At 66.0% G+C, this 54,410-nt stretch carries 59 protein-coding genes and 1 riboswitch (2 of these 60 only partly in view); of the genes, 27 read left to right on the top strand and 32 right to left on the bottom strand.

From position 1 onward, the window contains the following. A protein-coding gene (locus ACWKWX_RS11545) for a deaminase domain-containing protein (RefSeq protein WP_483827795.1) crosses the window boundary here: on the top strand, positions 1-293 show its 3' portion. It extends 3,856 nt beyond the left edge of the window; 293 of the gene's 4,149 nt are visible here — the last part of the coding sequence; the start codon falls outside the window, past its left edge; it ends in the stop codon at positions 291-293. Here ACWKWX_RS11545 and ACWKWX_RS11540 read toward each other — a convergent pair. Further along, complete coding sequence (locus ACWKWX_RS11540; RefSeq protein ID WP_483827794.1) at positions 262-1,854, bottom strand: sigma-54-dependent transcriptional regulator; 1,593 nt, start codon at positions 1,852-1,854, stop codon at positions 262-264. The two genes, ACWKWX_RS11545 and ACWKWX_RS11540, sit on opposite strands and share 32 nt — an antisense overlap. 278 nt (positions 1,855-2,132) lie before the next feature. Here ACWKWX_RS11540 and phhA point away from each other — a divergent pair, with 278 nt between their 5' ends. The 6 genes from phhA to ACWKWX_RS11510 all read left to right on the top strand — a co-directional run bounded on the left by phhA (position 2,133) and on the right by ACWKWX_RS11510 (position 6,418). Next, positions 2,133-2,918 carry a phenylalanine 4-monooxygenase gene (gene phhA / locus ACWKWX_RS11535; protein ID WP_483827793.1) on the top strand — a complete coding sequence of 262 codons (786 nt, stop codon included), beginning with the start codon at positions 2,133-2,135 and terminating at the stop codon, positions 2,916-2,918. Positions 2,919-2,948: 30 nt separating this feature from the next. Beyond that, the gene (locus tag ACWKWX_RS11530) at positions 2,949-3,305 is read left to right on the top strand and encodes a 4a-hydroxytetrahydrobiopterin dehydratase (RefSeq protein WP_473004058.1); all 357 of its coding nucleotides are present in this window, start codon (positions 2,949-2,951) and stop codon (positions 3,303-3,305) included. After that, on the top strand, positions 3,305-4,495 hold the full coding sequence (locus ACWKWX_RS11525) for an amino acid aminotransferase (protein WP_483827792.1): 1,191 nt from the start codon (positions 3,305-3,307) through the stop codon (positions 4,493-4,495). The genes ACWKWX_RS11530 and ACWKWX_RS11525 overlap by 1 nt, the downstream gene beginning before the upstream one ends. A gap of 220 nt (positions 4,496-4,715) precedes the next feature. Beyond that, complete coding sequence (locus tag ACWKWX_RS11520) at positions 4,716-4,844, top strand: hypothetical protein (protein ID WP_483827791.1); 129 nt, start codon at positions 4,716-4,718, stop codon at positions 4,842-4,844. 79 nt (positions 4,845-4,923) lie between these two features. Beyond that, a complete protein-coding gene (locus ACWKWX_RS11515; protein WP_416426170.1) occupies positions 4,924-5,106 on the top strand; it encodes a hypothetical protein in 183 nt (60 codons plus the stop codon). A gap of 109 nt (positions 5,107-5,215) precedes the next feature. Further along, entirely contained in the window at positions 5,216-6,418 is a 1,203-nt protein-coding gene (locus tag ACWKWX_RS11510) for an MFS transporter (protein WP_416426172.1), read from the top strand. Here ACWKWX_RS11510 and arfB read toward each other — a convergent pair. From arfB to ACWKWX_RS11470, 8 genes are all read right to left on the bottom strand, one after another. Beyond that, positions 6,415-6,828 carry an alternative ribosome rescue aminoacyl-tRNA hydrolase ArfB gene (arfB, locus tag ACWKWX_RS11505; protein WP_416426173.1) on the bottom strand — a complete coding sequence of 138 codons (414 nt, stop codon included), beginning with the start codon at positions 6,826-6,828 and terminating at the stop codon, positions 6,415-6,417. The genes ACWKWX_RS11510 and arfB overlap by 4 nt on opposite strands. A 158-nt stretch (positions 6,829-6,986) precedes the next feature. Further along, complete coding sequence (locus tag ACWKWX_RS11500; protein ID WP_416426174.1) at positions 6,987-8,381, bottom strand: amino acid permease; 1,395 nt, start codon at positions 8,379-8,381, stop codon at positions 6,987-6,989. A gap of 404 nt (positions 8,382-8,785) precedes the next feature. Further along, on the bottom strand, positions 8,786-9,973 hold the full coding sequence (rluB, locus tag ACWKWX_RS11495; RefSeq protein WP_416426176.1) for a 23S rRNA pseudouridine(2605) synthase RluB: 1,188 nt from the start codon (positions 9,971-9,973) through the stop codon (positions 8,786-8,788). Between the two features lie 111 nt (positions 9,974-10,084). Further along, complete coding sequence (locus ACWKWX_RS11490) at positions 10,085-10,273, bottom strand: DUF1289 domain-containing protein (protein WP_416426177.1); 189 nt, start codon at positions 10,271-10,273, stop codon at positions 10,085-10,087. Positions 10,274-10,279: 6 nt separating this feature from the next. Next, positions 10,280-11,074, bottom strand: coding sequence for an SMC-Scp complex subunit ScpB (gene scpB / locus ACWKWX_RS11485; protein ID WP_473004066.1), 795 nt, complete (start codon positions 11,072-11,074; stop codon positions 10,280-10,282). Between the two features lie 739 nt (positions 11,075-11,813). Beyond that, a complete protein-coding gene (locus ACWKWX_RS11480) occupies positions 11,814-12,632 on the bottom strand; it encodes a segregation and condensation protein A (protein WP_487247658.1) in 819 nt (272 codons plus the stop codon). 5 nt (positions 12,633-12,637) lie between these two features. Continuing rightward, positions 12,638-13,267 carry an L-threonylcarbamoyladenylate synthase gene (locus tag ACWKWX_RS11475; protein WP_416426179.1) on the bottom strand — a complete coding sequence of 210 codons (630 nt, stop codon included), beginning with the start codon at positions 13,265-13,267 and terminating at the stop codon, positions 12,638-12,640. A 16-nt stretch (positions 13,268-13,283) separates the two neighbouring features. Next, the gene (locus tag ACWKWX_RS11470; RefSeq protein ID WP_483827790.1) at positions 13,284-14,144 is read right to left on the bottom strand and encodes a PHP domain-containing protein; all 861 of its coding nucleotides are present in this window, start codon (positions 14,142-14,144) and stop codon (positions 13,284-13,286) included. Positions 14,145-14,211: 67 nt separating this feature from the next. On the opposite strand from ACWKWX_RS11470, the gene ACWKWX_RS11465 reads away from it, so the two are divergent. The 6 genes from ACWKWX_RS11465 (at position 14,212) to ACWKWX_RS11440 (ending at position 18,451) form a co-directional block, all read left to right on the top strand. Then, positions 14,212-14,808 (top strand): septation protein A, encoded by a 597-nt coding sequence (locus ACWKWX_RS11465; RefSeq protein WP_483827789.1) that lies wholly within the window; start codon positions 14,212-14,214, stop codon positions 14,806-14,808. A 1-nt stretch (position 14,809) separates the two neighbouring features. After that, the gene (locus ACWKWX_RS11460) at positions 14,810-15,109 is read left to right on the top strand and encodes a YciI family protein (protein WP_416426185.1); all 300 of its coding nucleotides are present in this window, start codon (positions 14,810-14,812) and stop codon (positions 15,107-15,109) included. A 216-nt stretch (positions 15,110-15,325) separates the two neighbouring features. Beyond that, positions 15,326-15,673 (top strand): SH3 domain-containing protein, encoded by a 348-nt coding sequence (locus ACWKWX_RS11455; protein ID WP_416426187.1) that lies wholly within the window; start codon positions 15,326-15,328, stop codon positions 15,671-15,673. A 7-nt stretch (positions 15,674-15,680) separates the two neighbouring features. Further along, a complete protein-coding gene (locus ACWKWX_RS11450) occupies positions 15,681-16,358 on the top strand; it encodes a response regulator transcription factor (RefSeq protein ID WP_416426189.1) in 678 nt (225 codons plus the stop codon). Positions 16,359-16,583: 225 nt separating this feature from the next. After that, a complete protein-coding gene (locus ACWKWX_RS11445) occupies positions 16,584-17,039 on the top strand; it encodes an LTXXQ domain protein (protein WP_473004075.1) in 456 nt (151 codons plus the stop codon). Positions 17,040-17,110: 71 nt separating this feature from the next. Further along, positions 17,111-18,451, top strand: a complete 1,341-nt coding sequence (locus ACWKWX_RS11440) for a sensor histidine kinase (protein WP_416426191.1) — start codon at positions 17,111-17,113, stop codon at positions 18,449-18,451. 73 nt (positions 18,452-18,524) lie between these two features. Here ACWKWX_RS11440 and ACWKWX_RS11435 read toward each other — a convergent pair whose 3' ends face one another. After that, a complete protein-coding gene (locus ACWKWX_RS11435) occupies positions 18,525-19,082 on the bottom strand; it encodes a nitroreductase family protein (RefSeq protein WP_483827788.1) in 558 nt (185 codons plus the stop codon). 125 nt (positions 19,083-19,207) lie between these two features. Here ACWKWX_RS11435 and ACWKWX_RS11430 point away from each other — a divergent pair, with 125 nt between their 5' ends. After that, positions 19,208-20,662, top strand: a complete 1,455-nt coding sequence (locus tag ACWKWX_RS11430) for a TrkH family potassium uptake protein (protein WP_483827787.1) — start codon at positions 19,208-19,210, stop codon at positions 20,660-20,662. Here the strand turns inward: ACWKWX_RS11430 and ACWKWX_RS11425 are convergent. Next, positions 20,619-21,683 (bottom strand): AraC family transcriptional regulator, encoded by a 1,065-nt coding sequence (locus ACWKWX_RS11425; RefSeq protein WP_416426195.1) that lies wholly within the window; start codon positions 21,681-21,683, stop codon positions 20,619-20,621. The two genes, ACWKWX_RS11430 and ACWKWX_RS11425, sit on opposite strands and share 44 nt — an antisense overlap. A 148-nt stretch (positions 21,684-21,831) precedes the next feature. Here ACWKWX_RS11425 and ACWKWX_RS11420 point away from each other — a divergent pair, with 148 nt between their 5' ends. After that, positions 21,832-22,143 (top strand): Mpo1-like protein, encoded by a 312-nt coding sequence (locus ACWKWX_RS11420; protein ID WP_416426196.1) that lies wholly within the window; start codon positions 21,832-21,834, stop codon positions 22,141-22,143. A gap of 45 nt (positions 22,144-22,188) precedes the next feature. Next, positions 22,189-22,776 carry an HD domain-containing protein gene (locus tag ACWKWX_RS11415; protein ID WP_476299022.1) on the top strand — a complete coding sequence of 196 codons (588 nt, stop codon included), beginning with the start codon at positions 22,189-22,191 and terminating at the stop codon, positions 22,774-22,776. A gap of 33 nt (positions 22,777-22,809) precedes the next feature. On the opposite strand, the gene ACWKWX_RS11410 is transcribed toward ACWKWX_RS11415, so the two are convergent. Further along, positions 22,810-23,616 carry a UDP-2,3-diacylglucosamine diphosphatase gene (locus tag ACWKWX_RS11410; protein ID WP_416426200.1) on the bottom strand — a complete coding sequence of 269 codons (807 nt, stop codon included), beginning with the start codon at positions 23,614-23,616 and terminating at the stop codon, positions 22,810-22,812. 109 nt (positions 23,617-23,725) lie between these two features. Here ACWKWX_RS11410 and ACWKWX_RS11405 point away from each other — a divergent pair, with 109 nt between their 5' ends. Beyond that, on the top strand, positions 23,726-24,580 hold the full coding sequence (locus tag ACWKWX_RS11405; protein ID WP_483827786.1) for a DMT family transporter: 855 nt from the start codon (positions 23,726-23,728) through the stop codon (positions 24,578-24,580). 115 nt (positions 24,581-24,695) lie between these two features. Here the strand turns inward: ACWKWX_RS11405 and ACWKWX_RS11400 are convergent, their stop codons facing one another. The 10 genes from ACWKWX_RS11400 to cobO are packed head-to-tail and all read right to left on the bottom strand — an operon-like array spanning position 24,696 to position 33,503. Beyond that, positions 24,696-25,430 (bottom strand): adenosylcobinamide-GDP ribazoletransferase, encoded by a 735-nt coding sequence (locus ACWKWX_RS11400; protein WP_416426204.1) that lies wholly within the window; start codon positions 25,428-25,430, stop codon positions 24,696-24,698. A gap of 3 nt (positions 25,431-25,433) precedes the next feature. Continuing rightward, a complete protein-coding gene (gene cobC, locus ACWKWX_RS11395) occupies positions 25,434-26,009 on the bottom strand; it encodes an alpha-ribazole phosphatase family protein (protein ID WP_483827785.1) in 576 nt (191 codons plus the stop codon). After that, positions 26,006-27,061: a nicotinate-nucleotide--dimethylbenzimidazole phosphoribosyltransferase gene (gene cobT, locus ACWKWX_RS11390; RefSeq protein ID WP_416426208.1), complete on the bottom strand. Its 1,056-nt coding sequence runs from the start codon at positions 27,059-27,061 to the stop codon at positions 26,006-26,008. Before cobT ends, cobC begins: the two co-directional genes overlap by 4 nt. Further along, positions 27,058-27,579, bottom strand: a complete 522-nt coding sequence (gene cobU, locus ACWKWX_RS11385) for a bifunctional adenosylcobinamide kinase/adenosylcobinamide-phosphate guanylyltransferase (protein WP_483827784.1) — start codon at positions 27,577-27,579, stop codon at positions 27,058-27,060. The genes cobT and cobU overlap by 4 nt, the downstream gene beginning before the upstream one ends. Further along, positions 27,567-29,033, bottom strand: a complete 1,467-nt coding sequence (locus tag ACWKWX_RS11380) for a cobyric acid synthase (protein WP_483827807.1) — start codon at positions 29,031-29,033, stop codon at positions 27,567-27,569. The genes cobU and ACWKWX_RS11380 overlap by 13 nt, the downstream gene beginning before the upstream one ends. Positions 29,034-29,041: 8 nt before the next feature. Beyond that, positions 29,042-30,034 (bottom strand): threonine-phosphate decarboxylase CobD, encoded by a 993-nt coding sequence (cobD, locus tag ACWKWX_RS11375; protein WP_483827783.1) that lies wholly within the window; start codon positions 30,032-30,034, stop codon positions 29,042-29,044. Further along, on the bottom strand, positions 30,027-30,935 hold the full coding sequence (gene cbiB, locus ACWKWX_RS11370; protein ID WP_416426214.1) for an adenosylcobinamide-phosphate synthase CbiB: 909 nt from the start codon (positions 30,933-30,935) through the stop codon (positions 30,027-30,029). The genes cobD and cbiB overlap by 8 nt, the downstream gene beginning before the upstream one ends. Further along, the gene (gene bluB, locus ACWKWX_RS11365; RefSeq protein ID WP_416426216.1) at positions 30,932-31,582 is read right to left on the bottom strand and encodes a 5,6-dimethylbenzimidazole synthase; all 651 of its coding nucleotides are present in this window, start codon (positions 31,580-31,582) and stop codon (positions 30,932-30,934) included. Before bluB ends, cbiB begins: the two co-directional genes overlap by 4 nt. Then, positions 31,582-32,895, bottom strand: coding sequence for a cobyrinic acid a,c-diamide synthase CobB (locus ACWKWX_RS11360; RefSeq protein WP_483827782.1), 1,314 nt, complete (start codon positions 32,893-32,895; stop codon positions 31,582-31,584). The genes bluB and ACWKWX_RS11360 overlap by 1 nt, the downstream gene beginning before the upstream one ends. Next, on the bottom strand, positions 32,892-33,503 hold the full coding sequence (gene cobO / locus ACWKWX_RS11355; protein ID WP_473004094.1) for a cob(I)yrinic acid a,c-diamide adenosyltransferase: 612 nt from the start codon (positions 33,501-33,503) through the stop codon (positions 32,892-32,894). The genes ACWKWX_RS11360 and cobO overlap by 4 nt, the downstream gene beginning before the upstream one ends. 132 nt (positions 33,504-33,635) lie before the next feature. Further along, a riboswitch (cobalamin riboswitch) is annotated at positions 33,636-33,863 on the bottom strand. A 304-nt stretch (positions 33,864-34,167) separates the two neighbouring features. Between cobO and ACWKWX_RS11350 the strand changes: the two genes are divergently transcribed. After that, positions 34,168-35,484, top strand: coding sequence for a PQQ-dependent sugar dehydrogenase (locus tag ACWKWX_RS11350; protein WP_483827781.1), 1,317 nt, complete (start codon positions 34,168-34,170; stop codon positions 35,482-35,484). 81 nt (positions 35,485-35,565) lie between these two features. Here ACWKWX_RS11350 and ACWKWX_RS11345 read toward each other — a convergent pair whose 3' ends face one another. The 6 genes from ACWKWX_RS11345 to ACWKWX_RS11320 form a co-directional block, all read right to left on the bottom strand. After that, complete coding sequence (locus tag ACWKWX_RS11345; protein WP_416426223.1) at positions 35,566-36,105, bottom strand: C40 family peptidase; 540 nt, start codon at positions 36,103-36,105, stop codon at positions 35,566-35,568. Between the two features lie 112 nt (positions 36,106-36,217). After that, positions 36,218-36,853, bottom strand: a complete 636-nt coding sequence (locus ACWKWX_RS11340; RefSeq protein ID WP_483827780.1) for a C40 family peptidase — start codon at positions 36,851-36,853, stop codon at positions 36,218-36,220. 67 nt (positions 36,854-36,920) lie between these two features. Beyond that, complete coding sequence (locus ACWKWX_RS11335) at positions 36,921-37,694, bottom strand: NAD-dependent deacylase (RefSeq protein ID WP_483827779.1); 774 nt, start codon at positions 37,692-37,694, stop codon at positions 36,921-36,923. Next, complete coding sequence (hda, locus tag ACWKWX_RS11330) at positions 37,688-38,392, bottom strand: DnaA regulatory inactivator Hda (RefSeq protein ID WP_416426226.1); 705 nt, start codon at positions 38,390-38,392, stop codon at positions 37,688-37,690. The genes ACWKWX_RS11335 and hda overlap by 7 nt, the downstream gene beginning before the upstream one ends. A gap of 159 nt (positions 38,393-38,551) precedes the next feature. Beyond that, complete coding sequence (locus ACWKWX_RS11325; protein WP_416426228.1) at positions 38,552-39,625, bottom strand: AI-2E family transporter; 1,074 nt, start codon at positions 39,623-39,625, stop codon at positions 38,552-38,554. A gap of 39 nt (positions 39,626-39,664) precedes the next feature. Next, a complete protein-coding gene (locus ACWKWX_RS11320; protein WP_473004101.1) occupies positions 39,665-40,717 on the bottom strand; it encodes a DUF2066 domain-containing protein in 1,053 nt (350 codons plus the stop codon). A 387-nt stretch (positions 40,718-41,104) separates the two neighbouring features. On the opposite strand from ACWKWX_RS11320, the gene purM reads away from it, so the two are divergent. The 3 genes from purM to ACWKWX_RS11305 are packed head-to-tail and all read left to right on the top strand — an operon-like array spanning position 41,105 to position 43,550. Then, complete coding sequence (gene purM / locus ACWKWX_RS11315) at positions 41,105-42,163, top strand: phosphoribosylformylglycinamidine cyclo-ligase (protein WP_416426231.1); 1,059 nt, start codon at positions 41,105-41,107, stop codon at positions 42,161-42,163. An 11-nt stretch (positions 42,164-42,174) separates the two neighbouring features. Then, complete coding sequence (purN, locus tag ACWKWX_RS11310; protein WP_416427445.1) at positions 42,175-42,831, top strand: phosphoribosylglycinamide formyltransferase; 657 nt, start codon at positions 42,175-42,177, stop codon at positions 42,829-42,831. A gap of 8 nt (positions 42,832-42,839) precedes the next feature. Further along, on the top strand, positions 42,840-43,550 hold the full coding sequence (locus tag ACWKWX_RS11305) for a DUF3108 domain-containing protein (protein WP_416426232.1): 711 nt from the start codon (positions 42,840-42,842) through the stop codon (positions 43,548-43,550). Between the two features lie 142 nt (positions 43,551-43,692). On the opposite strand, the gene grxD is transcribed toward ACWKWX_RS11305, so the two are convergent. The 3 genes from grxD to ACWKWX_RS11290 all read right to left on the bottom strand — a co-directional run bounded on the left by grxD (position 43,693) and on the right by ACWKWX_RS11290 (position 46,619). Further along, positions 43,693-44,031 (bottom strand): Grx4 family monothiol glutaredoxin, encoded by a 339-nt coding sequence (grxD, locus tag ACWKWX_RS11300; RefSeq protein ID WP_158154208.1) that lies wholly within the window; start codon positions 44,029-44,031, stop codon positions 43,693-43,695. A 97-nt stretch (positions 44,032-44,128) separates the two neighbouring features. Continuing rightward, positions 44,129-46,219, bottom strand: coding sequence for a molybdopterin oxidoreductase family protein (locus ACWKWX_RS11295; protein ID WP_483827778.1), 2,091 nt, complete (start codon positions 46,217-46,219; stop codon positions 44,129-44,131). Between the two features lie 106 nt (positions 46,220-46,325). Further along, on the bottom strand, positions 46,326-46,619 hold the full coding sequence (locus ACWKWX_RS11290) for a hypothetical protein (RefSeq protein WP_416426235.1): 294 nt from the start codon (positions 46,617-46,619) through the stop codon (positions 46,326-46,328). 379 nt (positions 46,620-46,998) lie between these two features. Here ACWKWX_RS11290 and argF point away from each other — a divergent pair, with 379 nt between their 5' ends. Further along, positions 46,999-47,919 (top strand): ornithine carbamoyltransferase, encoded by a 921-nt coding sequence (argF, locus tag ACWKWX_RS11285; protein ID WP_416426237.1) that lies wholly within the window; start codon positions 46,999-47,001, stop codon positions 47,917-47,919. Next, positions 47,916-48,959 (top strand): ABC transporter ATP-binding protein, encoded by a 1,044-nt coding sequence (locus ACWKWX_RS11280; protein WP_483827777.1) that lies wholly within the window; start codon positions 47,916-47,918, stop codon positions 48,957-48,959. The genes argF and ACWKWX_RS11280 overlap by 4 nt, the downstream gene beginning before the upstream one ends. A gap of 1 nt (position 48,960) precedes the next feature. On the opposite strand, the gene ybaK is transcribed toward ACWKWX_RS11280, so the two are convergent. Further along, positions 48,961-49,431, bottom strand: coding sequence for a Cys-tRNA(Pro) deacylase (gene ybaK / locus ACWKWX_RS11275; protein ID WP_473004109.1), 471 nt, complete (start codon positions 49,429-49,431; stop codon positions 48,961-48,963). A gap of 435 nt (positions 49,432-49,866) precedes the next feature. On the opposite strand from ybaK, the gene ACWKWX_RS11270 reads away from it, so the two are divergent. The 4 genes from ACWKWX_RS11270 to glpD form a co-directional block, all read left to right on the top strand. Next, positions 49,867-50,718: an MIP/aquaporin family protein gene (locus ACWKWX_RS11270; RefSeq protein WP_416426242.1), complete on the top strand. Its 852-nt coding sequence runs from the start codon at positions 49,867-49,869 to the stop codon at positions 50,716-50,718. A gap of 64 nt (positions 50,719-50,782) precedes the next feature. Then, positions 50,783-52,285 carry a glycerol kinase GlpK gene (gene glpK, locus ACWKWX_RS11265; protein WP_416426244.1) on the top strand — a complete coding sequence of 501 codons (1,503 nt, stop codon included), beginning with the start codon at positions 50,783-50,785 and terminating at the stop codon, positions 52,283-52,285. A gap of 156 nt (positions 52,286-52,441) precedes the next feature. After that, positions 52,442-53,197: a DeoR/GlpR family transcriptional regulator gene (locus ACWKWX_RS11260; protein ID WP_416426246.1), complete on the top strand. Its 756-nt coding sequence runs from the start codon at positions 52,442-52,444 to the stop codon at positions 53,195-53,197. Positions 53,198-53,439: 242 nt separating this feature from the next. Next, positions 53,440-54,410, top strand: the 5' portion of a protein-coding gene (gene glpD, locus ACWKWX_RS11255) for a glycerol-3-phosphate dehydrogenase (protein WP_483827776.1). The gene runs 556 nt beyond the window's last position; 971 of the gene's 1,527 nt are visible here — the first part of the coding sequence; it begins with the start codon at positions 53,440-53,442; its stop codon lies off the right edge, out of view.

The following is a 54,410-nucleotide window of genomic DNA, read 5'->3' as shown; positions in this document are numbered from 1 at the left end:
CACGCGCGATCATGCGTACTCGCGGCCCTGATCCGCAAATGACCAGCCTGCCGGTGGTGCGCCACGCTGGACGCAAGATCATCCGCCCCCACCCCCGCGACCAGGACGCCGAACGCCTGATCGCTACGGTGCTCAAGGCCGACCTGCGCGGCCAGCCAGTGACCGACCTGCAGGTGTTCACGCGCATGGACACCTGCCGTTCATGCGGCGCCATCGTGCTGCCGCAACTCAAGCTACTGTTCCCCCAGGCCAGCATGAGCATCAGTTTCCTGGAAGATTACCCGCTGGATTGAGTGCCAATTCCGCCTTGCCCAACCCATGCTCGCGCAGCTTGTTGGCAATGGTGGTATGCGACACCCCCAGGCGCTTGCCCAGCAAGCGGCTGCTGGGGTGCTGGGCGTGCAGTTGCTCCAGCACCGCGCGCTCGAAGCGCGCGACGATCTGTTGCAGGTCACCCTCCAGGGAGAAATCGCCCAAGGGCTGGCGCACACCGTAGTCGGGCAGGCGGATATGCTCGGGCTTGACCCAACCGGCGTCGCACAATGACACGGCCTGGAACAGCACATTCTCCAGTTGCCGCACGTTGCCCGGCCAGTGGTAGCGGGCCAGCTTGTCCTTGGCGGCGGGCGCCAGGCGCGGCAGTGGGCAGCCGATCTGGCGGCTGGCCTGGTCGAGGAAGTGCTCCACCAGCGGGTCGAGGCCGTCCATGCACTCGCGTAGCGGCGGAATGTGCAACGACAGCACGTTGAGGCGGTGGTACAGGTCCTGGCGGAATTCGCCGCGGGCGCACAGTTCCGAGAGATCCATCTGCGTGGCGCAGATCACCCGGACGTCCAGGTACACCTCTTCGTCGCTACCCACGCGGCGGAAGCAGCCGTCTTGCAGGAAGCGCAACAATTTCGCCTGCAGGCGCGGGCTCATCTCGCCTACCCCATCGAGGAACAGCGTGCCGCCCGCGGTCAGCTCCAGCAGGCCCAGCTTGCCCTCGGCGCGCGCGCCTTCGAAGGCGCCGGGGCCGTAGCCGAACAGCTCGGTCTCGGCCATGGACTCGGGCAAGCCGGCGCAGTTGAGCGCCATCAGCGGTGACTGGCCGCGCGGGCTGGCCAGGTGGCAGGCGCGGGCCAGCAGCTCCTTGCCGGTGCCGGTCTCGCCCTCGATCAACAGCGGTGCGTCGAGTGGCGCCATGCGGCGCGCCTCGCGCACCACGGCGGCCATGACTTTAGAGCTCTGGAAGATGCTGTCGAAGCCGCGCAGTTCCTGCTTGCGCACGTGGTAGATGCGCTCGCCAATGCGGTCGGCGCGGTGCAGGGTCAGCACCGCACCGGCCAGGGCTTCGCTGTCGTCATGCTCGGACTGCAGCGGGGCGATGTCGGCAAGGAACACGTCGCCGCGCACCTTCACCCGCAGGCCGTTGATGCGCGATTTGTTGTCGCGCACCAGCTGCGGCAGGTCGAAGTCCTCGGCGTAACGCGACAACGGCATGCCCGGCACCTCGTCCACCCGCACCCCCAGCAGCTGCGCGGCGGCGCGGTTGGCGGCGACGATGGAGCCGGACATGTCGATGGACAGCACCGGGAATTCCAGTGCGCCCAACAGCGCATTGAGCTCCATGTGCCGGCGCTCGCTGGGCATCAGCCCCACCCGTTTGACGCCGAACACGCCGGGTATGGCTTCGAACTTGGGGCGCAGGGCCTGGAACTGCAGGTTGATCAGGTTCGGGCAATGCAGGTAGATGGCGTTGCCGTGCTCGCCACCCACTTCGCCGCGGGCGACGTTGATGCCGTATTCCACCAGCAGGTTGAGGATGTCACGCAGGATGCCAATGCGGTTCTGGCAGTGGACTTTGATGCGCATGAGGGGCCTGTTTTTTGGCGAAAGGCAAAGATATTCGTAAAGAATATGTGACATTTGAGGCTGACGACAAGACACGGGCGCCGATGAGCGCGGTAGCTGTATCGAATAGTTTACGAAAAGTCGGGGCTGTGGCTGCGATGCGGGGCCCTGGGTGGGGCTGACAGCCGTGGGGCGGTGGACTATCAATGGGGCGTGGGGTCTGCGGACGCAGCCTTTGGCAGCTGCTACGGGGATGTGTACGGGCCCATCTATAATAAAAACGTGCGCTGGAGAACAGCATGAAGCAGACCCACTACGTGGCCCGCGAACCGGATGCTCAGGGGTTCATCCATTACTCCGACACCGAGCACGCGGTATGGCACACCTTGGTCAGCCGCCAGCTCAAGCTGGTAGAGGGGCGCGCGTGCCAGGAATACCTGGACGGCATCGAGCAACTGGCCCTGCCGCATGAGCGCATTCCGCAACTGGCCGAGGTCAACCAGGTGCTGGCCCGCACCACCGGCTGGCAGGTCGCCCGGGTGCCGGCACTGATCCCCTTCCAGACCTTCTTCGAATTGCTGGCCAGCAAGCGCTTTCCCGTGGCCACCTTCATTCGCACGCCCGAAGAGCTGGATTACCTGCAGGAACCGGACATTTTCCACGAGATTTTCGGCCACTGCCCGCTGCTGACCAACCCCTGGTTCGCCGAATTCACCCACACCTACGGCAAGCTGGGCCTGGCGGCCAGCAAGGAACAACGGGTGTTCCTGGCGCGCCTGTACTGGATGACCATTGAATTCGGCCTGGTGGACACGCCCCAGGGCCGGCGCATCTACGGCGGCGGCATTCTCTCGTCGCCCAAGGAAACCCTCTACAGCCTGTCGGACGCCCCCGAGCACCAGGTCTTCGACCCGCTGGAATGCATGCGCACCCCATACCGCATCGACATCCTGCAGCCGCTGTACTTCGTGCTGCCAGACCTCAAACGCCTGTTCGACCTGGCCCATGAAGACATCATGGCCCTGGTGGCCCGCGCCCAGCAGCTGGGCCTGCACGCGCCGAAATTTCCGCCCAAGGCGGCCTGACCCGCTTTTAACTACTATAAGGAAGCAACCATGAACCCATTGAACCAGGCCCATTGCGAAGCCTGCCGCGCCGACGCCCCGCAGGTCAGCGACGAGGAGCTGCCAGCGCTGCTGCGGCAGATTCCGGACTGGAACATCGAGGTGCGTGACGGCGTCATGCAGCTGGAAAAGGTCTACCTGTTCAAGAACTTCAAGCACGCCCTGGCGTTCACCAACGCCGTGGGCGAGATCGCCGAGGCCGAGGGCCACCACCCAGGCCTGCTGACCGAATGGGGCAAGGTCACCGTGACCTGGTGGAGCCACTCGATCAAGGGCCTGCACCGCAACGATTTCATCATGGCCGCCCGCACCGACGACGTCAGCCAGGGGGCCGAGGGCCGCAAATAATGCACTTCAGCGCGATCCAGCGAATTCCCGGCGACTCGATCCTGAGCCTGATGGACGCTTACGCCCGCGACCCCAACCCGCGCAAGTTCGACCTGGGCGTGGGCGTGTACAAGGACGCCCAGGGCCTGACCCCGGTGCTGTCGGCGGTCAAGCAGGCCGAGCGGTTCCTGCTTGACCACCAGACCAGCAAGACCTACGTCAGTGGCCACGGCGACCAGGCGTTCGGTCGCCTGGTCAGCGAACTGGTGCTGGGCAAGGACTCGCCGCTGCTGGCCCATGAGCGCGCCGGCGCCACCCAGACCCCGGGTGGCACCGGGGCCCTGCGCCTGGCCGGCGAGTTCATCGCCCATTGCCTGCCCGGCAAGGGCATCTGGCTCAGCGACCCGACCTGGCCCATCCACGAAAGCATCTTCGCCGCCGTGGGCCTCAAGGTGAATCACTACCCCTACGTGGGCCGTGACAACCGCCTGGACGTGGAAGCCATGCTGCTGGCGCTGGAAGACATACCGCGCGGCGACGTGCTGCTGTTGCACGCCTGCTGCCACAACCCCACCGGCTTCGACCTGCGGCACAACGACTGGCACCGGGTGCTGGACGTGGCCAAGCGCCGCGAGCTGCTGCCGCTGATCGACTTCGCTTACCAGGGCTTCGGCGATGGCCTGAACGAGGATGCCTGGGGCGTGCGGCTGTTCGCCAAGGAACTGCCGGAGCTGCTGGTCACCAGTTCGTGCTCGAAAAACTTTGGCCTGTACCGCGAACGCACCGGCGCGTTGATCGCCTGCACGCACACCGCTGAACAGTTGCTGGACGTGCGCAGCCAACTGGCCGGCCTGGCGCGCAACCTGTGGTCGACGCCGCCGGACCATGGCGCCGCCGTGGTCGCCACCATCCTCGGTGATGCGCAGTTGAAGAGCCTGTGGGCGGATGAGGTGGAGCACATGCGTTCGCGCATCGCCCAGCTGCGGGCCGGGCTGGTCGAGGCGCTGGGGCCGCACGGGCTGTCGGCGCGTTTCGCCCACATTGGCGAACAGCGCGGGATGTTCTCCTACACCGGGCTCAGCCCCGAGCAGGTAGACCGCCTGCGCGACGAGCACAGCGTGTACATGGTGCGCTCGGGCCGCGCCAACGTCGCCGGCATCGACGCCAGCCGCCTGGACGAACTGGCGGCCGCCCTCGCCAAGGTGTGTTGAACCTGTGGGAGCTGGCTTGCCAGCGAGTTTTTGAGGGCCTCGAAGAGCTCGCTGGCAAGCCAGCTCCCACATTCAGCCTCCATGAAAATCCGTTCATTGTGCGACCAATGGCCGCCTGCGAAGTCAGTTTGTCATGCGCAGTGCTGTATCCTGTCCCGGCTTTAACCAGCACGCGCTATCCAGCGCCACCCTCAACCTGTAATTGCGAGGAGCGATGACGATGCACGAGATCCCAAACCTTCCTTTCCCGAGCCTGCATCAACCAGAGCAGCCTCAACCGCCACAATCGGCCAGCCAGGCCACTGAAAACGAGGCCGACGAAGCCTCGAGCGCTGATCGCGACGACTAAGCGCCGACCGCAGGTGGTACGATCCCCACGGCGGCCATGCCGCGTGATCGCACCACCTCAGCGCTGAACGGAGCCCCTCATGCAAGATACTTTCAACGAAGCACAGGCCGCGCAGGTGATCGACACCGCGCAACAGATGATCGACATCTGGGCCCGCCTCTCCCCGGAAAAACAGCAAGCCCTGCTGCAACGTTTCGGCACCCAGGAAAACGCCCTCGCCGCCCTGGTGGCCACTCGACTGCTGGCACAGCCGCAGGCTTGAGCCTTCGGCGAGATAAAATCTTGCCGCTGGTCGTGCACTGTGTGGCTCGCCGCCCTATGATAAGCGTCTAGTGTGCTAGCACCCGACACCTATCCCCCTGGAATTCCCAATGTCTTCAAACCCGCGGCCGCTGGCGGTCACGCTGCAAGTCGTTTCCATCGTGCTGTTCACCTTCATCGGCTACCTGAACATCGGCATCCCGCTGGCCGTGTTGCCCGGTTTCGTGCACACCGGCCTGGGCTTCAACGCCGTGATCGCGGGCCTTGTGATCAGCGTCCAGTACCTGGCCACCCTGCTCAGCCGCCCGTACGCCAGCCGTATCATCGACAACCACGGCAGCAAGAAGGCGGTGATCTACGGCCTGTTCGGCTGTGGCGCCAGCGGGCTGTTCATGCTGCTGGCGGCGTTCACCCAGAGCCTGCCGGTGGTGAGCCTGGCCAGCCTGTTCGTCGGCCGCCTGGTGCTGGGTAGCGCCGAAAGCCTGGTGGGCTCGGGCTCCATCGGCTGGGGGATCGGCCGCGTGGGCGCACAGCACACCGCCAAGGTCATCTCCTGGAACGGCATCGCCAGCTACGGCGCCCTGGCCATCGGTGCCCCGGCCGGCGTGCTGCTGGTGCAACACCTGGGCCTGTGGGCCATGGGCGTGAGCATCCTGCTGCTGGCGGCGCTGGGGATTGCCCTGGCCTGGAACAAGACCCCGGCGCCGATCGTCGCCGGCGAGCGCATGCCGTTCATGCACGTGCTGGGCAAGGTGCTGCCCCACGGCACCGGCCTGGCCCTGGGCGGCATCGGCTTCGGCACCATCGCCACCTTCATCACCCTGTACTACGCCACCAACCACTGGGACAACGCCGCGTTGTCGCTGAGCCTGTTCGGCGCCTGCTTCATTGTCGCGCGGCTGATCTTCGGCAACCTGATCAACCGCATCGGCGGCTTCCGCGTGGCCATCGGCTGCATGACCGTGGAAACCATCGGCCTGTTGCTGCTGTGGCTGGCGCCCAGCGCCGAGCTGGCCATGGCCGGCGCGGCCCTGACCGGCTTTGGTTTCTCGTTGGTGTTCCCGGCCCTGGGCGTGGAAGCGGTGAACCTGGTGCCGGCCTCCAGCCGCGGCGCGGCAGTGGGTGCCTACTCGCTGTTCGTCGACCTGTCGCTGGGCATCACCGGCCCGCTGGCGGGCGCGATTGCCGCCGGCTTCGGCTTCAGTTCGATCTTCCTGTTCGCCGGCATCGCCTCGTTCGCCGGCCTGGCGCTGAGCCTGTACCTGTACCGGCAAACCCTCAACCAGCCGCGCCACCCGGACGCCGCGCTTTAAAAGTCGACCTTGCCGCGGCCTGCCTTGATGGCGCCGCGCTTGCTCTTGCCATCCAGCCGACGGGTTTTCGAGCCCTTGGTTGGCTTGGTGGGCCGCCGCGCCTTTTCCACCTTCGCCGCATTCACGATCAGCTCGCGCAGCCGCTCCAGGGCGTCGGCGCGGTTCTGCTCCTGGGTGCGATATTGCTGGGCCTTGATCACGATCACGCCTTCGCTGGTGATGCGGCTGTCGCGCAGGGCCAGCAGCCGCTCCTTGTAGAAAGGCGGCAATGACGAGGCGTTGATGTCGAAGCGCAGGTGCACCGCACTGGACACCTTGTTGACGTTCTGGCCGCCGGCGCCCTGGGCGCGGATGGCGCTCAGCTCGATTTCGGCATCGGGCAGGTGGACGTTGTTGGAGATTTCCAGCATGAAGGGGTTTCGGCAGGGTCAAAGACCGCAAGGGTACACCATCACGCGCGTAGCCGCTGCCGAAGGCTGCGCTGGCCCGCGCGTGCACTGGAGATACCCAGCGCGACTCAGGGCCAGCGCAGCCTGCGGCAGCGGCTACGCGAGGAGGATGGCGCGAATCAGCCCAGCGCCAGGGCGGCGCGGCGGTTCTTGGCGAGGTACGCCACGTACATCACCACCACCCACACAGGAATGGCGTACACCGAGACGTTGATGCCCGGGATCATCAGCATGATGCCGAGGATGAACACCACGAACGCCAGGCAGATGTAGTTGCCCCACGGCGACCACAGCGCCTTGAACGACGACACCTGGCCGTTGCGCACCTGGTGCTGGCGGAACTTGAGGTGCGAGAAGCTGATCATCGCCCAGTTGATCACCAGGGTGGCCACTACCAGCGACATCAGCAGTTCCAGCGCGTCATGGGGCATGAAGTAGTTGAGCAGCACGGCCACCAGGGTCACTGCCGCCGACACCAGGATGGCCCGCACCGGCACGCCGCGCTTGTCCACCTTGGCCAGCGCCGCAGGGGCGTCGCCCTGCTCGGCCATGCCCAGCAGCATGCGGCTGTTGCAGTAGGTGCCGCTGTTGTACACCGACAGCGCCGCGGTCAGCACCACGAAGTTGAGGATGTGCGCCGCGGTGTTGCTGCCCAGCATCGAGAACACCTGCACGAACGGGCTGCCGCTGTAGGCGTCGCCGGCGCTATCCAGGGTTTGCAGCAGGCCATCCCACGGGGTCAGCGACAGCAGCACCACCAGGGCGCCGATGTAGAAGATCAGGATGCGGTAGATGACTTGGTTGATGGCCTTGGGAATCACGGTCTTGGGCTGGTCGGCCTCGGCAGCGGTGAAGCCGAGCATTTCCAGGCCGCCGAACGAGAACATGATGATTGCCAGCGCCATCACCAGGCCCTTGACGCCATTGGGGAAGAAGCCGCCGTGGTCCCACAGGTTGCTGACCGAGGCCTGCGGGCCGCCGTGGCCGCTGACTAGCAGGTAGCTGCCCAGGGCGATCATGCCGACGATGGCCGCCACCTTGATGATGGCGAACCAGAACTCGGCCTCGCCGAACACCTTGACGTTGGCCAGGTTGATGGCGTTGATCATGACGAAGAACACCGCGGCCGAGACCCAGGTCGGGATCTCCGGCCACCAGTAGTGCACGTACTTGCCAACTGCGGTCAGTTCCGACATGCCCACCAGGATGTACAGCACCCAGCAGTTCCAGCCCGACAGAAAGCCGGCGAAGCCGCCCCAGTACTTGTGCGCGAAATGGCTGAACGAGCCGGCCACCGGCTCTTCGACGATCATCTCGCCCAGCTGGCGCATGATCATGAAGGCGATGAAACCGCAGATGGCGTAGCCGAGGATCATCGAGGGCCCGGCCGACTTGAGCACCCCGGCCGAGCCGAGGAACAGCCCGGTGCCGATGGCACCGCCGAGGGCAATCAATTGGATGTGTCGATTTTTCAGGCCGCGCTTGAGCTGGCCGGATGAGTCTTGTGCACTCATTGTGTTGGTCACCTGGTTATTTTTATCTGTGACGGAACGGACCCGCCCCACTCGTGATGAGGCGGTAGACAGGCGCGCGTTAACGCAGGGTGCCACAGTAAAGGGCGCGCATTGTACACGCCGGGCATCAGAGCGCGAGGGGTCGAGGCTGGCAAGAGGGAAAAAAGGCAGGGAATGTTACAAATTAGTGCACGAGTGGAAACATTTCTTTACACCCTAACAGCTCGCTGGCAAGCCAGCTCCCACATTGCCCCAATGTTCCCTGTGGGAGCTGGCTTGCCAGCGAGCTTTTGGCCAACGCCACGATCGTAAACAAATGTTTACAGCCTGCAACGGCAATTTTCCACACGCCAGAATGCAAAACGCCAGCCCGAAGGCTGGCGTTTGCAGTTCAAGCGCGCTGATTACTCAGGCTTGGGCTTGCGGCGGGTGACCGGCGCACGCTTGTCCGCGGCTGGGCCACGGCGCTTGCTGTCGTCCGACAGCTTCAGGCCTGGGCGCTGGGCACCTGGCTTGGCTGGACGCTTGTTCATGTCGGCCGGGCGCTCGGCCACCGCCGAACCACGACCGTCCTTGCGGGCCGGCGCTTCGCCACGGCGCGGGGCCGGTGCGTCACCGCGTGGCTTGCGCGCCGGGCGCTCGCCTTCTTCCAGACGTGGCGCGCGGGCTGGGCGCTCGGCACCGGCGGCACCGTCGTGGGCAGGGCGCAGGGTGCGCACGCGCTCGCTGCGGGCCATGGGGCGCGACGACTTGCGCTGCATGCGGTCCAGCTTGTCCTTGCTCTTGGTGCTCATGGTCGGCATGGCCACGGCGCTCAGGCCCACTTCGGCGCTGAGCACGTCCACTTCGTGCTGGCTCAGTTCGCGCCAGCGGCCCATGGGCAGGTCGGAGTTGAGGAACACCGGGCCGAAACGCACGCGCTTCAGGCGGCTGACCACCAGGCCCTGGGATTCCCACAGGCGACGCACTTCACGGTTGCGGCCTTCCATGACCACGCAGTGGTACCAGTGGTTGAAGCCTTCACCACCCGGTGCCACCTGGATGTCGGTGAACCGCGCCGGGCCGTCTTCCAGGATCACGCCGTTCTTCAGGCGCAGCAGCATGTCGTCGTCGACTTCACCGCGCACGCGCACGGCGTATTCACGGTCCATCTCGTAGGACGGGTGCATCAGGCGGTTGGCCAACTCACCGTCGGTGGTGAACATCAGCAGGCCGGTGGTGTTGATGTCCAGGCGGCCGATGTTGATCCAGCGGCCTTCGCGCGGGCGCGGCAGGCGGTCGAACACGGTCGGGCGGCCTTCCGGGTCGTCACGGGTGCAGATCTCGCCGTCCGGCTTGTTGTAGATGATCACGCGGCGCACGGTTTCCGAGGCTTCTTCGCGCTTGATCACCTTGCCGTCGACGCTGATGGCGTCGTGCAGGTCGACGCGCTGGCCCAGGGTGGCGGCCACGCCGTTGACCTTGATGCGGCCTTCGCCGATCCAGGCTTCCACGTCGCGACGCGAGCCGACGCCGATACGGGCCAGGACTTTCTGCAGTTTTTCGCCGGCGGGGCCCATTTCCTGGACTTCTGGCTTGATAGGTTCACTCATCTTTTAGCACCTCCCGGTGTGTGATGTGGGGCGTTCATGTCGCCCGAAGGGTCGCGAATCATACGCGCATGTGCGGCGTTGCGCACCTGAGACTAGTCGAAATAGCGTGGGTTATTTCTTTTTCCGTCGGCCGGTGGCACCCAGCGCCAGCAAACGCAGGTGCGCCTGGGCCAGCGCCTCGCGCCGCTCGCCCTTGCCCAGCTTCTTCCAGCCCTTGATTTCACGCTTGGTGCGCCCGCACCCCACGCAGACGTCATCGTTGAACTTGCAGACACCGATACAGGGATCCTTGCTGCTCATGGGCACTCACTCGTGGCGGGGCTCTTGCTCCTCCTCGCCGTCTTCCGTCTCGTCGAAGGGGGCCAGGGGCGCGTCGAGCAAATCGTCGAAGTCAGTCTTGAGACCCTGTTCCATGCTGTCGAGTTCGGCCAGCAGGGTGTGGAAGCTGGTTTCCTCCTTCGGCGCCTCGCCCTCCTCGCCCGGCTCGGCACTGGCATCAGCCAGGGCCTGCAGGTGCGCGGGCACCGGCGGATCTTCATCCAGGTCCTCGACCAGCGGCTCGGGCTCGATCTCGCGCAGCTCGGCCAGCGGCGGCAGGTCGTCGAGGTTCTTCAGGTTGAAGTGGTCGAGGAACGCCTTGGTAGTGGCGAACATCGCCGGCCGACCCGGCACCTCGCGGTAGCCCACCACGCGAATCCACTCGCGCTCGAGCAGGGTCTTGGTGATGTTGCTGTTCACCGCCACGCCCCGCACGTCCTCGATCTCGCCACGGGTAATGGGCTGGCGATAGGCAATCAGCGCCAGGGTTTCCAGCAGCGCACGGGAATAGCGCTGCGGGCGCTCTTCCCACAGCCGGCCGACCCAGGGCGCGAACTTTTCGCGGATCTGCAGGCGGTAGCCGGAGGCCACCTCCACCAGCTCGAAGGAGCGGCTGTCGCAGCTTTTGCGCAGCAGGTCCAGGGCCTTCTTGAACACAGCAGGCTCGGGGCGCTCGGTTTCCTCGAACAGCTCGTACAGGCGGTCCAGCGATTGCGGCTTGCCGGAGGCGAGCAGGAAGGCTTCGAGCAGGGAGGCCAGCTCGCGGGGTTCGGTCAAATTCATCTATTGGCTCTTGTTCACAATTCTGATCCAGCGCTCTCTGCAGCTCTTGCCGTTGCTAGTGATCTTGATCTTGATCTTGCTTTGCTTTTGATCCGGCTTTTGATCTTGGCCCCGTTAAGCGCCAGGGCCGACTGGAGGCGTTGACCAGGCGGCAGCCCGCAGGGCCCTTCGGCGCAGCCGAAGGAAACGGCAGCCCGCCCGCTTTGTTAGCGGGGGCCGTTTTGCCGCCTGGGCGACGCCGGAAGGAGGGGACCCGTAGCGCAGCGGAGGGCCCAAGCAGGGGCGAGCCCTTTTTGCTTCCTTTTTGGGGCGACTGCCAAAAAGGGAGTCGCCGTAAGGGCGAAACGGTCGGTGGTCGCACCACGAAAATGGATATGTCCGAAACCCTCAAAAGCGGGATCCACAAATTATGAACATATCCATTACCGAGGGTGATGCACAGTCACCTTTCCGGCCTTACGCCGGGTCACTTTTTGGCAAACGCCCCAAAAAGTAACCAAAAAGGGCTTGCCCCTGCTTGGTCCCTCCGCTTCGCTGCGGGTCCCCTCCCTCCGGCGTCGCCCAAGCGGCCGACGGCCCGGAATAGAAGCGTCTCCGGTTCCGTCTTCCCCGGCTACGCCGTGGACCGCTCGGTCAACGCCTCCAGTCGGCCCTGGCGCTTTACGGGGCACACAATCAAGATCAAAGGCCGCACGGGATCAAGATCAAAAGCAGTTCGCGGCGTAGCTGCTCTGCTGTACTACTCCGCTCTTGCGCGGACATGAATCGCCGCAAACGGCTCATTCTGCACCAATTCCACCAACGATTCCTTCACAAGCTCCAGGATGGCCATAAACGTCACCACCACCCCCAACTTGCCCTCCTCCTTGGTAAACAACTCAACAAACGGCACAAAGCCCCCGCCCTTCAACCGCTCCAGCACCTCACTCATGCGCTCGCGGGTCGACAACGCCTCACGGCTCACCTGGTGGCTCTCGAACAGGTCCCCCCGCCGCATCACCTCGGCCATGGCCAACAGCACCTCCTCCAGCGCCACGTCAGGCACCAGCTTGCGCACCTTGGCCTGGGGCGCATCCAGCTGCGGCACGTAAATGTCACGACCCAGGCGCTTGAGGCCATCGAGGTTCTCGGCCGCCGCCTTGAACCGCTCGTACTCCTGCAGCCGACGGATCAGCTCCGCACGCGGGTCGTCTTCTTCCACCTCGGCCTCGGCCGAGCGCGGCAGCAGCATGCGCGACTTGATCTCGGCGAGCATGGCGGCCATCACCAGGTACTCGGCGGCCAGTTCCAGGCGCACGGTCTTCATCAGCTCGACGTAGCCCATGTACTGGCGGGTGATTTCCGCCACGGGAATGTCGAGGATGTCGATGTTCTGCTTGCGAATCAGGTACAGCAGCAGGTCCAGCGGGCCCTCGAAGGCTTCGAGGAAGACTTCCAGGGCGTCGGGCGGGATGTACAGGTCCACGGGCATTTCCGTGAACGACTGGCCATACACCAGCGCCAGCTGCTCGGGCACACGCGGTTCGTCTACGGCAGGCGTGTTTTCAGCGATGGTCACGCCACTCACGCCTCGGCCATGAACGGCGACGGGTCGCCACAGCCCACGCGCACCACCTGCGGTTCGCCGTCGGCCAGGTTGATCACCGTCGACGCCGACACGCCACCGAAACCGCCGTCGATGATCAGGTCCACGTGGTGCTCCAGCAGCTGGCGCATCTCGTAGGGGTCGGTCATGGGCAGGGTCTCGCCGGGCATGATCAGGCTCACGCTCATCAGCGGCTCGCCCAACTCTTCCAGCAGCGCGTGGGAGATGGGGTGGTCAGGCACGCGCAGGCCGATGGTGCGGCGCTTGTCGTGCAACAACAGGCGCGGCACCTCGCGGGTGGCGTTGAGAATAAAGGTGTAGGGCCCGGGAATGTGCGCCTTCAGCAGGCGGAACGCGCCGGTGTCGATCTTGGCGAACAGCCCCAGTTGCGACAGGTCGCGGCAGATCAGGGTGAAGTTGTGCTTGTCGTCCAGCTTGCGCAGGCGGCGCACGCGCTCGATGGCACCCTTGTCACCGATCTGGCAGCCCATGGCGTAGGAAGAGTCGGTGGGGTAGATCACCACGCCGCCCTTGCGGATGATCTCCACGGCCTGTTTGATCAGGCGCGGCTGAGGGTTTTCCGGATGAATCTGGAAGAATTGACTCACGTTCTCTACCTGTTGGTCAGACGACGAGTGGCTGCTCATGTTTGAACCGGCACCATAAAGGTGGCAAGTCCTCTGGTACGGGTCGGTACACACCGATCTCGGACCAGGCCCCTGGACCATGGAAATCACTGCCGGCGCTGACCAGCAGACCGAACTCGCGCGCCAGGATCGACAGGGTGCCCACCTGTTCGGCAGGCTGCATGCCATTCACCACTTCGATTGCCTGGCCACCGGCTTGAATATAGTCGGCAATCAGCTTGCGGCGCTTGCTGCGGGTGAAATCGTAATGCAGCGGGTGCGCCAGGCTCACCCACGCGCCTGCGGCGCGCAGGGTGCCGACGGTCTCTTCCAGCGTAGGCCAGTGCAGCTTGACGTCACCCAGCTTGCCGGCGCCCAGCCACTTGCGGAAGGCTTCGGCGCGGTCTTTCACGTAGTGCTGGCGCACCAGGAAATCGGCGAAGTGCGGGCGCGCCGGGGCGTTGCCGCTGTCGCCCAGCTCCTGCTGGATGGCGCGTGCGCCTTCGAGGGCGCCGGGCATGCCCTTGAGCGCCAGTCGTCGGCTGATTTCCTCGGCGCGCAGCCAGCGGCCGGTGTGCAGGGCTTCCACCGCGGCGACCAACGGTGGCGCGTCGAGTTCGAAGCCGTAGCCCAACACGTGGATGGTGGCGCCGCCCCAGGTGCAGGACATTTCCACCCCGCTCACCCACTGCATGCCCAGCGCCCGCGTGGCTTCGCGGGCCTCGGGCAGGCCTTCGAGGGTGTCGTGGTCGGTCAGCGCCAGTACCCGCACGCCATTGGCGTGGGCGCGCGCAGCCAGCTCGGTCGGCGAGAGGGAGCCGTCGGAGGCGGTGCTGTGGCAGTGCAGGTCAACATTCATGTGGTGGCGCTTTCGCTGTCTTTGATGTTTGTTATTATGCCGTCACATCCTGCTTCTGGCTGCCACTGTGAAACAATTCATCGATTTCATCCCGCTGTTCCTGTTTTTCATCGTCTACAAGCTTGACCCACGCACCGTCGAAGTCGCCGGCCAGCAGGTCACCCTGGGCGGCATCTTCAGCGCCACCGGTGTGCTGATCGCCAGCTCGATCATCGTCTACGGCATCCTGTTCGTCACCCAGCGCAAGCTGGAGAAGAGCCAATGGCTGACCCTGGCCGCGTGCCTGGTGTTCGGCAGCCTGACCCTGGCGTTCCACAGCGAGACCTTCCTGAAATGGAAGGCACCGGTGGTCAACTGGCTGTTTGCCCTGGCCTTCACCGGCAGCCATTTCATTGGCGACCGCCTGCTGATCAAGCGCCTGATGGGCCACGCCCTGACCCTGCCGGACGCCGTGTGGGCGCGCCTGAACGTGGCCTGGATCATCTTCTTCCTGTTCAGCGGCGCCGCCAACCTGTTCGTGGCCTTTACCTTCCAGAGCATCTGGGTGGACTTCAAGGTCTTCGGCAGCCTGGGCATGACCCTGCTGTTCCTGGTAGGCCAGGGCATCTACCTGTCCCGCCACCTGCATGACGCAGACACCACCACCCCGAAGACCGAGGACTGACATGCTCTACGCAATCATTGCCACCGACACGCCAAACTCGCTGGACAAACGCCTGAGCGTGCGCCCAGCCCACCTGGCGCGCCTGGAGAAGCTCAAGGATGACGGTCGCCTGGTCCTGGCCGGCCCGCACCCGGCGGTAGACAGCAACGACCCGGGCGCCGCCGGCTTCTCCGGCAGCCTGATCGTGGCCGAGTTCGAATCCCTGGCCGCCGCCCAGGAATGGGCCGGTGCCGACCCGTTCGTGGAAGCCGGCGTGTACGCCGACGTACTGGTCAAGCCGTTCAAGCAGACCCTGCCGTAACCCCCGCTGCCACTAACGCGTAGCCGCTGCCGCCAGGCTGCGCTGGCCCTGTGCCTCGCTGGAGTTTTCCGGTGTTGATACAGGCCAGCGCAGCCTGACGGCAGCGGCTACGTCGTTTGTGCTGCAAAAAACTGTTTCTTTGTACTGATCCATTGCTCATCATTCCCCCACGACTGCCGACAACCTGCCGAACAATCGACAGAATCGGGAGTCTGTATGCGCCAGAGTGTGCTGTTTTCGCTGTTCGTGCTGCTCCTGCTCGGTGCCGGCGATGCCCAGGCCGACGAGCCTTCCACGCCATTGGCACTGAACGCCGGCAGCCAGGTCAGCGACCTGCAGCAGCGGCTCAAGGACAGCGAGCGGGCCCGGGCCGACCTGAACCAGGAAATCCAGCGGCTCAAACTGCAGTTGCAGGAAGCCCAGGGCAAGATGGCGCCAGGCGTGCGCCTGCTGACCGAGCAACAGCAATGGTTTGTTACCGGCGGCGGCGTGGCCTTGTTGGCCGCCATGTGCGGTATCTTTATCAGCGGCGGGCGTAGACAACGTCGGCAATGGTTGAATTGAGAGTTTCATGAGCGATCTGTTACTGATTGATGATGACGTGGAATTGTGCGAGCTGCTTGGCAGCTGGCTGAGCCAGGAAGGCTTCGTGGTGCGCGCCTGCCATGACGGCGGCAGCGCCCGCAAGGCCCTGGCCGAGCTGTCCCCGGCAGCCGTGGTGCTGGACGTGATGCTGCCCGACGGCAGCGGCCTGGAGCTGCTCAAGCAACTGCGCAACGAACACCCCGACCTGCCGGTGCTGATGCTGTCGGCCCGCGGCGAGCCGCTGGACCGTATCCTGGGCCTGGAGCTGGGCGCCGATGACTACCTGGCCAAGCCCTGCGACCCGCGCGAGCTGACCGCACGCCTGCGCGCCGTACTGCGCCGCAGCCACCCCAGCGCCGCCAGCGGCCAGCTGGAACTGGGCGACCTGTGCTTCAGCCAGGCGCGCGGCGTGGTGACCATCGACGAGCACGACATCACCCTGACCATCTCCGAGAGCCGCCTGCTCGAAGCCCTGCTGCGCCAGCCCGGCGAGCCGCTGGACAAGCAGGAGCTGGCGCAGATCGCCCTGGGCCGCAAGCTGACCCTGTACGACCGCAGCCTGGACATGCACGTGAGCAACCTGCGCAAGAAGATCGGCCCCCACGCCGACGGCCGCCCGCGCATCGTCGCGCTGCGCAGCCGCGGCTACTACTACGCCGAGTGATTATTCAAACATCGCGTCATCCCCATCGCGGCCAAGGCCGGCTCCTACACGATCGGCGTAGGAGCCGGCCTTGGCCGCGATGCAGATGACGCGGTTGTTTGTGTAAACCCCCGCTCTAGACGTCTTTACCTAAGCTTTACCGTCCACTGACTGCAGCTGACCTTGATCTCCATAAACTGAGCTCATCCGGTTGATACCACCGGCAACGAGACAAGGAGATTCACCATGCGCAAGACCCTTATGGCTCTGATGTTCGCCGCCGCCCTGCCCGCCGTTGCCATGGCTGCACCTGAAGGCGGCGATGGCCCAGGCTTCGGTCCTGGCGGCCCTGGCTTCGGCGGCCCTGGCATGCACCACGAGCGCGGCCCGCGCGACGGTTTCGCCAAGCTGGACCTGAGCCCCGAACAGCGTCAGAAAATCGGCCAGCTGATGGGTGAAGAACGCCACATCGACCGCGAAGTGCTGCACAAGTACCTGGAAAAGCTGCCGGCAGCCGACCAGAAGGCGATGAAGGACGAGATCACCGCCAAGCATGACAAGGCCCGCGCCGACATCCGCGCCGTGCTGAACCCGACCCAGCAGAAACAGTTCGACGAAATGAAGAAGCAACAGGACGCTCGCCGCGCCGAATGGAAAGAGTTCCAGGCGTGGAAGGCCCAAAAGGACCAGAAAGCCCAGTAAGCTTCACCTATCGTTGACCCCCGCCCGGCACGCTCACGCGTGTCCGGGCTTCTGCATTTGAGGTACTCCCCTTGCGATCATTGTTCTGGCGCATCCTGGCAAGCTTCTGGCTGGCCATCGCCCTCGTCGCCGGCCTGTCGATCCTGCTGGGCCACGTATTGAACCAGGACACCTGGATTCTCAGCCGCCACCCCGGCCTGCACAACCTCGCGCAGACCTGGGTGCAGACGTACGAGAAAGACGGCCAGGACGCGGCCCAGCAGCTGCTGGAAGAGCGCAAGTGGCGTTACCACATCGATGTGCAGGTGCTCAACGAAGCCGGCGAAGCGGTGGTGCCCGGCACCTTCCCGCGCCGCGCGGCAGCCTTCGAGGCGCGCCAGAGCGACGGCAATGACGACCGCCCCCTGCCCTGGCGGCGCCTGACCGCCGAATACACCAGCCCCAAGACCGGCGACACCTACCTGCTGATCTACCGCATCGCCCACCCGGAACTGGACGCCTGGCGCCGCCAGAGCCTGGTGTGGCCGCTCAGTGCGCTGGGTATTGCCCTGGTGGTGCTGACCCTGTTCAGCCTGCTGGTGACCCTGTCCATCACCCGCCCGCTCAGCCGCCTGCGCGGCGCGGTGCATGAACTGGGGCAGACCACCTACCAGCAGAACAGCCTGGCGCAGCTGGCCAAGCGGCGCGACGAGTTCGGCGTGCTGGCCAACGACTTCAACCGCATGGGCGGCCGCCTGCAAAGCCTGATCGGCAGCCAGCGGCAACTGCTGCGCGACGTCTCCCACGAGCTGCGCTCGCCGCTGGCGCGCCTGCGCATCGCCCTGGCCCTGGCCGAGCGCGCCGAGCCCGAGCAGCGCGAACGCCTGTGGCCGCGCCTGACCCGCGAGTGCGACCGCCTGGAAGCGCTGATCAGCGAGATCCTGACCCTGGCGCGGCTGGACGCCGAGCACGCCACCGCCGAGCCGGTGGACGTGGCCACGGTGCTGAAAAGCGTGCGCAACGATGCGCGCCTGAGCGCGGCGGAACAGCAGATCAAGATTGACTGTGAACCGGGCCTGACCCTGACCGGCTGGCCGACCATGATCGAGCGGGCGGTGGATAACCTGGTGCGCAACGCCTTGCGCTTCAACCCCGAGGACCAGCCCATCGAGCTGAGCGCGCGGCTGGTGAACGAGCACGTGGAGTTGAGCGTACGCGACCATGGGCCGGGGGTAGCGGACGAGCACCTGGCGCAGCTGGGCGAGCCGTTCTACCGGGCCCCTGGGCAGACCGCAGCGGGCCATGGCCTGGGGCTGGCCATTGCGCGGCGGGCGGTGGAACGCCACGGCGGCAACCTGAGCCTGGCCAACCATCCCCAGGGCGGCTTCATGGCCACCCTGGACCTGCCGCTGACCCCAGTGACCGCCGCCTGACGCGGCCTGCGGCCGCTGCTACGGAACATACCCCTGTAGCAGCGGCCGCAGGCCGCGTCAAAAGCCAGGCCTATCAGGCCGACCAGGCGCTGACGTAGTCGGCGGTGCTGACCACCGGCGCCTCGCGCGGCGGGTTCAGCGGCGTGCCCAGGTACAGGAAGGCAATCACCTCCTCACCCTCGCCCAGCCGCAGGCCCTTGGCCACGTGCGGGGCGTAGGCCAGCTCGCCGGTGCGCCACACCGCGCCGATGCCCTGGGCGAACGCCGCCAGCAGGATGTTCTGCGCCGCGCAACCGGCCGCCAGCAGTTGCTCGGCCTTGGGCACCTTGAAGTGATCCTGCAGGCGCGCCACCACCACGACCACCAGCGGCGCCCGCAGCGGCATGCCACGGGCTTTCTCCAGCGCCGCCGGGGTGGCGTCGCCCTTGAGCTGCACCGCCTCGGCCAGGATTTCACCCAGCTGCTCGCGGGCCGCGCCTTCCACGGTCAGGAACCGCCAGGGCCGCAGCTGGCCATGGTCCGGCGCGCGCAGGGCGGCCTGGAACAGCACTTCACGCTGTTGCGCCGACGGCGCGGGCTCCACCAGGCGCGGAACGGATACACGGTTGAGCAATGCGTCGAGGGCCTCCATCGGCCACCTCCTGAACAGTGAAAGAGCACCTATTCTAGACATAACGAGCAAACCCTTGCCGGGTTTACATGCACAGACCCGCAGGTAGAATGGCGCCCTTCTTTTTTCAGCCCCGAGCGGACTCCATGGCGTTGCCGACCCTGCGCATCATTGGCTTTATCATCGGCATCTTCCTGATCACCCTGGCGATCAGCATGGTCGTCCCCATGGCCACCCTGCTGATCTTCGGCCACACCGGCGACCTGCCGTCCTTCCTGTGGTCGAGCCTGATCACCTTCGTCGCCGGCCTGGCGCTGCTGGTCCCCGGCCGCCCGGACAACGTCAACCTGCGCCCGCGCGACATGTACCTGCTGACCGTGTCCAGCTGGCTGGTGGTGTGCGTGTTCGCCGCCTTGCCCTTCGTGCTCACCGAGCACACCAGCTACACCGACGCCTTCTTCGAGAGCATGTCGGGCATCACCGCCACCGGCTCCACCGTGCTCAGCGGCCTGGACAGCATGTCCCCGGGCATCCTGATGTGGCGCTCGCTGCTGCACTGGCTGGGCGGCATCGGCTTCATCGGCATGGCGGTGGCGATCCTGCCGTTGCTGCGGGTGGGCGGTATGCGCCTGTTCCAGACCGAGTCCTCGGACCGCTCGGAGAAGGTCATGCCGCGCTCGCACATGGTGGCCAAGTCCATCGTGCTGGTGTACATCGGCATCACCGCGCTGGGCAGCCTGGCCTTCTGGGCCGCGGGCATGAGCGTGTTCGACGCCATCAACCACGCCATGTCGGCGATTTCCACCGGCGGTTTCTCCACCTCCGACCAGTCCCTGGCCAAGTGGTCGCAGCCAGCGGTGCACTGGGTGGCGGTGGTGGTGATGATCCTCGGCAGCCTGCCGTTCACCCTGTACGTGGCCACCCTGCGCGGCAACCGCCGGGCGCTGCTGCGCGACGAGCAGGTGCAGGGGTTCCTCGGCCTGCTGCTGGTGACCTGGCTGGTGATGACCACCTGGTACTGGTGGCAGACCAACCTGCCGTGGTGGACGGCGCTGCGCCACGTGGCGCTGAACGTGACCTCGGTGGTCACCACCACCGGCTTTGCCCTGGGCGACTACAGCCTGTGGGGCAACTTCGCCCTGATGCTGTTCTTCTACCTGGGGTTCATTGGCGGCTGCTCGGGCTCTACCGCCGGCGGGGTGAAGATTTTCCGCTTCCAGGTGGCCTACATCCTGCTCAAGGCCAACCTCAACCAGCTGATCCACCCGCGCGCGGTGATCCGCCAGAAGTACAACGGTCACCGCCTGGACGAAGACATCGTGCGCTCGATCCTGACGTTCTCGTTCTTCTTCGCCATCACCATCAGCGGCATCGCCCTGGCCCTGTCGCTGCTGGGCCTGGACTGGATGACCGCGCTGACCGGCGCCGCCAGCACCGTGTCCGGCGTGGGCCCGGGGCTGGGCGAGGCCATCGGCCCGTCCGGCAACTTCGCCGGGCTGCCGGACGCCGCCAAGTGGATTCTGTCCGGCGGCATGCTGCTGGGCCGGCTGGAGATCATCACGGTGCTGGTGCTGTGCATGCCGGCGTTCTGGCGGCACTGACCTCGACCAGCTCGCTGCCCAGCAGGCGCGCGCGGTATTCACCCGGCGTGGTGTCGAACCAGCGCCGGAAGGCGCGGAAGAAGTTGCTGGGGTCGGCAAAGCCCAACAGGTAGGCGGCTTCCAGCAAGGTCATGTGCGGCTGGGCCAGGTACTGCTCGGCCAGCTCGCGGCGGGTGTCATCCAGCAGCGCCTGGAAGCTGGTGCCCTCGTCCTGCAAGCGCCGCTGCAAGGTGCGCTGGGACAGGTGCAGCACCTGGGCCACCGCCTCGCGCTTGGGCTCGCCCTGGGGCAGCAGCCGGCACAGCACCTGGCGCGCCTGGTGGGTCACGCGGCTTTCGGAGAAACGCGCCAGGTATTCACCAGCAAAGCGGTCATGCAGCGCGGCCATGGCCTCGTTGGCGGTGGCCAGCGGTTCCTCCATGTCAGTGCGTTCGAAAATCAATGCATCGTAGGGCGCGCCGAACACCAGCGGCGCGTGAAAGGCCTGCTGGTAAGGCGCGAGGTCATGGGGCTGGCTGCCCTGGATCAGCACCTTGCGTGGCTGCAGCACACGCCCGCACAGCCAGCCGCACAGCGATAAGGCGCACGCCAGCGAGGCCTCGGCGCTCTGGCGGGTGGGTGGCAGGTGGTCGCCGTGCACGGTGACGATCAGGCCGTAGCCCTCGGGCAGCAGCTTGAAGCTGACGTCGGCGCTTTCGGCGATGATGCGCTGGTAGCGCACCAGCCGTTCGAAGCCCTCGGCCAGGGTGCGGCTGGACATCAGCGCGTAGCCCACCACATGGAAGGACGCCGGGCGCACCACCCGCGCCATGTTCAGGCCAATGGCCGGGTTGCCTGACAGCTCGACGGCCAGGGTCCAGAGACGGGTCATGGAGTCCTGGGTAAAACGTGCATCGGGATCGTCCAGCGCGCCGTAGTCGAGCCCCAGCTGGGCGAACAGCGCCCGGCAGTCCAGCCCTTCCAGTTCCAGCGCCTTGACAATGCCCCCGGCCCAACTGGCCGATGTGGTCCGTTCGCTCATGCCGCTGCCGCCCCATTCCTTTCAAACCGTGGCAATTGTGTCAAAAGATACGAAACTGGCGCCCTCGGCCACTGGCCCGCCTTGTCGTTCACTCTAGACTTAAATAAGGTGCCACGTAGTCCCATTGATCGTCTGCGAGACTGCCGTCGTGAACAATAGCCATGAGTTTGCAAGCTTCAGGGATTTCTATCCCTATTACCTGGCCGAGCACAGCAACAGCACGTGCCGCCGGCTGCATTTCGTCGGCACCAGCCTTGTGATCGCGCTGGTGGCCTGGATTGTCGCCAGCGGCAGCTGGCTGTTGTTGATCGCCCTGCCGCTGGCCGGCTACAGCTTCGCCTGGGTGGGCCATTTCTTCTTCGAGAAGAACCGCCCGGCGACCTTCCGCCACCCGCTGTACAGCCTGTTCGGCGACTTCGTGATGTACCGCGACATGCTGGTGGGCAAAGTGGGCTTTTGACAACTGCGTCTATACTCGCCGCAACCCGCGACAGACGGAGCCGAGATGAGCGACCAAGCACGCTTCACCCACATGAAGGATGGCACCGAGCAGGACTGGGCCATTATTGCCAACGACTTTGCCCAGTACGCCCGCCAGCTGCCCCAGCGTATTCTCACCCACCTGCGCCTGCTGGACGGTGACTTCGGCGGTTTCCCGGTGGACCGCCTGACCCACTCGCTGCAGACCGCCACCCGCGCCCACCGCGATGGCCGCGACGAGGAATACGTGGTGTGCGCGCTGTTGCACGACATCGGCGACACCCTGGCCAGCTACAACCACCCGGACATCGCCGCGGCCATCCTCAAGCCGTTCGTCAGCCCCGAGAACCATTGGATGGTGGAGAAGCACGGGATATTCCAGGGCTATTACTTCTTCCACCACCTGGGCATGGACCGCCACCTGCGCGAGCAATTCCAGGACCACCCGCAGTACCGGCAGACCATCGAGTTCTGCGCCAAGTACGACGCCGCGGCGTTCGACCCGGCCTACGAGCACCTGCCCCTGGCGTTCTTCGAGCCGATGCTGGCGCGGGTATTCGCCGAACCCAAGCGGTCGCTGTACCGCGAAGCACTGGCCAATATGCCGGCGTGAGCGTGGGGCCTGGGACGCGGCCTTCGGCCGCTGCTACGGGGTGACTGCGGTGGCTTCGGCCAGTTGCGCGGCCTGTGCATCCGCCAGGCGGTACAGCTCGATCTGGCCGTCCCAATGCTCGATCAGCGCCGTGCACGACTCCACCCAATCGCCGCAGTTGAGGTATTCCACCTCGCCCACCTGGCGAATCTCGGCGTGGTGAATGTGCCCGCACACCACGCCATGGAAGCCGCGCTTCACGCACTCGTGGGCGATGGCCTCCTCGAAGTCGCTGATGAAGCTGACCGCGGTCTTGACCTTGTGCTTGAGGTACGCCGACAGCGACCAGTAGCCATAGCCGTAACGCGCCCGCCAGTGGTTGAGCCAGCGGTTCAGGGTAAGGGTGAATTCGTAGGCCGAATCCCCCAGGAAGGCGAGCCAGCGGTGGTAGCGGGTGATGACGTCGAACTGGTCGCCGTGGATCACCAGCAGCCGGCGACCGTCGGCGGTGACGTGCTCGGCCTCGTCCACCAGTTGGATGTTGCCCAGGATCAGCTTGGAATAGCGGCGCAGGAATTCGTCGTGGTTGCCGGTGACGTAGATCACCTCGGTGCCACGCTTGCTCATGGTCAGCAGCCGGCGGATGACGTTGGTGTGCGCCTGGGGCCAGTACATGCCGCCGCGCATTTTCCAGCCGTCGATGATGTCGCCCACCAGGTAGATGCGGTCGGCGTGGTAAGTCTTGAGGAAGCGTGACAGGTGCTCGGCCTGGCAATCACGAGTGCCCAGGTGTACGTCGGAAATCCACAAGGTGCGCACGCGCTGCTTGCCGGTTGGCTTGGGAAACTGGGCGCTGGTCATGGGCAGGCTTCCGTCAGGGTTTGCACAAGCTTGCGACGGCGTCATGAAATGACCATGACGCTCGTGCAACAATAAAATGACAGTGCCGTTCCCTGGATAAGGACATCACATGAACCACCGCACCGCCCTCGCCGCCCTGCATTTCGGCGCCTTGTTCTTTGGCCTGGCCGGGGTGTTCGGCAAGCTGGCCACTGCCAGCGCGGTGGTCATCGTGTTTGGCCGGGCGCTGTTCGCGGTGGCGGCGCTGGTCGCGTTCCTCGGCCTGGCCCGGCGCGGCTGGCAGCAGTTGCAAGCGGCGGACTGGGGTCGGCTACTGGGCGCCGGCGGCCTGCTGGCAGCGCACTGGGTGAGTTTTTTCATCGCCGTGAAGCTGGCTGGCGTGGCCGTGGCTACCCTGGGCTTCGCCAGCTTCCCGGCGTTCACCGTGCTGCTGGAAGGCCTGGTGTTCCGCGAGCGCATTCGCCGCAACGAGGTGCTGCTGGTGCTGCTGGTGAGCTTTGGCCTGGTGCTGGTGACCCCGGCGTTCGACGTCGCCAGCCAGGCCACCACCGGCCTGCTGTGGGCGGTGTGCTCGGGGCTGACCTTCGCCGTGCTGTCGCTGGTCAACCGCGCAGGCGGCACGCGGGTGCCGCCGGTGCAGGCGGCGCTTTGCCAGAACGCCGTGGTCGCCCTGTGCCTGGTGCCGGCCGCGTGGCCGCAATTGGCGGCGGTCAGCGCCATGGACTGGTTGTGGATCGGCCTTTTGGGAGTTTTCTGCACCGGCATCGCCCACAGCCTGTTCGTCGCCAGCCTGGCGGTGATCAAGGCGCGCACCGCTGCGGTGGTGTTCGCCCTGGAGCCGGTCTACGGGATTGCGTTTGCCTGGGTGATCTTCAGTGAGACGCCGACGTTGCGGATGCTGCTGGGTGGGGCGTTGATCCTGGTGGCGATTGTCCTTTCCAGCCGCCGTGGCGCAAGCGCATAGCGAGCCCCATGCCTGCGGCGGCTGCCAAGCCCTGTGGGAGCTGGCTTGCCAGCGAGTTGTCGAGGCCCCTAAAAGCTCGCTGGCAAGCCAGCTCCCACAGGAGGTCCGCCTGGCTTCAGGCCATCAGGGCCCAGGCCACCAGCACGATCATCTCCAGCAACTCCAGCAACGCCCCGGCGGTGTCGCCGGTGGTGCCGCCCAGGCGGCGCACCATCAGCTGGCGCAGCCAGAGGCCGGCGGCCAGGGCGATGGCCAGTATCCACAGGGCCTTGACGCCCGCCAGTAACACACAGGCCACGGCGCTGAGCAGCAACACCCCACGCCCCGCCGCGCGTGGCAGATGGTCGGCCAGTGCCTGGCCCAGGCCGCCCGCACGCACGTAAGGCGTGCTGAGGAACAGGCCCAGCAACGACGCGCGACCCAGCAACGGCGCAATCAGCAGGATTGCGCCATGGCCGCTGTCCACCACCGCCAGCAACGCACAGAACTTGAGCAGCAGCACCAGCACCAGGGTGACCACGGCGATGGGCCCGCTGCGCGGGTCCTTCATGATTTCCAGGGTGCGCGCCCGGTCGCCGAAGCCGCCCAGCCAGGCGTCGGCGCTGTCAGCCAGGCCGTCCAGGTGCAGGCCGCCGCTGAGCAGAACCCAGGCGCTGAGCAGCAAGGCGGCGTGCAGGAGCGCCGGGCTGCCGGCCAGCAGCAGGTTCAGCGCCCACAACAGCACGCCGAACAGCAGGCCCACCAGCGGGTAGCACAACAACGAGCGACCCATGGCCTGGGGCGGCGGCATGCCGGCCAGGCGCACGGGCAGGCTGCTGAGAAATTGCAGGGCGATCCAGAACGGCAACATGGCTCAGGCGTCCTCGCGCAGGTGGCCGTCGGAAGCCACCGCCAGGGTGAACAGGCTGCCATTGCCCGCCTCCACCGACAGCAACTGCTCGCGCGGCAAGCCACGAGCGCGGGCCAGCAGCAGGCGCATCACGCCGCCGTGGCAAACCACCAGCAGGCGCTGGCCGGCATAGGCCGCCTGCAAACGCTCGACCGCCCCCAGCACCCGCGCGCTGAACGCCAGCACCGGTTCGCCGTTAGGCGGCGTGAAGCCGTAGGGGTCGGCCCAGAACAGGCCCAGGCCACGTTCGTCGGTCTCCATGAGTTCGGCGGCGCTGCGCCCTTCCCAGTCGCCGAAGTGCAGCTCCTGCAAGCCCGGCTCCAGGCTCAGCGGCAGCTGCCGCTCGGCCGCCAGCGCCTCGGCGAACAGCCGGCAACGCTGCAGCGGCGAGCTGATGATGCGATCCCAGCCGCCGCGCTCGGCCACCGCATCGCGCATCTGCTGCCAGCCATGGGCGGTCAGCGCGTCGTCGATGCTGCCGCGCAGGCCGCCACCCTGTTCGGTTTCGCCGTGGCGCAGCAGGTCCAGCACCAGGGTCATTCGGCGCGGTCCGCCACCGCGGCTTCGGCGAAGGTCGCCATCTGCCCGTGCAGGTCGCAGGCCAGGCGCAGCAGCGGCACGGCCAGGGCGGCGCCGCTGGCCTCGCCCAGGCGCAGGCCCAGGTCCAGCAGCGGCTGGGCGTCCAGCGCCGCCAGCACATGGCGGTGGCCCGGTTCGGCGCCACGGTGGCCGAACAGCAGCCAGTCACGGCAACCGGGGTTCAGGCGCGTGGCCACCAGGGCGGCGACGGTGCAGATGTAGCCGTCCACCAGCACGGCGATGCCAGCCTGGGCAGCAGCGAGATAAGCACCGACCAGGGCCACCACTTCGAAACCACCGAAGCACAGCAGGCGTTCCAGCGGGTCGGCGGGCAGGTTGGCGTGAGTCTCCAGCGCGCGCTGGATGACCTGGGCCTTGTGGCTGACGCCCGCAGCGTCGAGGCCGGTGCCGGGGCCGGCGAGGTCGGTGATCGGGCAATCCAGCAAGGCGCAGGCCAAGGCCGCGGCCGAGCTAGTGTTGCCGATGCCCATCTCGCCGCCGATGAACAGCTGGGTGCCGGCGGCCAGGGCGCGCTGCACGCTGTCGCGGCCAACCTGCAGGGCCTGCTCGCCCTGGGCGCGGGTCATGGCCGGCTCCTTGGCGAAGTTGCGGGTGCCCGGGCCGACGCGTTCGTGGCGCACGCCGGGCAGGTTGTCGACGGCGCTGGCGGTGCCCAGGTCGACCACTTCCAGTTGCGCGCCCAGCTGGCGGGCAAGCACGCTGATGGCCGCGCCGCCATTGACGAAGTTGAGCAGCATCTGCCAGGTGACTTCCTGCGGGTACGGCGACACGCCCTCGGCGACGATGCCGTGGTCACCGGCGAAAATGCTGATCCAGACCTTGTCCACCGCCGGCTTCAGGCGGTGTTGCAGGCCGGCCAGTTGCACCGCCACGTCTTCCAGCGGGCCCAGCGAACCGGCCGGCTTGGTCAGCTGGCGCTGGCGTTCCTGGGCCTGTTGCAGCACCAGGGTGTCGATGGGCTGGCACGGGTTCAGCCACCAGGCATTGCTCATGTGTCGGTTCCTTTCAGGGTAAGGGGCAGGCCGGCGACGGTCAGGGTCACGCGCTGGCAGCGTTCGGCCAGGGCCTGGTGCAACAGGCCGGCCTCGTCCACGTAGCGACGGGTCAGTTCGCCCAGGGGCACGACGCCGAGGCCGGTCTCGTTGCTGACAAAAATGATTTCGCCCGGCAGCTGGGCCAGGCACTGCAGCAGCGCTTCGCGCTCGTGGGCCAGGCGTGCGGGGTCTTCGAGCATCAGCAGGTTGGTCAGCCACAGGGTCAGGCAGTCCACCAGCAGGCAGCGCTTGGCGCTGGCGTGTTCACGCAGCACCCGCGCCAGCTCCACCGGCTCTTCCACCAGGCCCCAGTGCTCGGGGCGGCGCTGGCGGTGCAGGCGCACCCGCTCGTTCATCTCTCCGTCCAGCGGCTGGCTGGTGGCGATGTAGGTCACGGCCAGGCCACTGTCGGCGGCGCGCTGTTCGGCCAGGCGGCTCTTGCCCGAGCGGGCGCCACCGAGGATCAGTTGCAGCATGCCGGCGCCTCCTGTGGCAGGCCGCACAGGGCGCGCAGGCGGTCGGTGTCCAGGTGCTTTTCCACCAGGTCCGCCAGGCGTTCGATGTCCACTTCGCGCAGGGCGTGGTAGTCCACGTCCTGCACGTCTTCAAGGCCAGCCCAGCGCAGCAGCGCGCTGCTGGATGCCGATGCCTCGAACAACCCGTGCAAATAGGTGCCCAGCACCTGGCCGTCGTCGCTGAAGGCGCCGTCGCAGCGGCCGTCGTCCAGCTGCACCAGGGGCTTTGCCAGCGCCGGGCCACGGGTGACCCCGGCATGGATTTCATAACCCACCACGGCCGCGTCTTCCAGGCTCAGGCGGCCCTGGACGTTGCGCAGCTGCTTCTCGCGTTCCAGGGTGGTCTCGTAGGCCAGCAGGCCCAGGCCCGGGCTGGAACCGGGCGCGCCTTCCAGGCCCAGCGGGTCGTGCACCTGCTGGCCGAGCATCTGCAGGCCGCCGCAGATGCCCAGCAGCTTGCCGCCGTAGCGCAGGTGGCGGGCGATGGCGCCCTCCCAGCCCTGGGCGCGCAGGTAGGCAAGGTCGCTGCGCACGCTCTTGGAGCCGGGCAGGATGATCAGGTCGGCCGGCGGAATGCTGTCGCCGGGGCCGATGAACTGCAGGTCCACCTGGGGGTGCAGGCGCAGCGGGTCGAAGTCGGTGTGGTTGCTGATGCGCGGCAGCACCGGCACGATCACCTTCAGCACCTGGGCGGCCTTGTCGGCCTGGCGCCGGTCCAGGCCGTCCTCGGCTTCCAGGTGCAGGTCCAGCACATAGGGCAGCACGCCGATCACCGGCTTGCCGGTGCGTGCCTCCAGCCAGTCCAGGCCCGGTTGCAGCAGGGCGATGTCGCCGCGGAAACGGTTGATGATGAAGCCCTGCACCCGCGCCTGCTCGCTGGGCGACAGCAGTTCCAGGGTGCCCACCAGGTGCGCGAACACGCCGCCACGGTTGATGTCGGCGATCAGCAGCACCGGGCAATCCACCGCTTCGGCAAAACCCATGTTGGCGATGTCGCCGGCGCGCAGGTTGATCTCGGCCGGCGAACCGGCGCCTTCCACCATCACCACCGGGTACTGCTCGCTCAGGCGCTGGTGCGAGGCCAGCACCGCCTGCATGGCGATGGCCTTGTAGTCGTGGTAGGCCACGGCGTTCATGGTGGTGACCGCGCGGCCATGGATGATCACCTGGGCGCCGGTGTCGCTGTTGGGCTTGAGCAGCACCGGGTTCATATCGGTGTGCGGCGCCAGGTACGCGGCCTGGGCCTGCACCGCCTGGGCACGGCCAATCTCGCCACCGTCGGCGGTGACCGCGCTGTTGAGCGCCATGTTCTGCGGCTTGAACGGCACCACCGCCACGCCCTGGCGGGTCAGCCAGCGGCACAGCGCGGTCACCAGGGTGCTCTTGCCGGCATCGGAGGTGGTGCCCTGCACCATCAATGTACTCACGGATGTTCCTCGTTGAAGGCGTGCAGCGCCTGCTCCAGGCGCAGCCAGTCGGGCTCTTCGGGTGGCAGGCCGAAGCGCACGCTACTGGTGGCGACGAACAAGCGCACGAGAATGCCGCGCTGGGCCAGGAACGCGTGCAGCGCCACGGCCTTGTCGGTGACCAGCCACTGGAACAGCGCGCAGCCGCCATGGGGCGCCAGCCCGAACTGCGCCAGCAGGCCAGCCAGGCGCAGGCTCGCCAGTTCGCTGCGCTCGATCATGCGCTGGTGCCCGGCGGTGTCGCCCAGGCAGGCCTGGCCGAGAATGCGCGTGGGACCGCTGACGGCCCAGGGGCCGACCTGCTCGGCCAGCAGCTGGAGAAACTTTTTCTGCCCCAGCACAAAGCCCAGGCGCACCCCGGCCAGGCCGAAGAACTTGCCGAACGAGCGCAGCACGATCAGGCCCGTGCGCTCCACGTGGGGCGCCAGGCTGACCGCCGGGGTGTTGTCCATGAAGGCTTCGTCCACCACCAGCCAGCCGCCGCGCTGAGCCAGCCGCGCGTGCCAGTCCAGCAGGCGGCTGGCGGGCAGCACGCGGCCGGTGGGGTTGTTGGGGTTGACCACCACCAGCACGTCGAGGCTGTCGAGGAAGAAGTCCACCTCGCTCTCGCTGACCTCGCGCACCAGGTGCCCGGCGCGGCGCCAGGCCTCGGCGTGCTCGGCGTAGCACGGCGACAGCACGCCGATCTTGCCACCCCGGCGCAGGCGCGGCAGCAGCTGGATGGCGCACTGGGAGCCAGGCACCGGCAGCACCTGGTTGACCCCATAGTAGGCGCAGGCCGCCGCTTCCAGGCCGTCGTCGGTTTCCGGCAGGCGCGCCCAGGCGCGCTCGGGAATCGCCGGGATCGGCCAGGGCCAGGGCGCCAGGCCGCTGGACAGGTCGAGCCAGTCGGCCTCGGCGATGCCGTATTGCTGCGCGGCCTTGCGCAGTCGTCCACCGTGCTCAAGCATAGAATTGCCCTCCCACACACAGGATCAGCAGCCACAGCCACACACCGCGCTGCACCAGTTGCCAGCCGCGGTCGATGGCGTCGGCGTCGGCCGCCGGGCCTTCGCCCAGGGTCGCGCGCTCATGCAGCTCGCCATGATAGACCGCCGGGCCACCCAGCTCGACGCCCAGGGCGCCAGCACCGGCAGCCATGACCGGGCCGGCGTTGGGGCTGTCCCACTTCGGCGCCTGCTGGCGCCAGCAGCGCAGGGCCAGGCGCGTCTTGCCCAGCACCGCGTAGGTCAGGGCCACCAGCCGTGCAGGAATATAGTTGAGGACGTCGTCGATGCGCGCTGCCGCCCAGCCGAAACGTTCGAAGCGCTCGTTGCGGTAGCCCCACATGGCGTCCAGGGTATTGCTCAGGCGGTACAGCACCACGCCCGGCGCGCCGGCCACGGCAAACCAGAACAGCGCGGCGAACACCGCGTCGCTGCCGTTCTCCAGCACCGACTCGGTGGCGGCGCGCGCCACGGCGTTGGCGTCCAGCTCGCTGGTCTGGCGGCTGACCAGGTAGCCCACGCGAGTGCGGGCGGTGTCCAGGTCATCGCTGCGCAGGGCCTGGGCCACGGGCGCCACGTGCTCACCGAGGCTGCGCAGGCCCAGGGCGCAGTACAGCGCGAGGATTTCCACCAGGGTGCCCACGTATGGCAGCCAGGACAGCAGCGTGGCCAGCAGGGTCAAGGGGATGACGGCCAGGAACCAGGCCGTCACACCGTGGCTGCGCCACCCACGGCCGCCGCCGTTGAAGCGGCGCTCCAGGCGGTCGGCCAGGCGCCCGAAGGCTACCAGCGGGTGACGGCTCTTCGGCTCGCCAAGCAGGGCATCCAGCGCCACGCCGGCAACGGTGACCAGGGCGATGCTCATGGCTTAACCCCCCAGTGGTTTTCATACAGCATCTCGCTCAATGGCTTGGCCTCGGCCCAGCCTTCCATCACCAGCATGGGCGATGGGTAGAATTCGGTCACCGGGCCCAGGCACAGCACGGCCATGGGCTTGGCGCCGGCGGGCAGGCCCAGCAGGTCGGCCAGGGCCTGGGGGTCGAACAGCGAGACCCAGCCCATGCCCAGGCCTTCGGCACGCGCCGCCAGCCACAGGTTCTGGATGGCGCAGGACAGCGACGCCAGGTCCATCTCCGGCAAGGTACGGCGGCCGAAGATGTAGCGCTCGCGGTCGTCCATCAGCGCCGCCACCAGCACCTCGGCGCAGTCGTTGATGCCTTCCACCTTGAGCTTCATGAACTCGTCCGAGCGCTCGCCCAGGGCCTCGGCGGTGCGCACCCGCTCGTCCTCCACCACCGCCTGGATACGCTCGCGCAGGGCGCGGTCGCTGATGCGGATGAAGCGCCAGGGCTGCATCAGGCCGACGCTGGGCGCCTGGTGCGCGGCGTGCAGCAGGCGCGCCAGCAGTTGCGGGGCGACGTCGCCGCCGGCGAAGTGGCGCATGTCGCGGCGCTCACCGATGGCTCGGTAGATGGCCGCGCGCTCGGCGGGGGTGTAGGCGTTGTCAGTCATCAAATGTGCGAGGCCCCTTTGGGGCAGAACAGGGCGGCAACGGCCGCCGGGTTGGACGGGAAATAGAAGTGCACGTACGACGCCGTCAGCCGGCCATCACGGTACACCGCCTCGGCGCCGCGGCCACCGTTGGGGCTGAGGCCACGGGCGATGGGCTCAAGCGCGGTGCTGGTCAGCGAATGGTGGTAGGTGTGCCCGCGCAGGGTGCCTTCGGGCAGCTCCACGGCTTGCAGGGCCAGGGCCGCCAGGCGCTTTTGCATCACCGCTTCGCCAGGCAGCAGGCCCAGCAGCTCGGCGCGCTGGCCGTCGACGTCGGTCAGGGCGTCCAGCAGGTAGAGCATGCCGCCACATTCGGCCAGCAGCGGTTTGCCTTCGGCGTGGTGGCCGCGAATCGCCGCCAGCATCGGCGCGTTGGCCGCCAGGGTGTGGTGGTGCAGTTCCGGGTAGCCACCGGGCAGGTACAGGCTGTCGCAGGGCGGCAACTGTTGGTCATGCACCGGCGAGAAGAAGCTCAGCTCGGCGCCCATGGCGCGCAGCAGGTCGAGGCTGGCGCCGTAGGTGAAGGCGAAGGCCTCGTCACGGGCGACGGCAATGCGCACGCCGGCCAGCAGCGGTTCGCACGGCACCGGGGTGGGCGCAGCAAAGGTGACCGGCGGTGGCAGCGCGACTTCGCAGCTTGCCGCCAGGGCATTGGCGGCCGCGTCCAGGCGCAGGTCCAGGTCGTTCAGCTCGCTGGCCTGCACCAGGCCCAAATGGCGGCTGGGCAGTTCGATGCCGGTCTCGCGAGACAACGCGCCGTACCAGCGCAGGCCTTCGGTGAGGCTGCCTTCAAGCAGTTGCGCGTGGCGCAGGGTGCCGACGCGGTTGGCCAGCACGCCGGCGAACGGCAGGTCCGGCTGGTAGCGCGCCAGGCCCAGGGCCAGGGCGCCGAAGGTCTGGGCCATGGCGGTGCCGTCGATCACGCCCAGCACCGGCACGCCGAAGTGCCGCGCCAGGTCGGCGCTGCTGGGGGTGCCGTCGAACAGGCCCATCACGCCCTCGATCAGGATCAGGTCGGCCTCGGCCGCCGCTTCCCACAGCAGGCGCCGGCTTTCCTCGGCGCCCACCATCCACAGGTCGAGCTGGTACACCGGCGCGCCACTGGCCCGTTCCAGGATCATGGGGTCGAGGAAATCCGGCCCGCACTTGAACACCCGCACCTTGTGCCCCTGGTTGCGGTGCAGGCGCGCCAGGGCGGCGGTGACGGTGGTCTTGCCCTGGCCAGAAGCGGGTGCTGCGATCAGCACCGCCGGGCAATGACGCGGCTGGGTCATAGCTCGATGCCCTTCTGGGCACGAATGCCGGCCTGGAAGGCGTGCTTGAGCATGCCCATCTCGGTGACGGTGTCGGCCAGTTCGACCATCTCGTCCTTGGCGCCACGGCCGGTGACCACCACGTGCTGCATGGCGGGACGCGCCTGCAGGTCGGCCAGCACCTGGTCGAGGTCCAGGTAGCCGTGCTTGAGGGCGATGTTCAGTTCATCGAGAATCACCAGGCCGATGCTCTCATCCTGCAACAGGCCACGGGACACTTCCCAGGCGGCCTGGGCGGCGGCGATGTCACGCTGGCGGTCCTGGGTTTCCCAGGTAAAGCCCTCGCCCATCACGTGGTAGCGCACCTGCTCGGGGAAGCGGCGGAAGAACAACTCTTCGCCGGTGGCGTTGCGGCCCTTGATGAACTGCACCACGCCGCACTGCATGCCGTGGCCCATGGCGCGCGCGAGCATGCCGAAGGCCGAGCTGCTCTTGCCCTTGCCGTTGCCGCTCAGTACCAGCAGCAGCCCGCATTCGTTGGGCGCATTGGCAATGCGCTCGTCAATGATCGCCTTCTTGCGCAACATGCGCGCCAGATGGCGTTGTTCACGTTCCTGGGATTCACTCATCGCAGCTCTCCGCTACACCTGCACACAGGCGACATCGACGAAAAGCCGCCGCCCGGACGGACGCAGCACAGACTCGTCAATGCCGCTCTCACCCGCGCGACAGAACAAAAGGGGACCGGCAAGCCAGCGGCTTGCCAAGAAGGGTTCCAGGCCGGTCTCCGGACTCATGAGCGGGGGCATGCACACCCGGGGCCACGCGCCTTCCCGAGCCAATTCGGCCCAGTGGCGCCATGCGCGACCTTGACTCATTTACCGTTGCGGGGGCAGCGCCGGGCTCGCACACCTGCGGCGGCTCACCGGCTTCCCTGTTTCACCCTGCCAGCCGTGGGGCTGCAGGGCACCTGAAACACGCCGGGAAGGTTAGAGGGTTGGGGGTGGGAGGTCAATTAAAGCTCGCCATACCTCCCCCGTAGCAGCTGCCGCCAGGCGGCGTCCGGCCCTGACGCGGCCTTCGGCCGCTGCTACGGAGCGCGTGCACCTTTGTCGATCGCGTCGCCTGCATCGCGGCCAAGGCCGGCTCCTACCACGAACGGCGTAGGAGCCGACTTTAGTCGCGATGCAGACGACGCCGTTTCAAGACAGTTGCTGCTGCGGGGTTTTATTGGAACCACTGCCCTACCCCGCCCCTCTACAGCACATACCTCCGCCTCAGCGAGCAATTACAATGCACAAGACCCGCCTGGCCCTGATCATCCTCGCCTCCAGCACGCTGCTGGCCTGTGGCGAGTCCTCGACCCTGAAGGTGGCCGACGGCACCGGCCCGCACCCGCAGCTGCCGGCGCCGAACAAGACACTGATCCCCACGGTGAACATCGCCGACGCCATCGGCTGGCCCGACGGCGAGAAACCCCAGCCGGCCAAGGGCACCCAGGTGGCCGCCTTCGCCGAGGGCCTGGACCACCCGCGCTGGCTGTACGTGCTGCCCAACGGCGACGTGCTGGTGGCCGAGACCAACGCGCCGCCCAAGCCCGAGGACGCCAAGGGCATCAAGGGTTGGGTAATGAAGAAGGTCATGGGCAAGGCCGGCGCCGGCGTGCCCAGCGCCAACCGCATCACCCTGCTGCGCGACACCGACGGCGACGGCGTGGCCGACACCCGCACAGTGTTCATCGCCAACCTCAACTCGCCGTTCGGCATGACCCTGGTGGGCAGCGACCTGTACGTGGCCGACACCGATGCCCTGCTGCGCTTCCATTACAACACCGGCGCCACCGCCATCAGCGGCCAGGGCACCAAGGTGACGGACCTGCCGGGCGGGCCGCTCAACCACCACTGGACCAAGAACGTCATCGCCAGCCCCTCGGGCAACAAGCTGTACGTCACCGTGGGCTCCAACAGCAACGTCGGCGAGAACGGCCTGGACAAGGAAGCAGGCCGCGCGGCGATCTGGGAGGTGGACCGCGCCAGCGGCGAGCACCGCATCTACGCCTCCGGCCTGCGCAACCCCAACGGCATGGGCTTCGAGCCGCAGACCGGGCAGTTGTGGACCTCAGTCAACGAACGCGACGAGATCGGCAGCGACCTGGTGCCTGACTACATCACCTCGGTGAAGGACGGCGGCTTCTATGGCTGGCCGTTCAGCTACTACGGCCAGCACATCGACAACCGCGTCAGCCCGCAGAACCCGGCACTGGTGGCCAAGGCCATCGCCCCGGACTACGCCGTGGGCCCGCACACCGCTTCCATCGGCTTCACCTTTGCCAGCAACAGCGGCGGGCTGGCGGCGCCGTTCAACCATGGCGCCTACGTAAGCCAGCACGGTTCGTGGAACCGCAAGCCACACAGTGGCTACAAAGTGATTTTCGTGCCGTTCGTGGACGGCAAGCCCAGCGGCCAGCCGATCGACGTGCTGACCGGGTTCCTCAACGACAAGGAACAGGCCATGGGCCGGCCGGTGGGCGTGACCGAGGACCACAAGGGCGGGGTGCTTGTGGCGGATGACGTGGGGAACAAGATCTGGCGGATTACGGCTGAGAAGTAAACAACCTGTGGGAGCTGGCTTGCCAGCGAGCTTTGGGGGAAACCCGAACAGCTCGCTGGCAAGCCAGCTCCCACAGGCGCATCAAGGGTTATGCGCCAGGCTTGCTGGTTGCAGCACGCGCTTGGCGTTCAGGTAGGCGTGTTGCCAATACGGCTTGTTGAGGTAGTCCAGCTTCACCGTGCCACCCGTGGCCGGGGCATGCACGAAGCGGCCCTCGCCCACGTAGATGCCGGCATGGCTGACCTGCGAACCACCGCTGGTGGCGAAGAAGATCAGGTCACCGGACTGCAAGGCATCCTTGCTGACATCGGGGGCGCGCATGCTGATCATTTCCCGCGTGGAGCGCGGCAGGCTGATGCCGGCCGCGTCGCGATAGACGTAGGCGATCAGGCCGCTGCAGTCAAAGCCCGAATCCGGCGTGTTGCCGCCCCAGCGGTATGGGGTGCCGACCAGCCCGATGGCGCGCATCAGGACGTCATCGGCCTGGGGAGACAGGGGCTGCTGGGGAGCTGAAACAAAAGGTTGATACACCGGCGCAGGCGCAGGTGGCGGCTTGTGGCCAGCGCAGGCGGTGAGCAGGCCTGCGAAGAGTAATAGCGCGAAACGGGCCGTTAGCGACATAAACAGAACCATCCTGATTCAACTGCCGTTGAAGACTAGCTTGTATTCCCGAAAACGCGCAACGGCGGCACACTTTTCAGTGCGCCGCCGCTGCGAGTACCGCCCAGACTGCTTACTTGCGTGCGATAGTCGTGGTCGGTGCCATGGCCAAGGCACGCTTGGCTTCGATAAAGGTCTTGCTCCAGTAGGCGTCATCGAGGCTGTCGATGCGCACGCCGCCGCTACGGTGGCTGCTGGAGTGGATGAACTGGTCATCGCCCAGGTAGATGCCGGCGTGGCTCACGCGACCACGGCCACGGGTGCTGAAGAACAGCAGGTCACCGGGCTTGAGGTTGTTGCGGGCTACCAGGGGGGCCTTGACGTTGATCATGTCACGCGTGGAACGCGGCAGGGTCATGCCGGCCTCCTCGCGGAACAGGTAACCGATGAAGCCGCTGCAATCGAAGCCCGATTCAGTGGAACCACCGGTGCGATAGCGGGTGCCGATCAGCGATTTGCCGCGTTCCAGGATGCTGTCAGCCAGCATGGGCATCTGGTAGGGCTTGCTGTTCTCGGAGAAGTCAGCCAGTTCCTTTTCGGTATCCAGCTCTTCTTCTTGGAAATTCAGGGTTACAGCTTTCGTCTGGGCCTGGGACTGTGGAGTCACCGGGTTGAGAGCCTGTTGCTGCGATACCGGCGTATGAGCCGCGCAGCCGAAAAGCAGGGTCACGAGTGCGAGGGGCACGAGGGGTGCGAAGCGCTTTAGCATGGGCACGACCGTGTCTGTAGAAGTTAAGAAGACGCGACTATGCCCGCTATCAAATCCATTTGCAAATTCAATCGAAAAAAATGTGACTCAGCAGTTTCGGCATGACTTCTAACGCCCTACTCTCAAAAAACACGTCCATGCTGGCAGAAAGCCCGCTTCGCAATGGGTTGATCTCAATGGCAAACCCGCCAGCGGCGCGGGTTTCAGCGATGGGCGCGTTGATGTAGGGGAAGCTTGCCGTGGTGCCGATCACCAGCACCACCTCGAAACCGATCGCCATTTGCCGATACAGCGCCTCAATCGCCCGCTCGGGCAGCATTTCCTCGAAAAGCACCACGGAAGGCCGCATAACGCCATTACAGACGTTACAGCGCGGCGGCAGTGGCTGACCAAGGATTTCCCGCAAATCATCGCGTACAGCGCCACAGGCGCGACAGAACAGTGGCGCCAATTCCCCGTGAATTTCAATTAACCGTTCGTCGGGACTTCCTGCCTGACGGTGATAACCGTCAATGTTTTGCGTCAGCACCCAGCACTCCGGCTTGGCTTTCTGCAGCTGGGCAATGGCGTGGTGCGCCGCATTGGGTTGCGCGCCCAGGCAGGCCTCGCCCAGCTGCGCCAGGTATTTCCAGCACAGCGCCGGGTCGCGTTCAAGCATGGGCCCCGACAAGGCTTTTTCGATGGGCAGGCCTTCGCTGGTGGTGCCGTTGTACAGGCCACCCAGGCCACGGTAGGTGGGCAAACCGGAGTCGGCGGAGAGGCCGGCGCCGGTAATCACCAGGATGCGCCGGGCATCACGCAGGGCAGCGCCGGCGCGGGCCAGCAGCTGCAGGTCTACCAACCCAGGGTTTCCTTGAGGAAGGGAATGGTCAGCTTGCGCTGGGCCTGCAGCGAGGCCTGGTCCAGGCGCTCCAGCAGGTCGAACAGCGCGCTCATGCTGCGGGTACCACGAGTGAGGATGAAGTGCCCGACCTCGTCGGTGAGGTGCAGGCCGCGGCGCGAGGCGCGCAACTGCAGGGCACGCAGCTTGTCTTCGTCCGACAGCGGGCGCATCTGGAAGATCAGCGCCATGGTCAGGCGCGACTTCAGGTCCGGCAGCCTCACCGCCAACTCGCGCGGCGAATGGGAGGCGGCGATCAACAGGCGCCGGCCGCTGTCGCGCAGGCGGTTGAACAGGTGGAACATGGCCTCTTCCCACTCGGGCTTGCCGGCAATCACCTGCAGGTCGTCCAGGCACACCAGCTCGTACTGTTCCAGGTAATCGAGGATTTCCACGCCGCGGTCGAGCAGCTGCGCCAGGGGCAGGTACACCGCCGGCTCGCCCATCTGCTCGAAGCGCAGGCACGCGGCCTGCAGCAGGTGGGTACGGCCCACGCCCTGCTTGCCCCACAAGTAGATCAGGCTTTCGGTCCAGCCGGCGTCGGCTTCGCACAGGCGTTCGACGTAGCCGAGTGCAGCGGCATTGGCGCCTGGATAGTAATTGATGAAGGTAGCGTCATCACGCAGACGCACACCTAAGGGCAGCTGAATCGGTTTCATGCTGGCTGACGGTTCTGGCGAACCGCAGGGGGCCTCTGTGTGAAGTTAGCAAAGTTTATACCCGTGACGCCGGGCGCACAATGCAACAGACCACAAGCAAAATCAAAGGTTTGCATTCATTTGCACACCCGCTGCCGCAACAGCGGGTGCACGGCGCCACTACAGGTCGGGGTCTTCCTGGCCGCCGTAGATGTCCGATTCCTTATACAGATCATGGGCATGGCGCAGCAGCACCATGATCACCGCGGCCACCGGCAGTGCCAGCAGCACGCCGGCGAAACCGAACAGTTCGCCGCCGGCGAGGATGGCGAAGATCACCGCCACCGGGTGCAGGCCGATGCGGTCGCCCACCAGCATCGGCGTCAACACCATGCCTTCGAGCAGCTGCCCCACCAGGAATACCGCGCCAATGCCCATCAGCGGGTAGATGTCGCCGCCGAACTGGAACAGGCCGGTGATCATCGCCGCGCTGATGCCGATGATGAAGCCCATGTACGGCACGATGGCGGCGAGGCCGGCGATCAGGCCGATCAGCAGGCCCAGCTCCACCCCCACTAGCATCAGGCCGGCGGCGTAGATGATGCCCAGCGCCAGCATCACCAGCAGTTGGCCACGCACGAACGCGCCCAGCACCTCGTGGCACTCCTTGGCCAGGGCGACGATCTTGCCCTCGCGGTGGCGCGGCAGCAGGCTGCGGATCTTGGCCATCATCAGGTCCCAGTCACGCAGCAGGTAGAAGCCCACCACCGGGATCAGCACCAGGTTGGTCAGCCAGCCGATCAGCGCCAGGCTGGAGGCCGTGGCCTGGCTCAGCACCACGCCGACGATGTCGGTGGTCTGGCCCATGTGCTCGGTGATTGCGGCCTTGATCTTGTCGAACTTCCAGAAGCCGTCGGCCAGGCCCAGCTTGGCCTGCACCCACGGCAGGGCCACGTGCTGCAGCCAGTCCAGCACCTGCGGCGCCAGTTCGTACAGGCGCACGAACTGCTTGGCCAGCAGCGGCACCAGCACCAGCAAGGCAATCATGAACACCAGGGTGAACAGCGAGAACACCACGATCACGCCCCAGGTGCGCGACAGGCCGACCTTTTCCAGGCGGTCCACCAGCGGATCCGCCATGTAGGCCAGCACGATCGCCACCAGGAACGGCGACAGGATGGGGTGCAGGAAGTACACGAACAGGCAGAGCAGGAGCACCGCCCCTGCCCAGACCCAACGACGCATGTCAGTCATCAAACCACCCAAGCCTTATATAAAGAGAAGATCGCTGCATTACCAATGGAAGCGCAGGCCAGGGGCAGGTTGCGGTGCAGGGGCTGGCGCGGCGCCAGGCGCCAGCGGCTGGGTAGCGACCACGGGCGCCGCTTCCGGCGGCAGTTCGCTGAGCTTGCCCAGGGCCAGTTGCGCGCGCAGCTGGTCGCTGCTACCGCTGACCTGGTAGACCACCTTGTCGCCGTCCACGGATTTCAGCTTGGCGTTGAAGGGTTCCAGCAGGCGGCCCAGGGCCGCGTAGTGCTCCAGGGTCATGCCTTCGACCTGCAAGCTCATGTCAGTGCTGGCACCGCCGCCGGCCTTGACCACGTAGCGCGGCGCCAGGCGCTCGCTCACGGCCAGGAGCACGGCATCGGCCAGGGCGGCGGGGTCGTCGCCCTCGGCCTTGCCCTGCTCGGGGCGGTCGCCCAGGTACAGGTGCCATTGGGCGCTCCACTTGCCGCCCTCCTGCTTGGCATGCACCGCCAGCAGGCCGTCGGCGCCATAGCGTTCGGAGGCCGCGCGCAGCGGCGTGGCGTCGCTGCCGTCGAGGGTCTTGGCGGTGCCCAGGGATTGCTCGCCCAGGTCGGCCAGCGGCAGGCGCAGCGGCAGGCCACGGTGCTGGGCGGCGCGGCGCAGGGGTTCGGCGGTGGGCTGGCCGTCGCCGACCAGGTTGGCGCCGTCGGTGCCTTCGTTCAGCCACCAGGCCAGCACGCTGGGGCGGTTGTTGCCCCAGGTGGGCAGGCCGGCCTGGCGCAGGGCGTTGTCGGTGCTGGCCTGGTCGAAGTCCACGCGCAGGCTCTCGGGCGGGCCGGCCTCATAGCCGAACTGGCTGATGATCTGCTGCGGGTCCTTGCGCACGGCCGCAAGGCCGGCGGCGCTGACCGCCTTGGGGTCGCCGGTGAGGCGCAGCACCAGGGTCTCGAGCGCACGCTGGGTGGCCGCGTCACGCTCTTCGGGGCTCTGGCCGCCCACGGTTTCGCGGACCTGGTAGAGGTTCTTGACGGTTTCGGCGTGAGCGGCCAGGGCGAACACCGACAGGCAGCCGACTAAAAGGTAGTTACACAGACGCATGGAAGATTCCCGACGGGCAATAAGCGGACTGAGGCTTGTGACCACAGTTTCAAGCAAAACATTCAAGCCGCCCATTGAAGTTTTCGTAATGCGCCTACTATAGCGCTTAAGGCTGCCACACACCTGTAGCAGCTGCCGAAGGCGGCGTCCGGTTTCATTACGATGTCGCGATGGGACGCCGCCTGCGGCAGCTGCTACGGGTCAACGGATTAATTTTGGCCCTGCCCGTCGGCCTGAGGATGGCCGCACAGGGGCAAGCCTGATAAAATCGCGCGCCTTCGCAGACCAACGACGGTTGGCCGATTGGAAATACCCGGCAACGGTATTTCCGGGCAGCCCGCCGCTTGCGGTCGATTTTTCGAATCCCTCCCTCTAAAGGCCTGGATCATGAGCAAGCAACCCTCCCTGAGCTACAAGGACGCCGGTGTAGACATCGACGCCGGTGAAGCATTGGTCGAACGCATCAAGAGCGTCGCCAAGCGTACTGCGCGTCCTGAAGTCATGGGCGGCCTGGGCGGTTTCGGCGCCCTCTGTGAGATCCCGGCCGGCTACAAGCAGCCTGTCCTGGTCTCGGGCACCGACGGCGTGGGCACCAAGCTGCGCCTGGCACTGAACCTGAACAAGCACGACAGCATCGGCATCGACCTGGTGGCCATGTGCGTCAACGACCTGGTGGTGTGCGGCGCCGAGCCCCTGTTCTTCCTGGACTACTACGCCACCGGCAAGCTGAACGTGGACACCGCCGCCCAGGTAGTGACCGGTATCGGCGCTGGCTGCGAACTGTCGGGTTGCTCGCTGGTAGGCGGCGAAACCGCTGAGATGCCAGGCATGTACGAAGGCGAGGACTACGACCTGGCCGGCTTCTGCGTGGGCGTGGTCGAGAAGGCCGAGATCATCGACGGCTCGAAAGTCGCCACCGGTGACGCCCTGCTGGCCCTGCCATCGTCCGGCCCGCACTCCAACGGCTACTCGCTGATCCGCAAGATCATCGAAGTGTCGGGTGCCGACATCGAGAACACCCAGCTGGACGGCAAGCCACTGACCGACCTGCTGATGGCCCCGACCCGCATCTACGTCAAGCCCCTGCTCAAGCTGATCAAGGACACCGGCGCCGTCAAGGCCATGGCCCACATCACCGGCGGCGGTCTGCTGGACAACATCCCGCGCGTGCTGCCAAAAGGCGCCCAGGCCGTGGTTGACGTGGCCAGCTGGCAGCGCCCGGCGGTATTCGACTGGCTGCAGGAAAAAGGCAACGTCGACGAGCACGAAATGCACCGCGTGCTGAACTGCGGCGTGGGCATGGTCATCTGCGTGGCCCAGGAACACGTCGACGTGGCCCTGCAAACCCTGCGTGACGCTGGCGAGCAGCCATGGGTCATCGGCCAGATCGGCGTTGCCGCCGAAGGCGCCCCACAGGTCGAGCTGAAGAACGTCAAGGCACACTGATGCACGAACAGATGCCCGCACGCTGTAACGTAGTGGTGCTGCTCTCCGGCACCGGCAGCAACCTGCAGGCCCTGATCGATAGCGTGAACCAGCAGGCCGGGACCCACCCGGCCCGCATCCGCGCGGTGATCTCCAACCGCGCCGATGCCTACGGCCTGGAACGCGCCCGCCACGCCGGTATCGACACCGCCGTGCTGGACCACAAGGCGTTCGAAGGCCGCGAAGCCTTCGACGCCGCGCTGGTCGAACTCATCGACGGCTTCAGCCCCGACCTGGTGGTGCTGGCCGGCTTCATGCGAATCCTGAGCCCAGGCTTCGTGCGCCACTATCAAGGGCGCCTGCTCAATATCCACCCTTCCCTGCTGCCCAGGTACAAAGGCCTGCACACCCATCAACGCGCCATCGAGGCCGGTGATGCCGAGCATGGCTGCAGTGTGCATTTCGTCACCGAGGAACTCGATGGCGGACCACTGGTCGTACAGGCAGCAATACCGGTACAGTTGGACGACACGCCGGTCACCCTGGCGCAGCGGGTCCATGCCCAGGAACACCAGATCTATCCGCTGGCCGTGCGCTGGTTCGCCGAAGGACGCTTGCGTCTGGACGCCCACGGTGCATTATTGGACGGCAAGCCCCTCGGGGCCAGCGGTCACTTGATTCGACCCTAGGAGATTTTATGCGTCGTGCCCTGCTGTTCTGCGCCGCGTTGCTGGCTTTGCCGGTACACGCTGCCGACCTGAAGCCCTTCACGGCCAGCTACACCGCCGACTGGAAACAGCTGCCCATGAGCGGCACCGCCTCGCGCAGCCTGGAAAAAGGTGCCAACGACACCTGGACCCTGAGCTTCAAGGCGTCGATGATGATTGCCAGCCTCACCGAGGAAAGCACCCTCACCGTCGACAAGGACGCGCTGCTGCCCAAGACCTACCACTTCGAACGTGGCGGCCTGGGCAAGCCGAAGAAGACCGACCTGGACTTCGACTGGTCGCAGAAAATGGTCACCGGCACCGACCGTGGCGACGCCGTCAAAGTGCCGCTCAACCGCGGCATGCTCGACAAGTCGACCTACCAGCTGGCCCTGCAGCGTGACGTGGCCGCCGGCAAGAAGAGCATGAGCTACCAGGTGGTGGACGGCGGCGACGTCGACACCTACGACTTCCGCGTGCTGGGCACCGAGAAGGTCGACACCAAGGCCGGCCAGGTCGACGCCATCAAGGTGGAGCGCGTGCGCGACCCCACGCAGAACAAGCGCACCACCGTGCTGTGGTTCGCCAAGGACTGGGACTACCTGCTGGTTCGCCTGCAACAGGTCGAGACCGACGGCAAGGAATACAACATCATGCTGCAGGACGGTACCGTTGATGGCCGTTCGGTGAAAGGTAGCTGATTTGCAACGTTGGTGTGGGAGCTGGCTTGCCAGCGAGCTTTTAAGGGCCTCAAAAGCTCGCTGGCAAGCCAGCTCCCACACCCTTCAACAAAAAGCCCCGCTGTCTCACGACAGCGGGGCTTTTTGTTGAAGCGCAGGGCTATCAGGCGTTTTCGCCGGCCTTGGCTTTCTCGGCAGCGGCCTTGATCAGCGTCTGCAGCTCGCCGTTGGCGAACATCTCAGCAACGATGTCGCTACCGCCAACCAGCTCGCCGGCTACCCACAGCTGCGGGAAAGTCGGCCAGTTGGCGTACTTTGGCAGGTTCGCACGGATTTCCGGGTTCTGCAGGATATCCACATAAGCGAATTTCTCGCCGCACTGCATCACGCACTGCGACGCCTTCGACGAGAAGCCGCACTGCGGGGCGTTCGGCGAGCCTTTCATGTAAAGCAGAATGGTGTTGTTGGCAATCTGCTCTTTAATCGTTTCGATGATATCCATGGAGCACCTCGGCTTAGCTTTCCGACTCATAGGTCGACACGGTGACGCATTGTAACGGAAACCCGAGCGGCGCGCTCGGCCTTGCCGATGGAGCCGTTCACGCCGCCGCCACCCGCACCGGCACGCCGTTCAACGCCGCATTGCCGGAAACCTGGTCCAGCACCCGCTCGTCGGTCAGGTCGTTGGCACTGGCGCCAGGCTGGGCCTGGGCGATCTCCAGGCGCACACCATGGCGCGCGTGGCCGAAGCCGTGGGGCAGGCTGACCACGCCGGGCATCATCTCCAGGCTGCCCAGCACCTCCACCTCGACGCTGCCCACCCGCGACGTCACCCGCACCCGCTGGCCGTCCGCCAGGCCGCGGGCGGCCAGGTCATCGGGGTGCATCAGCAACTGGTGGCGCGGCTTGCCCTTCACCAGGCGGTGGTAGTTGTGCATCCACGAATTGTTGCTGCGCACGTGGCGGCGCCCCACCATCACCAGCTCATCGGCGCCCGGCATGGCTTGCGCGGCGAAGCGCTGCAGGTCTGCCAGCAGCACCGCTGGCGCCGCCTGGATGCGTTGGCCGGGGGTTTTCAGGCGCGCCGCAAGGTTGGGCTGCAGCGGCCCCAGGTCGAGGCCGTGGGGGTGCTCGGCCAGGGCCGCCAGGGACAGGCCCCACGGCCCGGCCTGCAAGCCACGGTCGATGAGCTGCGCCGGCGGCCAGGTGGGCTTCAGGGGCTTGCCGGCACGGGCGGCGAACGCCTCGGCCAGGCCGACGAAAATCTCCCAGTCGTGCAGCGCGCCGTCGGGCTTGGGCAGGATCGCGCGGTTGAAGCGGCTGACGTTGCGCACCGCGAACAGGTTGAAGGTGGTGTCGTAGTGGTCATTTTCCAGCGCCGAGGTCGACGGCAGGATCAGGTCGGCGTACCGCGTGGTCTCGTTGATGTACAGGTCGATGCTGAGCATGAACTCCAGGCCATCGAGGGCCTGTTCCAGCTGCCGGCCGTTGGGCGTGGACAGCACCGGGTTGCCGGCCACGGTGATCAGCGCCCGCACCTGCCCGTCACCTGCGGTGAGCATTTCCTCGGCCAGCGCCGACACCGGCAACTCGCCGCCGTACTCGGGCAGGCCGGAGACGCGGCTTTGCCAACTATTGAAGTGGCCACCGCCGGTGTTGGCCACCAGGTCCACCGCCGGCGTGGTGCACAGGGCGCCGCCCACGCGGTCGAGGTTGCCGGTGACCAGGTTGATCAGTTGCACCAGCCAATGGCACAGGGTGCCGAACGCCTGGGTGGAGACCCCCATGCGCCCGTAGCACACGGCCTTGTCGGCGCCGGCGAACGCCCGCGCCAGCGCGCGGATGTCCGCTGCGGCCACGCCACAGCGCGAGCTCATGGCCTCGGCGCTGAAGCCGGCGATAGCCTCGCGTACCGACTGCAGGCCATCCACCGGCAGGTGGCTGGCGCGCGTCAGCCCTTCCTCGAACAGGGTGTTGAGCAGGCCCAGCAGCAGCGCCGCATCGCCACCGGGGCGAATGAACAGGTGCTGGCTGGCCATGGCCGCGGTCTCGCTGCGCCGGGGGTCGATCACCACCACCTTGCCGCCACGGGCCTGGATGGCCTTGAGGCGCTTCTCCACGTCCGGCACGGTCATGATGCTGCCGTTGGACGCCAGCGGGTTACCGCCCAGAATCAGCATGAAGTCGGTGTGATCGATATCCGGGATGGGCAGCAACAGCCCGTGGCCGTACATCAGGAAGCTGGACAGGTGATGGGGCAACTGGTCCACCGAGGTGGCCGAATAGCGGTTGCGGGTCTTCAGCAGGCCCAGGAAGTAATTACCGTGGGTCATCAGCCCGTAGTTGTGCACGCTGGGGTTGCCCTGGTAGATCGCCACGGCGTCCTGGCCATGGCGCTGCTGCAGGTCCCACAGGCGCGTGGCCACCGTGTCGAAGGCTTCCTGCCAGCTGATCGGCTGCCATTCGCTGCCCGTGCGCAGCATGGGCTGGCGCAGGCGGTCGGGGTCGTTCTGGATGTCCTGCAGGGCCACGGCCTTGGGGCAGATGTGGCCGCGGCTGAAGGTGTCCTGGGGGTCGCCCTTGATCGAGGTGATGGTCAGGTGCCCGGCGGCGTCGGCCTGGGTCTCGATGTTCAGGCCGCAGATGGCCTCGCACAGGTGGCAGGCGCGGTGGTGCAGGGTCTTGGTCATGGCCAGTCTCGTCCAGGCAGCGGTAGCCGACTATGGAACGATAGTACCCGGTGCACCAGCACGCTTGGCGGGCTGAATCGGCCGGCATCAGGCCAGCCGATGATGCTCAGTTGGCCGGCAGGCCGGGGGGCGGTGCCTGCAGCTGGATCTCCACCACCGTCTCGACCTCTTCCTGGCCGATGGGCACGCCGGTCAGTTCGCCGATCAGCTTCCAATGCTCGTCCAGCCCGCCGCTGATGGTGGCCATGCGGTCGATCATGCGCCTGGCGGCGCTGGCGGTGACCTCGTCATCGCTGCGCAGCAACTCGAACGACATGGACGTCATCGAGGCCGTCAGGTGCGTGAGCGTGCGCGCCGTCAGGCCCAGCAGCTCGAGCAGTTGTTGTTCTCTGGAATCCATTCACCCTCTCCGCGTATCGTGCAGGATACAGTCGTGTACCCATGGCTGGCAGTGTACGAAATGCGCACTGCGACGGCCAGCCGCAGGTTGATACCTGAGACAGGGTTAACGCTAGACAATTCCGGGCACGATTGCCAAGGGAACCGACGGGGGTGTAAAAAGCAGGGCCGGACGCTTGCGCACACGGCTTTTGAGACATGCCCTGAAACACTGTCCGTGATCGGAATATGAAACACATATTGGCGAGACGCGACATTTAATTATAAGATCGCGTCTTCCCTAATTTCGTCGCCGCGTGCGGCTTTCGCCGCAGGCCTCTCTCGTTTTTTTCAAAAGCTGGTCACGAGTGCTGCGGTACGTTGCAAAAAGGTAGTCAATGATGAGCGCAAGGCACTTTCTCTCCCTGATGGATTGCACGCCCGAAGAGCTTCTCAGCGTCATCCGTCGAGGCATCGAGCTCAAGGACCTGCGTAACCGCGGCGTGCTGTTCGAGCCGCTGAAGAACCGGGTACTGGGCATGATTTTCGAGAAATCCTCGACCCGTACCCGCCTGTCGTTCGAGGCCGGCATGATCCAGCTCGGCGGCCAGGCCATCTTCCTGTCCCCGCGCGACACCCAACTGGGCCGTGGCGAGCCGATCGGCGACTGCGCCATCGTCATGTCGAGCATGCTCGACGCGGTGATGATCCGCACCTACGCCCACAGCACCCTGACCGAATTCGCCGCCAACTCGCGCGTGCCAGTGATCAACGGCCTGTCCGACGACCTGCACCCCTGCCAGCTGCTGGCCGACATGCAAACCTTCCTGGAACACCGCGGCAGCATCCAGGGCAAGACCGTGGCCTGGATCGGCGACGGCAACAACATGTGCAACAGCTATATAGAAGCGGCCATCCAGTTCGACTTCCAGCTGCGCGTGGCCTGCCCCGAAGGCTTCGAGCCCAACCCGCAGTTCCTGGCCCAGGCCGGCGACCGCGTGCAAGTGATGCGCGACCCCAAGGCGGCCGTGGCCGGCGCCCACCTGGTGAGCACCGACGTCTGGACCTCCATGGGCCAGGAAGAGGAAACCGCGCGCCGCCTGAAGCTGTTCGCGCCCTACCAGGTCAGCCGCGCGCTGCTGGACCTGGCCGCCGACGACGTGCTGTTCATGCACTGCCTGCCCGCCCACCGTGGCGAGGAGATCAGCATGGACGTGCTCGACGACCCGCGTGCCGTGGCGTGGGACCAGGCCGAGAACCGCCTGCACGCACAGAAGGCGCTGCTGGAGTTCCTGGTGGCCCCGGCCTACCGCCCGGCATGAGCCAGCCGCTGCTGGCGCTGCACCACCTGGCCTGCGGTTACCAGGGCCAGGCGGTGGTCGCCGACCTCAGCCTGCAGCTGCAGGCCGGTGACATCGGTTGCCTGCTGGGCGCTTCGGGGTGCGGCAAGACCACCACCCTGCGTGCCATCGCCGGCTTCGAGCCGGTGCACCAGGGCGAGATTCGCCTGGCCGGCGAGGCCATCTCCCGGCCAGGCTTCACCCTGGCCCCGGAAAAGCGCCGCCTCGGCATGGTGTTCCAGGACTACGCGCTGTTCCCCCACCTGACCGTGGCGCAGAACGTGGCGTTCGGCATCCGCCAGCACCCGCACCAGACCCGAGTGGTCGACGAGATGCTCGAGCTGGTGAACCTCACCGGCCTGGGCGCGCGTTACCCTCACGAGCTGTCCGGTGGCCAGCAACAGCGCGTGGCCCTGGCCCGCGCGCTGGCGCCGCAACCGCAGCTGCTGCTGCTGGACGAGCCGTTTTCCAACCTCGACGTGGAGCTGCGCCGACGCCTGAGCCAGGAAGTGCGCGACATCCTGAAAAGCCGCGGCACCAGCGCGATCCTGGTCACCCATGACCAGGAAGAGGCGTTTTCGGTGAGCGATCAGGTCGGCGTCTTCCAGCAGGGGCGGCTGCAGCAGTGGGACACGCCTTACAACCTTTACCACCGCCCGCAGACGGCCTTCGTCGCCAGCTTCATCGGCCAGGGTTACTTCCTGCGCGGCACCGTGAACGACGCGCAGTCGGTGCACACCGAACTGGGCGAGCTGCACGGCGACAGCGCCAGCGCCTGGCCGCGCGGCAGTGCCGTGGACGTGCTGCTGCGCCCGGACAACATCGTGCACGCCCCGGACAGTCCGGTGCAGGCACGCGTCACCGGCAAGCGCTTCCAGGGCGCGGCCACGCTGTACCAGCTGCAGCTGGGCAGCGGCAGCCAGGTGGAGGCGTTGTTGCCCAGCCACCTGGCCTGCGAGCCTGGCCAGCACATCGGCATTCGCCTGCGCAGCGAACACCTGGTGATGTTCGCCGCCGCTTGACTCAGGCCCGGCCGATGTCGGCGAACACCCCGCGGGTGTGTTCCGCCAGCAGGGCCGGCGCCAGTTCCACTTCCAGCCCTCGGCGCCCGGCGCTGACGAACATCGTTGCCAACGGCTGCGCCGACTGGTCGATGAAGGTCCGCAGGCGCTTCTTCTGCCCCAACGGGCTGATACCCCCCAGCAGGTAGCCGGTGGAGCGCTGGGCGGCGGCCGGATCGGCCATCTCGCACTTCTTCACCCCGGCGGCGTGGGCCAGGCCCTTGAGGTCGAGGGTGCCAGCCACCGGCACCACGGCCACCAGCAACTCGCCCTTCTCGCTGCTGGCCAGCAGCGTCTTGAACACCTGGGCCGGGTTGAGCCCCAGCTTCTCCGCCGCTTCCAGGCCGTAGGAGGCCGCCTTGGGGTCGTGTTCGTAACTGTGCACGCGGTGTTCGGCACGGGCCTTTTTCAACAAATCCAACGCCGGGGTCATGTTCACTCCATGCATTCAAGGGTGGCAACTCGATATTACAGGCCATGGTACGTTGCAACAAATGTAGGAGCCGGCCTTGGCCGCGATGCGCCGCGCGGGCGGCGCTCGGTCTGAAGAACGCCATACACATCAAGACAAGCACCCGTCAGCCCCAACACAATCCACAGCCTGGCGGCAGCGGCTACGCCAGGGTGCGATATACCGGCAAATGACTCCCCACCAGCACCACCCAACCCCCGCCAGTCAGTTTCTGAATCATGGTTCATTTTCGACCTTTGACATAATCGTTTCTTGTCTATATTTTTTCGTTTCTGAATATCGCAAACCCTAGACCAGTTTGCGCACGCAACACATCCGCCGGTATGGGGTTTTACCGGCGGGTGCATGACTCGAGCGCCCGAACGGCGCCGCACAACAACAAAAAAGGTGTCAATGATGACGACTGCTCAGCAACAACCTGCGTTGTCCGGCCAGTGCATGGCCGAGTTTCTCGGAACCGCCCTCCTGATCTTCTTCGGCACCGGCTGTGTAGCGGCGCTCAAGGTGGCGGGCGCCAGCTTCGGGCTGTGGGAAATCAGCATCATCTGGGGGGTGGGCGTCAGCATGGCGATCTACCTGACCGCCGGGGTATCCGGCGCGCACCTGAGCCCCGCGGTGAGCATCGCCCTGTGCGTGTTCGCCGGCTTTGAAAAACGCAAGCTGCCCTTCTACATCCTGGCCCAGGTGGCCGGCGCGTTCTGTGGCGCAGCGCTGGTGTACACGCTGTACAGCAACCTGTTCTTCGATTACGAACAAGCCCACCACATGATCCGCGGCAGCCAGGAAAGCCTGGAACTGGCGTCGGTGTTCTCCACCTACCCGCACCCGTCGCTGTCCACTGCCCAGGCGTTCCTGGTGGAAATGGTGATCACCGCCATTCTCATGGGCGTGATCATGGCCCTGGGCGACGACCAGAACGGCCTGCCCCGTGGCCCGCTGGCGCCGCTGCTGATCGGCCTGCTGATTGCCGTGATCGGCAGCTCTATGGGCCCGCTGACCGGTTTCGCGATGAACCCGGCGCGCGATTTCGGGCCCAAGCTGATGACATTCTTCGCAGGTTGGGGCGAAATAGCCTTTACCGGCGGGCGTGACATCCCGTATTTCCTGGTGCCGATCTTCGCCCCGATCCTGGGTGCCTGCCTCGGCGCGGCCATTTACCGCGGCCTGCTGGCCCGCCATCTGCCCGCCGCCGCACCTGCTGGCGAAGCCGCCACCGACAACACCGGGAGCAAGGTACAGGCGTCCTAGACCAGCGCCCCCGAGTACCTTGAGCCGTATTCCCGACTTTTACTTTTCTTGAAAGGCCATTGCCATGACAGACCTTCAGAACAAGAACTACATCATCGCCCTGGACCAGGGCACCACCAGTTCGCGCGCGATCATTTTTGACCGCGACGCAAACGTTGTCTGCTCCAGCCAGAGCGAATTCCCTCAGCACTACCCGCAGCCGGGCTGGGTCGAGCACGACCCCATGGACATCTTCGCCACCCAGAGCGCGGTCATGGTCCAGGCCCTGGCCAAGGCCGGCCTGCATCACGACCAGGTAGCCGCCATCGGCATCACCAACCAGCGCGAAACCACCGTGGTGTGGGACAAGCACACCGGCCAGCCGGTGTACAACGCCATCGTCTGGCAGTGCCGCCGCAGCACCGAGATCTGCGAACAGCTCAAGCGTGACGGCCACGCCGAGTACATCCGCGAGACCACGGGCCTTGTCACCGACCCGTACTTCTCGGGCACCAAGCTGAAGTGGATCCTGGACAACGTCGAAGGCGCCCGCGAGCGCGCGCAGCAAGGCGACCTGCTGTTCGGCACCGTCGATACCTGGCTGATCTGGAAATTCTCCGGCGGCAAGGTGCACGTCACCGACTACACCAACGCCTCGCGCACCATGTTGTTCAACATCCATACCCTGCAATGGGATGACAAGATGCTGGACGTGCTGAACATTCCGCGCGAAATGCTCCCGGAAGTAAAAGGCTCGTCCGAGGTCTACGGCCGCACCAAGAGCGGCATCGCCATCGCCGGTATCGCCGGCGACCAGCAGGCCGCTCTGTTCGGCCAGATGTGCGTGGAGCCCGGCCAGGCCAAGAACACCTACGGCACTGGCTGCTTCCTGCTGATGAATACCGGCGACAAGGCCGTGAAGTCCAAGCACGGCATGCTCACCACCATCGCCTGCGGCCCGCGCGGCGAAGTGGCCTACGCCCTGGAAGGTGCGGTGTTCAACGGTGGCTCCACGGTGCAGTGGCTGCGCGACGAACTGAAACTGGTCAACGACGCCTACGACACCGAGTACTTCGCCAGCAAGGTCAAGGACAGCAACGGCGTGTACCTGGTGCCGGCCTTCACCGGCCTGGGCGCTCCGTACTGGGACCCCTATGCCCGCGGCGCGCTGTTCGGCCTGACCCGTGGCGTCAAGGTCGACCACATCATTCGTGCGGCGCTGGAATCCATCGCCTACCAGACCCGCGACGTGCTCGACGCCATGCAGCAGGACGCCGGCGAACGCCTGAAGGCCCTGCGCGTGGACGGCGGCGCGGTGGCCAACAACTTCCTCATGCAGTTCCAGGCCGACATCCTCGGCACCCAGGTGGAACGCCCGCAAATGCGCGAAACCACCGCCCTGGGCGCCGCCTACCTGGCTGGCCTGGCCGTGGGCTTCTGGGGCAGCCTGGAAGAACTGCGCGGCAAGGCGGTGATCGAGCGCGAGTTCGAACCACAGCTGGATGAGGCCGCCAAGGAGAAGCTGTACGCCGGCTGGCGCAAGGCCGTGGACCGCACCCGCGACTGGGAACCCCACGAAGAAGCGTGACACCCCGTTGTAGCAGCTGCCGCAGGCGGCGTCCCGGACACCTCGGTCGAGGCCCCGGACGCAGCCTTCGGCAGCTGCTACGGGGAGTGGTGCTAGCACCCGCCTCCTTCCTGCGGCATGATGGGCGAATTTGCCCCGGCAGCCAAAGGAAGCCCAATGAATCTGCCTCCACGCCAACAACAAATCCTCGAACTGGTGCGTGAACGCGGCTACGTCAGCATCGAAGAGATGGCCCAGCTGTTCATCGTCACCCCGCAGACCATCCGCCGCGACATCAACCAACTGGCCGAACTCAACCTGCTGCGCCGTTACCACGGTGGCGCCGCCTACGATTCCAGCATCGAAAACACCGCGTACGCCATGCGTGCCGACCAGATGCGCGACGAAAAGCAACGCATCGCCGAAGCCATCGCCGCACAGATCCCCGACCACGCCTCGCTGTTCATCAACATCGGCACCACCACCGAATCCATCGCCCGCGCCCTGCTCAACCACAACCACCTGAAGATCATCACCAACAACCTGCACGTGGCGTCGATCCTCAGCGCCAAGGATGACTTCGAGGTGCAACTGGCCGGTGGCAACGTGCGCCGTGACGGCGGCGTGGTGGGCCAGGCCAGCGTCGACTTCATCAACCAGTTCAAGGTCGACTTCGCCCTGGTGGGCATCAGCGGCATCGACGAAGACGGCAGCCTGCTGGACTTCGACTACCAGGAAGTGCGCGTGTCCCAGGCCATCATCGCCAACGCCCGCCAGGTGATACTGGCCGCCGACTCCAGCAAGTTCGGGCGCAACGCCATGGTGCGCCTGGGCTCCATCAGCCTGATCGACTGCCTGGTGACCGACAAGGCGCCGGTGCCGGCGCTGCTGCAACTGCTCAATCAGCACAAAATCCGCCTGGAAGTCGTCTAACCCCCTGTGGGAGCTGGCTTGCCAGCGAGCTGTTAGGGCCCAAAAGCTCGCTGGCAAGCCAGCTCCCACAGAAGCTCGAACGCAAGTACGGGTGCGTTCATGTTCGGTAATTTTCATTTCGAGGCCATTCGATCAGTTTTTTCAATCGAATTCGACTGGCCTGTGCCTTCCTGTTGCGCTACTATTTTCGAAAATGAACATTAATGTTCGATTTCAATTTCGAATAACCGCAGGAGGCCGCCATGCCCCACACCACCTTGCCCACCCCGCCCCTCGCCGAAGTCTATGATGTTGCCGTGATTGGCGGCGGTATCAATGGCGTCGGCATCGCAGCGGACGCGGCAGGTCGCGGGCTGTCGGTGTTCCTTTGCGAAAAGGACGACCTGGCCAGCCACACCTCGTCGGCCAGCAGCAAGCTGATCCACGGCGGCCTGCGCTACCTGGAACACTACGAATTCCGCCTGGTGCGCGAAGCCCTGGCCGAGCGCGAAGTGCTGTTGGCCAAGGCCCCGCACATCGTCAAGCCCATGCGCTTTGTGCTGCCGCACCGCCCGCACCTGCGCCCGGCGTGGATGATTCGCGCCGGCCTGTTCCTGTACGACCACCTGGGCAAGCGCGAAAAACTGGCCGGCTCGCGCAGCCTGAAGTTCGGTGCGAACAGCGTGTTGAAGAGCGAGATCACCCGCGGTTTCGAATACTCCGACTGCTGGGTGGACGACGCCCGCCTGGTGGTGCTCAACGCCATGGCCGCCCGCGAACACGGCGCCCACCTGCACACCCGCACCCGCTGCCTGAACGCCCGGCGCATCAAGGGCCTGTGGCATGTGCACCTGGAGCGCGCCGACGGCAGCCTGTTCTCCATTCACGCCAAGGCGCTGGTCAACGCTGCAGGCCCATGGGTGGCGAAGTTCATCCGTGATGACCTGAAGCTGGATTCGCCCTACGGCATCCGCCTGATCCAGGGCAGCCACCTGATCGTGCCCAAGCTGTACGAAGGCGAGCAGGCGCACATCCTGCAGAACGAAGACCAGCGCATCGTCTTCACCATTCCGTACATGGAACGCTTCACCATCATCGGCACCACCGACCGCGAATACACCGGGGACCCTGCGAAAGTCACCATCACCGAAGCCGAGACCGACTACCTGTTGAAGGTGGTCAACGCGCACTTCAAGAAGCAGGTGCAGCGCGACGACATCCTGCACACCTATTC

This window comes from Pseudomonas imperatae, from assembly GCF_057128625.1.
This window is presented reverse-complemented; position numbering and strand designations above follow the sequence as displayed.

Excerpts from the sequence above, each read along its gene's own strand:
- ACWKWX_RS11540 (WP_483827794.1), bottom strand. The coding sequence starts at position 1,854 with ATGCGCATCAAAGTCCACTGCCAGAACCGCATTGGCATCCTGCGTGAC.
- phhA (WP_483827793.1), top strand. The coding sequence starts at position 2,133 with ATGAAGCAGACCCACTACGTGGCCCGCGAACCGGATGCTCAGGGGTTC.
- ACWKWX_RS11530 (WP_473004058.1), top strand. The coding sequence starts at position 2,949 with ATGAACCCATTGAACCAGGCCCATTGCGAAGCCTGCCGCGCCGACGCC.
- ACWKWX_RS11525 (WP_483827792.1), top strand. The coding sequence starts at position 3,305 with ATGCACTTCAGCGCGATCCAGCGAATTCCCGGCGACTCGATCCTGAGC.
- ACWKWX_RS11520 (WP_483827791.1), top strand. The coding sequence starts at position 4,716 with ATGCACGAGATCCCAAACCTTCCTTTCCCGAGCCTGCATCAACCAGAG.
- ACWKWX_RS11515 (WP_416426170.1), top strand. The coding sequence starts at position 4,924 with ATGCAAGATACTTTCAACGAAGCACAGGCCGCGCAGGTGATCGACACC.
- ACWKWX_RS11510 (WP_416426172.1), top strand. The coding sequence starts at position 5,216 with ATGTCTTCAAACCCGCGGCCGCTGGCGGTCACGCTGCAAGTCGTTTCC.
- arfB (WP_416426173.1), bottom strand. The coding sequence starts at position 6,828 with ATGCTGGAAATCTCCAACAACGTCCACCTGCCCGATGCCGAAATCGAG.
- ACWKWX_RS11500 (WP_416426174.1), bottom strand. The coding sequence starts at position 8,381 with ATGAGTGCACAAGACTCATCCGGCCAGCTCAAGCGCGGCCTGAAAAAT.
- rluB (WP_416426176.1), bottom strand. The coding sequence starts at position 9,973 with ATGAGTGAACCTATCAAGCCAGAAGTCCAGGAAATGGGCCCCGCCGGC.
- ACWKWX_RS11490 (WP_416426177.1), bottom strand. The coding sequence starts at position 10,273 with ATGAGCAGCAAGGATCCCTGTATCGGTGTCTGCAAGTTCAACGATGAC.
- scpB (WP_473004066.1), bottom strand. The coding sequence starts at position 11,074 with ATGAATTTGACCGAACCCCGCGAGCTGGCCTCCCTGCTCGAAGCCTTC.
- ACWKWX_RS11470 (WP_483827790.1), bottom strand. The coding sequence starts at position 14,144 with ATGAATGTTGACCTGCACTGCCACAGCACCGCCTCCGACGGCTCCCTC.
- ACWKWX_RS11460 (WP_416426185.1), top strand. The coding sequence starts at position 14,810 with ATGCTCTACGCAATCATTGCCACCGACACGCCAAACTCGCTGGACAAA.
- ACWKWX_RS11455 (WP_416426187.1), top strand. The coding sequence starts at position 15,326 with ATGCGCCAGAGTGTGCTGTTTTCGCTGTTCGTGCTGCTCCTGCTCGGT.
- ACWKWX_RS11450 (WP_416426189.1), top strand. The coding sequence starts at position 15,681 with ATGAGCGATCTGTTACTGATTGATGATGACGTGGAATTGTGCGAGCTG.
- ACWKWX_RS11445 (WP_473004075.1), top strand. The coding sequence starts at position 16,584 with ATGCGCAAGACCCTTATGGCTCTGATGTTCGCCGCCGCCCTGCCCGCC.
- ACWKWX_RS11435 (WP_483827788.1), bottom strand. The coding sequence starts at position 19,082 with ATGGAGGCCCTCGACGCATTGCTCAACCGTGTATCCGTTCCGCGCCTG.
- ACWKWX_RS11430 (WP_483827787.1), top strand. The coding sequence starts at position 19,208 with ATGGCGTTGCCGACCCTGCGCATCATTGGCTTTATCATCGGCATCTTC.
- ACWKWX_RS11425 (WP_416426195.1), bottom strand. The coding sequence starts at position 21,683 with ATGAGCGAACGGACCACATCGGCCAGTTGGGCCGGGGGCATTGTCAAG.
- ACWKWX_RS11415 (WP_476299022.1), top strand. The coding sequence starts at position 22,189 with ATGAGCGACCAAGCACGCTTCACCCACATGAAGGATGGCACCGAGCAG.
- ACWKWX_RS11410 (WP_416426200.1), bottom strand. The coding sequence starts at position 23,616 with ATGACCAGCGCCCAGTTTCCCAAGCCAACCGGCAAGCAGCGCGTGCGC.
- ACWKWX_RS11405 (WP_483827786.1), top strand. The coding sequence starts at position 23,726 with ATGAACCACCGCACCGCCCTCGCCGCCCTGCATTTCGGCGCCTTGTTC.
- ACWKWX_RS11400 (WP_416426204.1), bottom strand. The coding sequence starts at position 25,430 with ATGTTGCCGTTCTGGATCGCCCTGCAATTTCTCAGCAGCCTGCCCGTG.
- cobC (WP_483827785.1), bottom strand. The coding sequence starts at position 26,009 with ATGACCCTGGTGCTGGACCTGCTGCGCCACGGCGAAACCGAACAGGGT.
- cobT (WP_416426208.1), bottom strand. The coding sequence starts at position 27,061 with ATGAGCAATGCCTGGTGGCTGAACCCGTGCCAGCCCATCGACACCCTG.
- cobU (WP_483827784.1), bottom strand. The coding sequence starts at position 27,579 with ATGCTGCAACTGATCCTCGGTGGCGCCCGCTCGGGCAAGAGCCGCCTG.
- ACWKWX_RS11380 (WP_483827807.1), bottom strand. The coding sequence starts at position 29,033 with ATGGTGCAGGGCACCACCTCCGATGCCGGCAAGAGCACCCTGGTGACC.
- cobD (WP_483827783.1), bottom strand. The coding sequence starts at position 30,034 with ATGCTTGAGCACGGTGGACGACTGCGCAAGGCCGCGCAGCAATACGGC.
- cbiB (WP_416426214.1), bottom strand. The coding sequence starts at position 30,935 with ATGAGCATCGCCCTGGTCACCGTTGCCGGCGTGGCGCTGGATGCCCTG.
- bluB (WP_416426216.1), bottom strand. The coding sequence starts at position 31,582 with ATGACTGACAACGCCTACACCCCCGCCGAGCGCGCGGCCATCTACCGA.
- ACWKWX_RS11360 (WP_483827782.1), bottom strand. The coding sequence starts at position 32,895 with ATGACCCAGCCGCGTCATTGCCCGGCGGTGCTGATCGCAGCACCCGCT.
- cobO (WP_473004094.1), bottom strand. The coding sequence starts at position 33,503 with ATGAGTGAATCCCAGGAACGTGAACAACGCCATCTGGCGCGCATGTTG.
- ACWKWX_RS11350 (WP_483827781.1), top strand. The coding sequence starts at position 34,168 with ATGCACAAGACCCGCCTGGCCCTGATCATCCTCGCCTCCAGCACGCTG.
- ACWKWX_RS11345 (WP_416426223.1), bottom strand. The coding sequence starts at position 36,105 with ATGTCGCTAACGGCCCGTTTCGCGCTATTACTCTTCGCAGGCCTGCTC.
- ACWKWX_RS11340 (WP_483827780.1), bottom strand. The coding sequence starts at position 36,853 with ATGCTAAAGCGCTTCGCACCCCTCGTGCCCCTCGCACTCGTGACCCTG.
- hda (WP_416426226.1), bottom strand. The coding sequence starts at position 38,392 with ATGAAACCGATTCAGCTGCCCTTAGGTGTGCGTCTGCGTGATGACGCT.
- ACWKWX_RS11325 (WP_416426228.1), bottom strand. The coding sequence starts at position 39,625 with ATGACTGACATGCGTCGTTGGGTCTGGGCAGGGGCGGTGCTCCTGCTC.
- ACWKWX_RS11320 (WP_473004101.1), bottom strand. The coding sequence starts at position 40,717 with ATGCGTCTGTGTAACTACCTTTTAGTCGGCTGCCTGTCGGTGTTCGCC.
- purM (WP_416426231.1), top strand. The coding sequence starts at position 41,105 with ATGAGCAAGCAACCCTCCCTGAGCTACAAGGACGCCGGTGTAGACATC.
- purN (WP_416427445.1), top strand. The coding sequence starts at position 42,175 with ATGCCCGCACGCTGTAACGTAGTGGTGCTGCTCTCCGGCACCGGCAGC.
- ACWKWX_RS11305 (WP_416426232.1), top strand. The coding sequence starts at position 42,840 with ATGCGTCGTGCCCTGCTGTTCTGCGCCGCGTTGCTGGCTTTGCCGGTA.
- grxD (WP_158154208.1), bottom strand. The coding sequence starts at position 44,031 with ATGGATATCATCGAAACGATTAAAGAGCAGATTGCCAACAACACCATT.
- ACWKWX_RS11295 (WP_483827778.1), bottom strand. The coding sequence starts at position 46,219 with ATGACCAAGACCCTGCACCACCGCGCCTGCCACCTGTGCGAGGCCATC.
- ACWKWX_RS11290 (WP_416426235.1), bottom strand. The coding sequence starts at position 46,619 with ATGGATTCCAGAGAACAACAACTGCTCGAGCTGCTGGGCCTGACGGCG.
- argF (WP_416426237.1), top strand. The coding sequence starts at position 46,999 with ATGAGCGCAAGGCACTTTCTCTCCCTGATGGATTGCACGCCCGAAGAG.
- ACWKWX_RS11280 (WP_483827777.1), top strand. The coding sequence starts at position 47,916 with ATGAGCCAGCCGCTGCTGGCGCTGCACCACCTGGCCTGCGGTTACCAG.
- ybaK (WP_473004109.1), bottom strand. The coding sequence starts at position 49,431 with ATGACCCCGGCGTTGGATTTGTTGAAAAAGGCCCGTGCCGAACACCGC.
- ACWKWX_RS11270 (WP_416426242.1), top strand. The coding sequence starts at position 49,867 with ATGACGACTGCTCAGCAACAACCTGCGTTGTCCGGCCAGTGCATGGCC.
- glpK (WP_416426244.1), top strand. The coding sequence starts at position 50,783 with ATGACAGACCTTCAGAACAAGAACTACATCATCGCCCTGGACCAGGGC.
- ACWKWX_RS11260 (WP_416426246.1), top strand. The coding sequence starts at position 52,442 with ATGAATCTGCCTCCACGCCAACAACAAATCCTCGAACTGGTGCGTGAA.